The sequence below is a fragment of the Hymenobacter fodinae genome (assembly GCF_004745825.1).
In the GTDB taxonomy this organism is placed as follows: Bacteria; Bacteroidota; Bacteroidia; order Cytophagales; family Hymenobacteraceae; genus Hymenobacter; species Hymenobacter fodinae.
In genome coordinates this window covers 1,379,823-1,437,493 of record NZ_SRLA01000002.1, presented here as the reverse complement: position 1 = coordinate 1,437,493, position 57,671 = coordinate 1,379,823, and the positions used below count along the sequence as shown (strand labels likewise).

General features: G+C 58.0%; 45 protein-coding genes, 1 other RNA gene and 1 riboswitch (2 of these 47 cut by a window edge). Of the genes, 28 read left to right on the top strand and 18 right to left on the bottom strand.

Translation table 11 applies throughout. The features are described 5' to 3' along the window. On the top strand, nt 1–585 hold the 3' portion of the coding sequence (locus EU556_RS26755) for a TSUP family transporter (protein ID WP_135434589.1). It extends 927 nt beyond the left edge of the window; the window shows 585 of its 1,512 coding nt (coding positions 928–1,512); its start codon lies beyond the left edge, outside the window; the stop codon is at nt 583–585. Between the two features lie 101 nt (nt 586–686). Here EU556_RS26755 and EU556_RS13355 read toward each other — a convergent pair whose 3' ends face one another. Both EU556_RS13355 and EU556_RS13350 read right to left on the bottom strand, forming a co-directional pair. After that, nucleotides 687–1,499, bottom strand: coding sequence for a CPBP family intramembrane glutamic endopeptidase (locus EU556_RS13355; RefSeq protein ID WP_167855571.1), 813 nt, complete (start codon nt 1,497–1,499; stop codon nt 687–689). A gap of 186 nt (nt 1,500–1,685) precedes the next feature. Further along, nucleotides 1,686–3,140, bottom strand: coding sequence for an amino acid permease (locus EU556_RS13350; protein WP_135434587.1), 1,455 nt, complete (start codon nt 3,138–3,140; stop codon nt 1,686–1,688). A gap of 334 nt (nt 3,141–3,474) precedes the next feature. Further along, a riboswitch (SAM riboswitch) is annotated at nt 3,475–3,567 on the bottom strand. Nucleotides 3,568–3,857: 290 nt separating this feature from the next. Between EU556_RS13350 and EU556_RS13345 the strand changes: the two genes are divergently transcribed. Continuing rightward, nucleotides 3,858–4,280 (top strand): hypothetical protein, encoded by a 423-nt coding sequence (locus EU556_RS13345; protein ID WP_135434586.1) that lies wholly within the window; start codon nt 3,858–3,860, stop codon nt 4,278–4,280. 166 nt (nt 4,281–4,446) lie between these two features. After that, nucleotides 4,447–5,136 carry a TIGR02117 family protein gene (locus EU556_RS13340; protein ID WP_135434585.1) on the top strand — a complete coding sequence of 230 codons (690 nt, stop codon included), beginning with the start codon at nt 4,447–4,449 and terminating at the stop codon, nt 5,134–5,136. Nucleotides 5,137–5,147: 11 nt separating this feature from the next. Here EU556_RS13340 and EU556_RS13335 read toward each other — a convergent pair whose 3' ends face one another. Further along, the gene (locus EU556_RS13335; protein WP_135434584.1) at nt 5,148–5,894 is read right to left on the bottom strand and encodes an EcsC family protein; all 747 of its coding nucleotides are present in this window, start codon (nt 5,892–5,894) and stop codon (nt 5,148–5,150) included. A gap of 197 nt (nt 5,895–6,091) precedes the next feature. Here EU556_RS13335 and EU556_RS13330 point away from each other — a divergent pair, with 197 nt between their 5' ends. The 12 genes from EU556_RS13330 to EU556_RS13275 all read left to right on the top strand — a co-directional run bounded on the left by EU556_RS13330 (nt 6,092) and on the right by EU556_RS13275 (nt 24,639). After that, nucleotides 6,092–7,231: a sensor histidine kinase gene (locus EU556_RS13330; RefSeq protein WP_135434583.1), complete on the top strand. Its 1,140-nt coding sequence runs from the start codon at nt 6,092–6,094 to the stop codon at nt 7,229–7,231. Next, the gene (locus EU556_RS13325; RefSeq protein ID WP_135434582.1) at nt 7,228–7,974 is read left to right on the top strand and encodes a LytR/AlgR family response regulator transcription factor; all 747 of its coding nucleotides are present in this window, start codon (nt 7,228–7,230) and stop codon (nt 7,972–7,974) included. The genes EU556_RS13330 and EU556_RS13325 overlap by 4 nt, the downstream gene beginning before the upstream one ends. A 240-nt stretch (nt 7,975–8,214) precedes the next feature. Beyond that, on the top strand, nt 8,215–8,439 hold the full coding sequence (locus EU556_RS13320) for a hypothetical protein (RefSeq protein ID WP_135434581.1): 225 nt from the start codon (nt 8,215–8,217) through the stop codon (nt 8,437–8,439). Between the two features lie 52 nt (nt 8,440–8,491). Continuing rightward, nucleotides 8,492–9,832, top strand: a complete 1,341-nt coding sequence (locus EU556_RS13315) for a carboxylesterase family protein (protein ID WP_135434580.1) — start codon at nt 8,492–8,494, stop codon at nt 9,830–9,832. A gap of 142 nt (nt 9,833–9,974) precedes the next feature. Then, complete coding sequence (locus EU556_RS13310) at nt 9,975–11,528, top strand: carboxylesterase/lipase family protein (protein WP_135434579.1); 1,554 nt, start codon at nt 9,975–9,977, stop codon at nt 11,526–11,528. A 304-nt stretch (nt 11,529–11,832) separates the two neighbouring features. Further along, nucleotides 11,833–14,466, top strand: a complete 2,634-nt coding sequence (locus EU556_RS13305; protein WP_135434578.1) for an MGH1-like glycoside hydrolase domain-containing protein — start codon at nt 11,833–11,835, stop codon at nt 14,464–14,466. A 156-nt stretch (nt 14,467–14,622) separates the two neighbouring features. Then, nucleotides 14,623–15,171 carry an RNA polymerase sigma factor gene (locus tag EU556_RS13300; RefSeq protein WP_167855570.1) on the top strand — a complete coding sequence of 183 codons (549 nt, stop codon included), beginning with the start codon at nt 14,623–14,625 and terminating at the stop codon, nt 15,169–15,171. Between the two features lie 450 nt (nt 15,172–15,621). Next, nucleotides 15,622–17,277 carry an alkaline phosphatase PafA gene (gene pafA, locus EU556_RS13295; protein ID WP_135434576.1) on the top strand — a complete coding sequence of 552 codons (1,656 nt, stop codon included), beginning with the start codon at nt 15,622–15,624 and terminating at the stop codon, nt 17,275–17,277. Between the two features lie 140 nt (nt 17,278–17,417). Then, entirely contained in the window at nt 17,418–18,371 is a 954-nt protein-coding gene (locus tag EU556_RS13290) for a FecR family protein (protein WP_167855569.1), read from the top strand. An 87-nt stretch (nt 18,372–18,458) separates the two neighbouring features. Beyond that, nucleotides 18,459–21,749 (top strand): SusC/RagA family TonB-linked outer membrane protein, encoded by a 3,291-nt coding sequence (locus EU556_RS13285; RefSeq protein ID WP_210116276.1) that lies wholly within the window; start codon nt 18,459–18,461, stop codon nt 21,747–21,749. Between the two features lie 159 nt (nt 21,750–21,908). Next, nucleotides 21,909–23,507 carry a RagB/SusD family nutrient uptake outer membrane protein gene (locus EU556_RS13280; RefSeq protein WP_135434574.1) on the top strand — a complete coding sequence of 533 codons (1,599 nt, stop codon included), beginning with the start codon at nt 21,909–21,911 and terminating at the stop codon, nt 23,505–23,507. Nucleotides 23,508–23,631: 124 nt separating this feature from the next. Then, complete coding sequence (locus tag EU556_RS13275; RefSeq protein ID WP_135434573.1) at nt 23,632–24,639, top strand: hypothetical protein; 1,008 nt, start codon at nt 23,632–23,634, stop codon at nt 24,637–24,639. Nucleotides 24,640–25,031: 392 nt separating this feature from the next. Here the strand turns inward: EU556_RS13275 and EU556_RS26070 are convergent, their stop codons facing one another. Together EU556_RS26070 and EU556_RS13270 are read right to left on the bottom strand one after the other, a co-directional pair. Beyond that, nucleotides 25,032–25,184 (bottom strand): hypothetical protein, encoded by a 153-nt coding sequence (locus tag EU556_RS26070; protein WP_167855568.1) that lies wholly within the window; start codon nt 25,182–25,184, stop codon nt 25,032–25,034. A 100-nt stretch (nt 25,185–25,284) separates the two neighbouring features. Continuing rightward, complete coding sequence (locus EU556_RS13270) at nt 25,285–25,575, bottom strand: energy transducer TonB (RefSeq protein WP_135434572.1); 291 nt, start codon at nt 25,573–25,575, stop codon at nt 25,285–25,287. A gap of 469 nt (nt 25,576–26,044) precedes the next feature. On the opposite strand from EU556_RS13270, the gene EU556_RS13265 reads away from it, so the two are divergent. Then, entirely contained in the window at nt 26,045–27,790 is a 1,746-nt protein-coding gene (locus EU556_RS13265; RefSeq protein WP_135434571.1) for a sensor histidine kinase, read from the top strand. A gap of 198 nt (nt 27,791–27,988) precedes the next feature. On the opposite strand, the gene EU556_RS13260 is transcribed toward EU556_RS13265, so the two are convergent. Beyond that, a complete protein-coding gene (locus tag EU556_RS13260; RefSeq protein ID WP_245327629.1) occupies nt 27,989–28,399 on the bottom strand; it encodes a winged helix-turn-helix transcriptional regulator in 411 nt (136 codons plus the stop codon). A gap of 79 nt (nt 28,400–28,478) precedes the next feature. On the opposite strand from EU556_RS13260, the gene EU556_RS13255 reads away from it, so the two are divergent. Next, nucleotides 28,479–29,324: an SDR family oxidoreductase gene (locus tag EU556_RS13255; RefSeq protein ID WP_135434569.1), complete on the top strand. Its 846-nt coding sequence runs from the start codon at nt 28,479–28,481 to the stop codon at nt 29,322–29,324. A gap of 268 nt (nt 29,325–29,592) precedes the next feature. Here the strand turns inward: EU556_RS13255 and EU556_RS13250 are convergent, their stop codons facing one another. The 3 genes from EU556_RS13250 to EU556_RS13240 all read right to left on the bottom strand — a co-directional run bounded on the left by EU556_RS13250 (nt 29,593) and on the right by EU556_RS13240 (nt 32,889). After that, on the bottom strand, nt 29,593–30,633 hold the full coding sequence (locus EU556_RS13250) for a Gfo/Idh/MocA family protein (protein WP_245327618.1): 1,041 nt from the start codon (nt 30,631–30,633) through the stop codon (nt 29,593–29,595). A 145-nt stretch (nt 30,634–30,778) separates the two neighbouring features. After that, nucleotides 30,779–31,585: a M48 family metalloprotease gene (locus EU556_RS13245; RefSeq protein ID WP_135434568.1), complete on the bottom strand. Its 807-nt coding sequence runs from the start codon at nt 31,583–31,585 to the stop codon at nt 30,779–30,781. A 152-nt stretch (nt 31,586–31,737) separates the two neighbouring features. Continuing rightward, entirely contained in the window at nt 31,738–32,889 is a 1,152-nt protein-coding gene (locus EU556_RS13240) for a DegT/DnrJ/EryC1/StrS family aminotransferase (protein ID WP_245327617.1), read from the bottom strand. Between the two features lie 160 nt (nt 32,890–33,049). On the opposite strand from EU556_RS13240, the gene EU556_RS13235 reads away from it, so the two are divergent. Next, on the top strand, nt 33,050–33,961 hold the full coding sequence (locus tag EU556_RS13235; protein WP_135434567.1) for a hypothetical protein: 912 nt from the start codon (nt 33,050–33,052) through the stop codon (nt 33,959–33,961). A gap of 98 nt (nt 33,962–34,059) precedes the next feature. Here the strand turns inward: EU556_RS13235 and EU556_RS13230 are convergent, their stop codons facing one another. The 6 genes from EU556_RS13230 to EU556_RS13205 form a co-directional block, all read right to left on the bottom strand. Continuing rightward, nucleotides 34,060–34,959, bottom strand: a complete 900-nt coding sequence (locus EU556_RS13230; protein WP_167855567.1) for a glycosyltransferase family 2 protein — start codon at nt 34,957–34,959, stop codon at nt 34,060–34,062. 43 nt (nt 34,960–35,002) lie between these two features. Beyond that, nucleotides 35,003–35,716 (bottom strand): cell division ATP-binding protein FtsE, encoded by a 714-nt coding sequence (locus EU556_RS13225; protein ID WP_135434565.1) that lies wholly within the window; start codon nt 35,714–35,716, stop codon nt 35,003–35,005. 125 nt (nt 35,717–35,841) lie between these two features. Next, nucleotides 35,842–36,045 carry a fructose-6-phosphate aldolase gene (locus EU556_RS13220; protein WP_135434564.1) on the bottom strand — a complete coding sequence of 68 codons (204 nt, stop codon included), beginning with the start codon at nt 36,043–36,045 and terminating at the stop codon, nt 35,842–35,844. A 118-nt stretch (nt 36,046–36,163) separates the two neighbouring features. After that, complete coding sequence (gene fsa, locus EU556_RS13215; RefSeq protein ID WP_135434563.1) at nt 36,164–36,820, bottom strand: fructose-6-phosphate aldolase; 657 nt, start codon at nt 36,818–36,820, stop codon at nt 36,164–36,166. Nucleotides 36,821–37,029: 209 nt separating this feature from the next. After that, an RNA gene (gene ffs, locus EU556_RS13210) (signal recognition particle sRNA small type) lies at nt 37,030–37,126 on the bottom strand. A gap of 160 nt (nt 37,127–37,286) precedes the next feature. Next, nucleotides 37,287–37,712, bottom strand: coding sequence for a carboxypeptidase-like regulatory domain-containing protein (locus EU556_RS13205; RefSeq protein WP_135434562.1), 426 nt, complete (start codon nt 37,710–37,712; stop codon nt 37,287–37,289). Nucleotides 37,713–37,946: 234 nt separating this feature from the next. On the opposite strand from EU556_RS13205, the gene guaA reads away from it, so the two are divergent. From guaA to EU556_RS13185, 4 genes are all read left to right on the top strand, one after another. Beyond that, nucleotides 37,947–39,479: a glutamine-hydrolyzing GMP synthase gene (guaA, locus tag EU556_RS13200; protein ID WP_135434561.1), complete on the top strand. Its 1,533-nt coding sequence runs from the start codon at nt 37,947–37,949 to the stop codon at nt 39,477–39,479. A gap of 103 nt (nt 39,480–39,582) precedes the next feature. Next, the gene (locus EU556_RS13195) at nt 39,583–40,302 is read left to right on the top strand and encodes a type 1 glutamine amidotransferase (protein WP_135434560.1); all 720 of its coding nucleotides are present in this window, start codon (nt 39,583–39,585) and stop codon (nt 40,300–40,302) included. Nucleotides 40,303–40,608: 306 nt separating this feature from the next. Then, complete coding sequence (locus EU556_RS13190; protein ID WP_135434559.1) at nt 40,609–43,839, top strand: AsmA-like C-terminal region-containing protein; 3,231 nt, start codon at nt 40,609–40,611, stop codon at nt 43,837–43,839. A gap of 91 nt (nt 43,840–43,930) precedes the next feature. After that, nucleotides 43,931–45,181, top strand: a complete 1,251-nt coding sequence (locus EU556_RS13185; RefSeq protein ID WP_135434558.1) for a M1 family aminopeptidase — start codon at nt 43,931–43,933, stop codon at nt 45,179–45,181. 47 nt (nt 45,182–45,228) lie between these two features. Here the strand turns inward: EU556_RS13185 and EU556_RS13180 are convergent, their stop codons facing one another. Then, entirely contained in the window at nt 45,229–46,248 is a 1,020-nt protein-coding gene (locus EU556_RS13180; protein WP_135434557.1) for a LacI family DNA-binding transcriptional regulator, read from the bottom strand. 431 nt (nt 46,249–46,679) lie between these two features. Here EU556_RS13180 and EU556_RS13175 point away from each other — a divergent pair, with 431 nt between their 5' ends. Continuing rightward, the gene (locus tag EU556_RS13175) at nt 46,680–48,545 is read left to right on the top strand and encodes a glycoside hydrolase family 2 protein (protein ID WP_135434556.1); all 1,866 of its coding nucleotides are present in this window, start codon (nt 46,680–46,682) and stop codon (nt 48,543–48,545) included. Nucleotides 48,546–48,612: 67 nt separating this feature from the next. After that, entirely contained in the window at nt 48,613–49,476 is an 864-nt protein-coding gene (locus EU556_RS13170) for a sialate O-acetylesterase (RefSeq protein WP_135434555.1), read from the top strand. 130 nt (nt 49,477–49,606) lie between these two features. Here the strand turns inward: EU556_RS13170 and EU556_RS13165 are convergent, their stop codons facing one another. Together EU556_RS13165 and EU556_RS13160 are read right to left on the bottom strand one after the other, a co-directional pair. After that, nucleotides 49,607–50,407, bottom strand: coding sequence for a DUF547 domain-containing protein (locus EU556_RS13165; RefSeq protein ID WP_135434554.1), 801 nt, complete (start codon nt 50,405–50,407; stop codon nt 49,607–49,609). Nucleotides 50,408–50,587: 180 nt separating this feature from the next. Beyond that, nucleotides 50,588–51,724 (bottom strand): LacI family DNA-binding transcriptional regulator, encoded by a 1,137-nt coding sequence (locus EU556_RS13160; RefSeq protein WP_135434553.1) that lies wholly within the window; start codon nt 51,722–51,724, stop codon nt 50,588–50,590. A gap of 332 nt (nt 51,725–52,056) precedes the next feature. Between EU556_RS13160 and EU556_RS13155 the strand changes: the two genes are divergently transcribed. The 4 genes from EU556_RS13155 to tkt form a co-directional block, all read left to right on the top strand. Further along, nucleotides 52,057–54,165, top strand: a complete 2,109-nt coding sequence (locus EU556_RS13155) for an alpha-L-arabinofuranosidase C-terminal domain-containing protein (protein WP_135434552.1) — start codon at nt 52,057–52,059, stop codon at nt 54,163–54,165. A gap of 18 nt (nt 54,166–54,183) precedes the next feature. Beyond that, nucleotides 54,184–55,185 (top strand): glycoside hydrolase family 43 protein, encoded by a 1,002-nt coding sequence (locus EU556_RS13150; RefSeq protein WP_135434551.1) that lies wholly within the window; start codon nt 54,184–54,186, stop codon nt 55,183–55,185. Between the two features lie 255 nt (nt 55,186–55,440). Next, the gene (locus EU556_RS13145; protein ID WP_135434550.1) at nt 55,441–56,439 is read left to right on the top strand and encodes an arabinan endo-1,5-alpha-L-arabinosidase; all 999 of its coding nucleotides are present in this window, start codon (nt 55,441–55,443) and stop codon (nt 56,437–56,439) included. A gap of 209 nt (nt 56,440–56,648) precedes the next feature. Beyond that, on the top strand, nt 56,649–57,671 hold the beginning of the coding sequence (gene tkt / locus EU556_RS13140; protein ID WP_135434549.1) for a transketolase. It continues 1,029 nt past the right edge of the window; the window shows 1,023 of its 2,052 coding nt (coding positions 1–1,023); it begins with the start codon at nt 56,649–56,651; the stop codon falls past the right edge of the window.

Below are 57,671 nucleotides of genomic sequence, written 5' to 3'. Positions count from 1 at the left end.
AGCGGGGCCTCCGGCTACCACCACTACCGCTTCGGCAACGTGAACAAGAAGCTATTCAAGGTACTCCTGATTCCGGGGGTGCTGGGCGCTATTACGGGTGCGTATCTGCTCTCGAAATTTGGCGAGACGTACGCCGGCTACGTGAAGCCGCTGTTGGCCGCCTACCTGCTGTTGCTGGGTATTCGTATCATCTCTAAGGCCTTCTCTAAACCAGGGGAGCGAAAAAAACACAAGAAGCTAGGCCTGCTAGCGGCAGCTGGCGGCTTCCTCGATTCATTTGGCGGGGGCGGCTGGGGCCCGCTGGTTACCAGCACCCTCATTGCCGGGGGCCGCACGCCTCAGTACGTTATCGGCTCGGTGAGCGTAACGGAGTTCTTCGTGACGTTTGCCAGCGCCGTTACCTTCTTTGCCACGCTAGGCATTTCGCACTGGCAGATTATTCTGGGCCTGATTGTGGGCGGGGTGGCCGCCTCTCCCCTGGCCGCCCGCTTGGCCGGCCGCATCCCGGTGCGCTGGATGTTTGTTGGCGTGGGCCTGATGGTCATTGTCTGGAGCCTGTGGGCCTTGCGCAAACTGTTCATGTAACTGGTACAGAACACTTGCTATAAAAGCGGCGAGCAATCGGCGTACTGGCCTAGTGACTAGTATGCCGATTGCTCGCTGCTTTTAGTGTTTCTGGAAATTAGCTAGGCCAGTATGGCTTCCGGCTCTGGCAGTGCTGGCGCCTCATCTACGTCCGATTCTAGCGCAGGAGGCGTTGTGGTTTGTTTCACCCGCAGGACGAATGCCGCCATCAGTAAGCCGCAAATAACTACCAGTATCGTGTAGGCCACCCAAGAGCCAGCCGAGGCATGAGGCGGCTCTACCATGTTGGCTTTGTGTGTAAGCATACCCAATAAGCCTACCGCATTATTAAGCGCATGTAGCACTATGCATAGCAACAACGACTGCGTGCGGTAGAATAGCCAGCCCAGCAGCAGCCCCATGATGCCAGCCGACACCGTTTGCACCGGGTTACAATGAAACACCCCGAATAGCAAGGCCGACTGCCCAATAGCTACCCACGGACGGTAATTGCGTAGCAACCCGTTGAGTAGAATGCCGCGAAATAAGACTTCTTCCAGAATTGGAGCGGCTACTACCAGCATCAGGAAGGCCAGCCACGGTTGCATCTCCAACTGCCGAAACGAGTTTTCCATCCAGTTGGGCAGATGCAGATAGTAAAGCGACGAGCGCAGGATGATCTGCACAAACGCTATAACGGGTAGCGCAAGATAAATCCAGGGTGGTACCTGGCCGAGGAGCCGTAAGGGCACCCGCCGCTGCTTCCAATACCACATCAGAAACCCGATAGTCGCCACTTCACCCAGCACAGTAGCTATGGTACTCACTACAATAGACTTCCGATGAATTACGTGGTTGGCAATAACAAATACGGGTATGGCCGCCAAGAGCATAATCAGCGCAAACCATGCCAACGCAACCCAGCTTTCTTTCATAGTTGGATAAGCTGGAGCGCGACTTCTCACAGGCGACTGCATGATTTCGGACTCGGATACTAGTGTTTCCATCAATTGCTAAATAGATAAGTCAATAGGTGCCTGAAAGTAAGTATTCGGCCGTAAGCGCCCACAAAAAAGCCGGAGCTAGTCCGGCTTTTTGTAAGAATGTAAGGATTTCCTGGCCTAGGCCACTTGCTGCTCCGCTTCCGCGCGCAGCTTGCTGTGCTTTTTGCCATACCCAAAGTAAATGGCCAACCCGATAGCCAACCACACGGCTAGGCGCAGCCACGTTTCCCAGGGCAACGACACCATCATCACCAGACAAGTCAGAATACCCAGGATGGGCACCAGCGGCACAAGCGGCGTGCGGAAGCCGCGCGGCGCGTTGGGCTCTTTTTTGCGCATGATGAGCACACCCAGGCACACCATCACGAAGGCAAGCAGGGTACCAATGCTGGTCATTTCCCCAACCACCGAAATCGGCACGAAGCCCGCGAACAGGGCAATGAACAGGCCTAGCAGCAGGTTTGATTGCAGCGGGGTGCGGAAGGTGGTGTGGATGCGCGAGAACACCGGGGGTAGCAACCCATCCTTCGCCATGGAAAAGAACACGCGGCTCTGCCCTAACAAATCCACCAGAATTACGGACGTGTAGCCGATGATAATGGCCAGGATTACGGCCGACGACAGCCAGGCATAGGGGGTTTTCTCGATGGCAATAGCCACTGGAGCGGCGCTGTCTTTGAACTCGGTGTAGTTGGCTAGGCCAGTCATAACGTGGCCAAACAACACGAAGAGCACGGTGCAAATCAGCAGGGAGCCGATGATACCGATGGGCATGTTGCGCTGGGGGTTCTTGGTTTCCTGAGCCATGGTGGCCACAATATCAAACCCGATGAACACGAAGAATACCACTCCCGCACCGCGCAGGATGCCGCTCCAGCCAAACTCACCGAAGGTGCCCGTGTTAGCCGGGATGTAGGGTTGGTAGTTAGCGGGGTCGATGTACTGCCATCCCAGGGCAATAAACACTAGCACCACGGCCACCTTCAGGGTAACTACCAGCGCATTGAACCACGCCGAGCCCTGGGTGCCACGAATGATAATCATGGTGATGGCCAGCACAATAAGCATGGCCGGAATGTTCACAAAACCCTGCACGGCGCTGCCGTCGGCCAGAGTAGCCGTTTCAAATGGCGACATCACCAGCTGCGGCGGCAGGTTGATGCCGTACTTGCTTAGGAACTTCAGCAGATACTGCGACCAGCTGATGGCCACCGTGGCGGCTCCTACGGAATATTCCAGTACCAGGTCCCAGCCAATAATCCAGGCGAACAGCTCGCCCATAGTGGCGTAAGCGTAGGTGTAGGCTGAGCCGGCCACCGGCACCATGGAGGCAAATTCGGCGTAGCAGAGCGCCGAGAAAGCGCAGCCCACGGCCGCCACCACAAATGAGAGCGTAACGGCCGGGCCGGCATTGTTGGCCGCCGCAATGCCGGTGAGAGAAAATAAGCCCGCCCCGATGATTACCCCAATGCCAATGGCAATGAGGTTGAAGCCGTTCAGACTTCGTTTCAGGGTGTTAGCGCCCGTTTCGGCCGCTTCCTGCCGCAGCAGTTCCAGAGATTTTTTTAACATAGAGACTAAGTGCCAACCTGCAGTTGGCCAGTGAGAAAAAGAGCTAGTTGTGGGACACGTGTGCAGTGGCCTAGCGCGCCGAAATCACCCAAAACAGGTGACGCATACCGACGCTGTACCCGGAGAACGGCACAACTAAGAGAATACGGAGAGAGAAGCGCTACCGGTGCTCAGGCAACCTACAGTGCAGAAAACCTGGACGCTAGCGGCGGATTTAACAACAGCAACAACACGTACCGCTACAACACACCGGCGCTACGGTGGGTACACCGAAGCAGGCAGCGGAAACTACAAAAGGGGCAGTACGGCAGGGGCGAAAATCCACGGCAACTTGTTTTTATATGGTCAGGAATTGGCACCGTTCCGGCAGTTGCGGATGGTTGCCGACGCTTCTTCGAGCCTGTCTCTCAGCGCCTCTGTATAAAAACAATCCTTTGTCGGTAAAGAATTGGTAGGGCAAAGGTACACCCGGCCTGCGCGCATTTACAAATGGCCCGTGATGGCTAGTAGCCTAGGCCACTCCTCTCCTACCGCCACCCGACGCTAAGTAGCCTACAGGGTTTAATGACCTAATTGACTTTTTTTAATTTATCCGATAACTGGATCAGAGTTAAAAGTTGGCACTGGACTTGCAAATACCCATTCCAGAAGCTCACCAAGCTGTTCTTGACCGCGTGAGCATTTCGCCTCTTGATTTTGATAATTCAGATACTACCCATGAAAAAGCTCCTTGTAGTTCTTGCTGCGTTTACCTTCTCGGTTGGTGCTGTTTCGGCCCAGACTGTACCGGTTAAGAACCGTCACCCCCGCACGGCCCAGACCAACAAGGCCCAGAAGACGCCCGAGCAGAAAGCTGACCAAAAGGCCAAACACTTGGCTCAGCAGTTGAATCTCTCGGCTGAGCAAACGGAAAAAGTGCGGCAGTTGCATTTGGCCCGTTACCAAGAGATGCAGGCCAACCGCGCCAAGTACGCTACCGCCGGCAAAACCGACGCCCGCAAGCAAGAAATGAAGGCCGACAAGGCCAAGTACGACGCCCAACTCAAGCAAATCCTGAGTGCTGATCAGTACACCGAATACGCCCAGCTGCGCGCTGAGAAAGCCGAAAAGCACAAAGGCCATCAGAAAGCCAAGAGCTAGTCGTTTTTAGTTCTCACAGAAAAGCTCCAACGCATTCGTTGGGGCTTTTTGTTTTTAGCGGGTGTTAGATCGGCCCGCACATCAACCGTAGGCCACTTGGCTCGTATTGCGCCTACACTTCCTCTCCATTCTGGGGCCTACTGGGCTCTGGCGATTTGTGCAACACATGAAAACAGGCCTTCAAAAAGCCCTCAAAGCAATTGGCTACGTAGCAGGCACTCTGGGCGGGGCCCTAGGCCTCTACCTCACTGCCGCCGCCGTCTTATCGCGCATTACGGTGCCGAAGAAAAGCACCGACCCGCTCACCGATGTTGACATTTACATCTACTCCAACGGCGTGCACACGGATATTGTGGTGCCCGCCCGCAGCGAGTATATCGACTGGACGGAAACCATCCTGCTGAAAAACACCCAATCGAACGACCCCACCATGCAATACATTGGGTTTGGGTGGGGAGATAAAGGCTTCTACCTCGATACGCCTACTTGGGCCGAGCTAAAGGCCAGCACGGCCTTCAAGGCCATGTTTTACCTGGGCACCTCGGCCATGCACACCACCTTTTACCGGGAAATGCACGAAAGCGAGGACTGCGTGAAAATCAGCATCAGCCACAACGACTACCGCAAGCTCATCCAGTACATTCAGGACAGCTTCCGCTACGACGCGCTAGGCCGCCCCATTTATATTGCCGGGCACAGCTACGGCCGCGACGACTCCTTTTATGAGGCCCACCGCACCTACGGCTGGCTCTACACCTGCAACACCTGGGCCAATGATGCCCTGAAATACTGCGGCCAGAAAGCCAGCCTCTGGACCCCGTTCGACAACGGCATTTTCTACCAGTACCGCCACTAGTGGCCTAGCACCTACTTTTCTAGGGCTGGCCTAGCGGCGAAATACCGCATGCGGTAGCAGTTCATGGCCGTGTCGCCGAGCTGTTCTAGCAGCTTGTAATTAGCAACGGCCCCCACGGCTGCCCCAATTACGGGCACCAGCTGCGCCAGCTTGGCCAGGTCGATGTAGTCGCGGTACTCTTGCTGAAAGGTGCGCCAGTCGAACTCGTGTACATCGGTGGGCAAGGTGTGGCGGTAGGCCTCCCAGTCGGCCACCTGGCGGTACACCTCGTTGCGGGTGTGCTGGCTGCTAAACGCCAGCTGAAACACGTGCAGCAGGTACAAGCGCTCAGTGTAGTCCTTTACATCATACCCATAGAAGGCCGCAATATCGAAGAGCAGTTTTAGCTTGAGCCCCAGCAGTAGCGGAAAGTCGGCGAGACCGAGCAGGAAGCCACCGGCACCCGTTACCGCTCCTTCGGCTGCGGCCGTGTTGCGGTAGTATTTCACTCGGGTCCGGATGGCGGCCTCCCGCTCCGCCAGCGGCACATCTAGCACGGGGTTGCGCGTGGTGTGCGTAGAGCCAAATAACACGCCGCGCACCATGTGCTTAATGGCCGCCGTTATGGCTTCGTGCACCCGCTCGGGCAGCAGGGCATTCAGGCGTATCTGCACCCGACGTGCAAAGCGGTTGAGCAGCGTGGGCTTCTCCTGCATCTTGCGCTGCCAAGCCCGCAATTCCGCGTAGGCCTCTTGTTCAGTGTGCTCAGTGGGGGTCATGAAGGTGAAAGTAAGCAGATTTACCAGCACCCCAGCCTAATCGGGCTAGCCGGTATTTCTCTCCTGTAAGGCTTCGCCTTCTCGCCTAACGACTCAGAACAGGAAACGGTCGATGTGTTTGGGCCACTGATGGATTGCTGACGCTCATACTCCCGTGCTAGCCGTAGCTTGCCGGAGGTTTCATTTTACTTTACGGCATGGCCACTTCTACCCGGCGCTGGGGGCTTCCACTTCTGCAGCACACCCTAATTTGGGGGGTGTTGAGTATGCTGCTTGCCATGCAGCCCCAAGACCGGACCCAGGGAGTGGCGTTCTGGGTGGTGCAAACTACCACACTGGCGCTGCTCGCCGTTGCCTTCTACCTCAATGCAGGCTGGGCCGTCCCACGCCTGTTATACGGGCGCCGACCCGTGGCCTACCTGGGGTTTCTGGCAGCAGCCGTGCTGTGCATTCTGCTGCTGCATCGTGTGGTGGAAACTACTGTGGCCTCGCCTCGGCCAGAGATGCGGCCCGAACCGCCCCAGCCCGCCATGCAGGTCCCTACTTTCCGGCCCGGCATTCCGCCTCCTCAGCCTAACGAGCGGGGAGGCGGGCCTCCACACCAGATGCCCTCCCACCGCTTCGGCTTGTTTAACCCCGCCATCTTTATCACAACGTTGCTGGCGCTAGGCCTAGGTACCAGCGTGGCGGCCGTGCAGCGGGGGCAGCGTGAGGCCGAAATGCGGCAGGCGCTGGAGCGAGAGAAACTGACCACGGAGCTGTCGTGGCTGAAGGCGCAGATCAATCCGCATTTCTTCTTCAACACGCTCAACAACATCTACGCCCTCACCCTCATCGACGGCGACCGGGCCCGCGAGGCCTTACACCGCCTCTCCCGCATGATGCGCTACGTGCTCTATGAAACCCAGACCGGCACGGCCCCACTCAGCCAAGAACTGCTGTTTGTGCGCGACTACATCGATCTGATGCAGCTGCGCCTGACCAACAATGTGCACGTAGAGTACCTCACGCCCGAGCCCCTATGCGATGCTCCCATAGCTCCTATGCTGCTGCTGACCTTCGTAGAAAACGCCTTTAAGCACGGCGTAAGCACGGTGCTGCCCAGCTCTATTCGCATTCACGTGCAGCAACCCAATCCGCAAACTCTCGTGGCCGATATATACAACTCTTTGTTTGATGAGCGCCCCGCCGCACTGGATCAAAACTACGGTATTGGCCTAGCAAACACCCGACGCCGGATTGAGCTGCTGTACCCCGACCGCCACACCCTGACGGTTACCGAGCGCACCCCCAACAACGAGTACCACATCCATCTGACCTTGACGCTGCCTGCATGACGACGCTGAATTGTATTGCCGTTGACGATGAACCCCTGGCCTTGCAGCTGGTGAGTAGCTTTATTGAGAAAACCCCTTTCCTGCGGCTAGTAGGCAGCTACAGCAGTGCAGTGTCGGCCCTGAAGGGCTTGCAACAGCAGGAAACGCCCGTGGATGTCCTATTCCTGGATATTCAGATGCCTGACCTCAATGGCCTGGAGTTGGCCCGGGTGCTAGACCGAGGGCCCGGGCCAGACCGGGGTCCGCGCGTTATTTTCACTACGGCCTTCAACCACTATGCATTAGAAGGTTATAAGGTTGATGCACTCGACTACTTGCTGAAGCCCTTCACGTACGAGGAGTTTTTACGGGCCGCGCAGAAGGCCCACCGCTACGCTGAGGTGGCGCACCCCACTCCCGCCCCAGCCCCACCCGCCCAGCCCACCGAGGATTACCTGTACCTGAAAGTGGAATACCAGTTGGTGCGCGTGCCCTTCGATGATATTCTCTACATTGAGGGCTTGAAAGATTATATCAAGGTCTACCGCCGCAGCGAGCCAAGGCCCTTGCTTTCCCTACAGAGCCTGAAAGCCTTGGAGGAGCGCCTACCCAAGCAGTTCATGCGCATTCACCGCTCTTACATTGTAGCGCTCAACCATATTACCTCCGTGGGGCGCGGCACCGTGCAAATTGCCAACGAAACTATTCCCATCAGTGAAGGGTACCGGGAGACCTTTGACCAGTACATCCGTCGCTGGAAATAGAGGTACTTTCTCAATTTCTTTCAGGCAAATCTACTTGCCAATCAAACTACCGCAGCCACAGCGGCTTACAAATAGGCCTAGCAAAAAAGCCCCGCATTCACCCGCTACATTTCACTGCCTCAATCGTATTACCGACGAGCTTTTAGTTAAATACTCGCTTTGGTACTATAACCTGAAAACCGCTGCCCCGTTATAAGGCCAGAAGCCACAGATGGCTTCACTTTTTTCCTGACGTTTTCCATGCGCAGCGCGTACTTCCCAGCCCCGCCGGTTTCCCTATCTTCTCCCGATCAGCAAGGTTGGCTACAACGTCTGCAGGAAGCCGAACGCATTGTTGGCATCACGGAAGCTGGCATCCCGCAAGTAAGTGCCGAAACCCTATCTCTCTGGCAGCGCTACGTACTGGGCGAGCTAACCCTGGAGCAGCTGCTGGTGTTGCAGTGTCAGCGCCTGCGCGTGCGATAAGCAGTGCTTCCTCAAGCACTGGCCTAGCGCCTCGGTCAGCTCCTGCCCCCTCATGCCCGCCCGCACACCCGCTTATTTTCAGGCCCCGGCCGGCCCCATTGTTGGGTGGCGCGAGGGAAATTTGCTGCACGCCAGCGGCATCCGGTATGCCCGCGCCCAGCGGTTTCACCCCCCGGTTGCCGAGCCTGCTTCCCCAACTCCACTCCAAGCTACTAATCCGTCTCCGGCCTGCCCTCAGGTCCCCGACCCGCTGCTAGATCAGGTACTAGGCGACTTATTTACGGAGCTCACGTTCAGCGAAGACTGCCTGCGCCTCTCCATAACCCTGCCCGCTGACTGTTGGCCCGACGAGCAATTGCCCATTATTGTGTGGGTGCACGGAGGCTCTTACGTGAGCGGAGCCGGCGATTTGCCCCTGTATAATCCTGCCGCCTGGGTGCAGGAGCAGCGAGTGGTATTTGTGGCGGTTACGTACCGACTAGGGCTGCTAGGCTTCCTTGGTAGCAATACTACTACGCCTCCCAACCTGGGCCTGCTCGACTTACGCGAAGCTCTGCGGTGGGTGCAGCGCAATATTTCGGCTTTCAACGGAGACCCTGCGTTGGTTACATTACTAGGCCACTCCTCCGGAGCCGATGCTATTGCCCACCTTATGGTAGCTGATGGCGCTACAGGGTTATTTCGGCGGGTTATTCTTCATAGTGCACCGCTGGGCCTGGCTCCCAACCGCGCTGCTATGAACCAAGCCATGCTGCGAGCCACCGGGCCGCTGCCAACGGAGGACCCCATTGAGCAAGTACTGGCCTACCAAGAGCGGGCCCAGCGGGCGGCGCGCAGGTTTGGCCTGAAGGGCGGTATGCCGTTTGGCACCCAGTACGGTGCCTACCCTCTGCCCGCCGAAGCTGACGTGGCGCGCGCTTGGAAGGCAGCTGCCCCGCAGGTTGAGGTGCTAATTGGCGGTACGTCCCACGAAACCCGCTTTTTTGCCGTCATCAGCCCTGGCCTACGCTGGCTTCCGCGCGTGCCCCTGCTAGGCCCCAGGGCAACCAACCTGCTGACGACGCTCAGCTCCCGCTACATCTATCTAGACCCCGCCCGCGCCTTCGCCCGCCGTCATGCCCGTGCGGGTGGTCGGGCCTATTTATTTCAAGTAACGTTTGCCCCCACAGGCAGCGACTTTGGCGGAGCCCACACCATTGATCTGCCTTTGCTGCTAGGCCTACCGGCGCAGTGGACCGCCACTCCGTTGCTAGGCCAGGCACACTGGGAGGAGGTTGATGCACTAGGCAAGCAGGTGCGCCAGCACTGGGCCGATTTTGCCCGTACCGGTTTGCTCCCCACACCGCTCCAGCTTCCGGGTGTGCTGCAGGTAGAGCAAGTATCGGGCTCTTGAGTAGCTTGCCCACCGCTTTCTACCGTAGCACATGAGGCCAGCATCCTCGTGCGACAGCGGGCTCTAGCGGCGACTGGCCTACGGGAACAGCCTATGCTACTCAGCACACCACCTTTATCAAGCTGCTTGCTATTTTCCGCCTATGCGTAGGTTATCCTTTCTTCTCGTACTGCTGGCTTTGGCCGTTTTCACTGCCCTGGCTACCTCTCCTAAGCCCTCACCTTTGGGGGTAATTGCCACGCGCAGTGGCCGCATTGCGGGCGGACGAACGGCCGGGGGCCAAGTGGCTTACTACAAGGGTATTCCTTTTGCGGCTCCGCCCGTAGGTCCGCTGCGCTGGAAAGCACCCCAGCCCGTTGCTCCCTGGGCCGGCATCCGGGCATGCCGGGAATTCGGGCCGAGCCCCATGCAAGCGGCCCCGGCGCCGTTCAGCATGTGGAGCGAAGAATTTCTGATTCCGAAAGCCCCGATTAGCGAAGACTGCCTTTATCTGAATGTGTGGACCAATGCCCCCTCGGCTGCCGCGCGCCAGCCGGTTCTGGTCTGGATTTACGGGGGTGGGTTTATGAGCGGTGGCAGCGCCGTGCCCATCTACGATGGCACCGAACTGGCCAAGCGGGGCATTGTGGTGGTGAGCATCAACTACCGGGTAGGCCCCTTCGGTTTCATGGCCCACCCCGAGCTTACCCGAGAGTCGCCCCATAAGGCCTCTGGCAACTACGGCCTGCTCGACCAAGTGGCGGCTCTACAGTGGGTGCAGCAACACATTGCCCTCTTCGGCGGCGACCCTTCTCGGGTCACTATTGCCGGGCAGTCGGCGGGCGCCATGAGCGTGACCTGTCTGGTGGCTTCTCCGCTGGCCAAGGGCCTGTTTCACCAAGCCATTGCCGAAAGCGGGGCCGCATTTGCCCGGCCTTATCCGTCACTGGCCCAGGCCGAGCAAGCCGGTGCGCAGTATGCTCAAGAGTTACAAGCACCATCTTTGGCTGCCCTGCGCCAGCTGCCAGCCGAAGCGCTCCTGAATCACTTACCCGCCATGAAAGGTCCCGTTCTCGATGGCTTCGTGCTACCCACTTCACCCGCTGCACTTCTGCGGCAGGGTAACTCCAACGCTGTAGCGCTGCTGACGGGGTGGAATGAAGACGAAGGGTTGCTAGATGGCCCTTTGCTACCGGCGGCAGAGTTTCGTCAGCGCATACACCAGCAATACGGCTCGCACGCTGATAGCCTGCTGCACTTCTACCCGGCAGATGAGGAGCCGGCCGCGGCCACCGCTCAGTTGCACCTAGCGCGCGACCTGCGCTTTGGTCTGCCCACCTATAACTGGGCTACGCTGCAAGACCAGCAACTGCAGCGCCCCGCCTACGTGTACCGCTTCGCCCGGAAAGTACCGGCTACGGGTGAGTACCTCAAATACGGGGCCTTCCACACCGGAGAGGTGCCTTACGTATTCAACACCCTTAAGGCCGTGCGCCGTCCCTGGGAGCCCACTGATTATCAGTTAGCCGAAACGATGGCGAGCTACTGGGTGAATTTTGTGCGCTCGGGTAACCCCAACGGCCCCGGTCTGCCGCCCTGGTCCGCATTCCACACTCCCAACCAACAGGTTATGGTGCTGGACCTCACCCCCGCTGCGAAGCCCTTACCAGATCGGGCGCGACTTACGTTCCTCCGGGCACTGCCAACCCAGCCCTAACTGTCATTGCCAATTACCTGACCATAAACCTATAGCAAAGCTGAAAGCCCTCTACCTCACGCCGACCCCACCGGGTGACCTAGGGTGGCAAGCTAGGCCACTGCAACTGACGCACTCTGAGCCTGGAGAAACTAGGGCGCACTTGCCTAGCAAACAGTGGCGGCTTTTTCCTTAACTCGCGGCTGTTTAACTCCTGCTCCGGTGCCGAGGTGAGCTTGGTGCAGCATTGTAGGCCACTAGCCTGGAGCCTAACCTTCTGTAGTGGAGCTTGCGTACTGTAAGCTTCAGCTTTATCGTGCTACATATGACCGCCGAGCAAGAACGCCTCCAGCAGGCCAATGCCCACCGCGCCGCCTGGCGCAACTGGGGACCCTATCTTTCGGAGCGTCAATGGGGCACAGTGCGCGAAGATTATTCCGCTACCGGGCAGGCCTGGGACTACATCACCCATGACATGGCCCGCTCGTATGCTTACCGTTGGGGTGAGGAGGGCTTAGGCGGTATCTGTGATGAGCAACAACGACTGTGCTTGGCACTGGGGCTCTGGAACGGCCAAGACCCCATTTTGAAAGAGCGTCTGTTTGGGCTGGGCGCCCCCGAGGGCAACCATGGCGAGGACGTGAAGGAGTTGTACTACTACCTGGAAAACGTGCCTACCCACTCCTACATGCAGATGCTGTACAAGTATCCGCAGCACGCCTTCCCTTACAACTGGCTGGTGCAGGAAAACGCCCGTCGTGGTCGGCACGATACGGAATTTGAGCTACTGGACACGGCCATTTTCCACGACAACCGCTACTTTGATGTGTGCCTGGAGTATGCTAAGGCAAGCCCCGATGATGTGCTTCTGCAGATTACCGTACATAACCGGGGCCCGGAGGATGCGCAAGTGCACGTGCTGCCCCAGTTGTGGTTTCGTAACACCTGGGCCTGGGGCAATGACGCCTACCGCCCGGAGCTAGCAGCCGAGGCCGGCGCCATTACCGTCCGCCACCGCGACCTGGCTGATCTGCGCCTGTATTGCGACCAGGACCCCGTTCTCCTCTTCTGCGACAACGACACCAACCCTCACCGGCTGCCCAACCTGGCCCCGCCCACGCAAGCGCAGTTTTACAAGGATGGCATTCATAACTGCGTGGTGCACGGGGCTGCAACCGTCAACCCGGCTCAAACTGGCACCAAGGCGGCCGCGCATTACACCCTTGCCGTAGCGGCGGGCAGCTACGAAACGGTGCGCGTACGCCTGGCGCCCGCCGGCCACCCCGCACCCTTTGCCGACTTCGACGAGGTGCTGCGGCTGCGCCGTCAGGAAACGGATGAATACTACGGCCAAATACAGGCCGGGCTCACTAACGCCGACGCCCGCAATGTGCAGCGCCAAGCCTTTGCCGGCATGCTCTGGAGCAAGCAGTATTACAACTACGACGTGGCCGAATGGCTGCAGGGCGACCCTGGCTTGCCTGCCCCGCCGGCGGAGCGCCAGCACGGGCGCAACCGCGAGTGGAAGCACCTCAATAATGGCGACATCATCTCCATGCCCGACAAGTGGGAGTACCCCTGGTACGCCGCCTGGGACCTGGCCTTTCACTGCTTGCCACTGGCCCAGCTAGACCCCTGGTTTGCCAAGCACCAGCTGCTGCTGCTCACCCGCGACTGGTACATGCACCCCAATGGGCAGCTGCCGGCCTATGAGTGGAACTTCTCCGATGTGAACCCGCCCGTACACGCCTGGGCCACCTGGCGCGTGTATAAAATGTGCCAAAAGCACCACGACCGCCTCGGCGACACGGAGTTTCTGAGCACTGTGTTTCACCGCCTGCTGCTCAATTTCACGTGGTGGGTAAACCGCAAAGACCGGCACGGGCGCAACATCTTCGAGGGAGGCTTCCTGGGGCTCGATAACATTGGCCTCTTCGACCGCTCCGCCCCCTTGCCCGATGGCACGTACCTGGAGCAGGCAGATGGCACCAGTTGGATGGCCATGTACGCGCTCAATATGATGCGCATTGCGCTGGAGCTGGCCAAAACCAGCCCCGTGTACCAAGATCTGGCCAGCAAGTTCTTCGAGCACTTCCTCTACATTGCCGGGGCCATGACCAACATGGATGCCGAAGATGTGGACCTATGGGACATCGACGACGAGTTTTACTACGATGCGCTGCACTCGCCCAACTCCGGCCGCCAGTTTCTGAAGACCCGGTCGTTGGTGGGGCTGATACCGCTGTTTGCCGTGGAGGTGCTCGATGACGAAGTGCTGAAAGACATGCCCGAGTTTCTGGGCCGCATGAACTGGTTTCTGGAAAACCGCCCCCGCCTGGCCGGCCTGGTTTCGCGCTGGCGCGAACCTGGCCGCGGCGACACGCATCTACTCTCGCTGCTGCGCGGGCATCGGATAAAGCGCCTGCTGGCCCGGGCCCTCGATGAAGGGGAGTTTTTGTCGGAGTTTGGCATACGCTCCCTTTCCCGCTACCACTTGGCTCACCCCTGCACCTTCTCCTACGATGGTCTACACATGAAGGTGCAGTACGAACCAGGCGAAGCCGAGTCAGATCTATTCGGGGGCAACTCCAACTGGCGGGGACCCATTTGGCTGCCCATCAACTTCCTGCTGATTGAATCCCTGCAGCGCTTTTACCACTACTACGGGGATGATTTCAGGGTGGAGTATCCCACCGGGTCGGGGCAATACAGCTCTTTGCTTGAAATTGCCGATGCGCTAAGCGTGCGCCTTACCAAGCTGTTTTTGCGCGATGACGATGGCCTACGGCCTTCCCTGGGCCCCGACAAGCGCTGGCAGACTGATCCGCACTTTCGAAACTATGTGCTCTTCCATGAGTACTTCCACGGAGATACCGGCCAAGGGCTGGGGGCCAGCCACCAAACCGGCTGGACGGGCCTGATTGCCAAGCTGCTTGCCCCTCGCACCAAATCTGCGTAGCTAGACCAATCTAGCTTTCGGGAAGCTGACGCAGCTTGCCGAAAGCAGCGAGGTGCATTACTGCAATATTACCCCCACATAAAGGTTTTATAACCTCTGTCGGGTTGGCTCCCAATCCCAACTCCTTACTTCTACATTTGGCGCAAACAACGCGCCGTGGCTACTAACAACTTACTTGGGCTGCTAGAGCGAATCCGCAACGACGACTACCAAGCCTTTGAGCTACTATTTGAAGCGCATTGGCAGGAGCTGTACCGATACGCGCACAAGATACTGCGGCACACTTCGGATGCGGAGGACATAATTCAGGAGCTTTTCTGCGACCTGTGGGCCAATCGTGCCCATCTGCAGGTGCACACCACGGCGGAGGGGTTTCTGCGGGGTGCCTTGCGCAAGAAAATCCTCACCCGCTTCCGCGATGCCGAGATTCGGGCCCGCCACCTCAAAGCGTTTGGAACTACTCAGCCGCAAGAGTCAGAAGTTACCTTCAAGCACCTCGTGAGCCACGACACGCTGGCTGCCATTCAGGTGCAGGCGCAGGTGCTCCCACCCAAGGAGAAAGAGGTGTTCTTACTCAGCATGCTCGACGACTTCTCGGTGAAGGAAATTGCGGAGAAGTTTGCTACCTCCGAGCAAACCGTGCGCAACCAGATAAACAGCGCCCTACACAAACTCTCCCCTTTCCTTACCCGCCTGCTAAGCTAGCTTCTTGCGGTTGCCTACCATAGGTCATCACCCCAACGCCAATAGCTAGACTAGCAGTGGTTGCAGTGGCCTAGAACGACTAAATAAGGTTGTCATGTCGAACTGGTCGAGACATGATGTACGATGTGAAAATCTGTTGGTCAATTACTTACATCCTCATATAGATAGAAAGCTGGTTGTGGTTGATCAAGCCTTTCTCTCACGCCATATTACCTATTCGTTAAATCAACGTTGGGCGCTGGTTGAAAGCAGGGCGCTCTGCAACTGGTACAAGTAGATGGCGGCCCCGGCCGGGAAACGCATGCTGCGCGTCATCTGGTGGCTGATGCTAGGCCACTCGTATTCTGCCGAAGCTGCCCGTGGCTGTTGCTGCGCGCGGCTGAGGCGCCAACCTGTTCCTTTCTGCTTCGGTGTGCGGTGGCTAGGCCACCCGGTACCGCTCCTTTCTGTATGATTCGTAAACTTTTGCTTTCTGCGCTACTGCTCAGCTGCGCCCCTGCCTTGCTTGCCCAAGGCACCAAAAAACCGAAACTTCTGGTCGGTATCATGGTCGACCAAATGCGCGCCGACTACCTGCCCCGGTTCTACGACCAGTTTGGCGAAGATGGCTTCAAGCGGTTGCTGCGCGAAGGCTATCAGTGCCGCAACACCCACTACAACTACGTGCCCACCGTGACGGGGCCGGGCCACTCCTCAGTGTACACCGGCACTACGCCGCGCTACCACGGCATCATTGGCAACTCTTGGTACGACCGCCGCCTGCACCGCGACGTGTACTGCACCGACGACACCACGGTACAGCTGGTGGGCACGCCCAAGGGCATGGGCGTTTCGGCCCGCAACCAGGTGAGCACCACCCTCGGCGACGAGATGAAAATAGTGTCGAATGGCCGCAGCCGGGTTATTGCTTTGTCGCTGAAAGACCGGGCCTCGGCGCTACCCGCCGGCCACATGGCCGATGGGGCGTTCTGGTTCGATATTAACACCGGCGACTTCGTTTCCAGCACCTACTACATGCCGGCCTTGCCGAAATGGGTGGCCGACTTCAACGCCCAGAAAAAGGCCGACTACTACCGCCAGCAAACCTGGACGCCGCTGCGGGGCCCCGAGGCCTACCTCAATAGCGTAGCCGACTCCAACGCTTTTGAGAAAATCTTTAAAGGCAAAACTGCGGCTACCTTTCCGTACGAGTTGAGCAAGCTGGCCCCCCAGAATCCACCGGCCTACGAGGCAGTGAACATCTCGCCCTTCGGCAACAACCTGCTCACCGACCTGGCCCTGACCGCGCTGGCCAGCACCGACCTGGGCCGCGACAACGTGCCCGACCTGCTGGCTATCAGTTACTCCAGCCCTGACCCCGTAGGCCACACCTTCGGGCCGCTTTCCAAGGAAGAAAACGACGTGTACCTGCGCCTTGACCTGGAAATTGCCCGCCTGCTGCAGGCCCTCGACAAGACCGTGGGCAAGGGCAACTATACCGTGTTCCTGACCGCCGACCATGGCGCCAGTGAGGTACCTAAGTACCTGGCTCAGCACCAGGCCCCCAGTGGGGCCCAAACGCACAGCTCGCTCAACAAAGGTGCCACCGACTACCTGGTGGAGCAGCTTGGGCCGGGGCAGTGGATTGAGACGGAGCGCAACAACATGTACTACCTCAACCGCCCGCTTATTGCCAGCCGCAAGCTGGAGCTGGCCCGCGTGCAAAACCTGCTGGCCGACTACTTACGCAGCCAGCCCGGCATTGCCCAGGTAAATACCACCGCCCAATTGCTGACCAGCGGCACCGGAGCCTTCCTCGAAACCAAGCTCCAGAACGGCCTCTACTACCAGCGTTTCGGCGACGTGCGTTTTGAGCTGGAGCCCGGCTGGACCTGGGAAATGGGCGTGGGCGCCACCCACGGCTCGGGCTACGCCTACGACAGCCACGTGCCCCTGCTCTGGTTCGGGGCCGGCATCACGCCCGGTATCAGCTACCAGTACTACGCCATCACGGACATTGCCCCCACTGCCGCCATGCTGGTAGAAAGCAAGCTCCCTAGCGCCTGCACCGGCCAGGCTATTGCGGAGGTGCTCAGCGCCCCTACCCAGAAGGTCCGCCGCAAGTAGGACTGCTGCCTTAGCCGGCTACTGGCCTAGCGGCACCTTGCTTTGCATAGCATGAGGCCGTGCTTGCTGGCCTACACATTACGGTTTCGTTAAATCAGGCCTAGGGGCTAGTTACCTCGCCGGGCTTGTGCAACATGTTTATGAAGTCCCGGAATTTCAACTTCAACCGCTTACCCCAGCGTCTTATCCAGTACCGCCGCCGTCGGCAGATGTTACGGCAACGGCAGCGGGAGCATTGGCTGGATGCGCTGGCAGCGGCCACTCCCGATGATGACGAGTTCACGGACCGGGAGCAGGAGGCAGAGCGGCGGGCCCGGATTCTGGGGGGAATTCGGGCCCGCACTCAGCCCTCGGCGCGGGTGCTGGCCCTGTGGCCGGCGCTGCGGATTGCGGCCGTGCTGGTACCATTGCTGCTAGCCGGGGCTCTGCTCTGGCCGCGGCTGCAGCCGCCCCAACTGCTGCACTACGCTACTGGCGTGGGAGAGCACCGGGAGGTAGTACTGCCCGACAGCAGCCACGTGTGGCTGCGGCCCCGCTCGGAGCTGACCTGCGCGGCCCGCTTTGGGGCAGTGCGCAACGTGCAGCTGCGCGGTGAAGCATTCTTCGACATCACGAAAGACCCTGACCACCCCTTTGTGGTGCACACTGCCAAGGTAAACGTGAAGGTGCTGGGCACTTCTTTCCTGGTGAAAGCCTACCCGCCGTTAGCCTCTGCCACCGTGCTGGTGCGCACCGGCCGGGTGCAAGTAGCCCACCAGCAACGCCAATTAGCAGTGCTTCTGCCGCATGATCAACTAGTCTATAACGATAAAAACCAGCAGGTCACGCTCACCAAAAACGAGTTTTCTAGCGCCTCGCCCACCAGCCGACACCTAACGTTTGAGCAGGCTTCCTTGCCTGAGATTTTGCTTGAGCTGGAAAACTACTACCCGGTTCACTTCCAGCTGCGCCGCGGAGCCCCCGCCGTGGCCCTCACGGGCACCCTCGACCCTAGCCTTTCCGCTGATCAGATTACCGACGTGCTCAACGTGCTGTTGCAGCGCCACCACCTCCGCATTGTCAAGCACTCCGCTGCTACCTACTGGGTAGAATAACGCCGCCCAGCGGCCCCTTCATCTCATCCTTCTCGTGCCCAGGCTGCCGGCCTGCCGGGCACCGTCTTGCCTGAACTCTACCACCATATGATGCACCTCAACTACCTAACCCAAGGCCGCTCCAGCGGCCGCAACCTCCTGCTAGCCAGCACAGTGCTGTTCACCGGAGTAAGCATACCGCAGCAAAGCCTGGCTCAAAAAACCAACACCGAAGTGGCCTACTTCGCGGTACAGACCGGCCCGCTTTCCACCGCCCTACAACGGCTTCAGCGCGAGGCCGGGGTAAACATTGTGTACGAGGCCCAAGACCTGAAAGAAACCAAAGTAGAGGCCTCTGAATTTCGGGGGGCCCGGGTGGGGGAAATCCTGCGCCAGCTGCTGCGCAACAAGCCGCTGCGCTTCGAGGAAAAGCAAGGAGTCATTATCCTTCAGCCAAGCGCCGCTGCACCCGCCACCCCAAGCCGGCGAGCGGCCCAGGAAGTAAAAGGTAAGGTGACCGACGCCAAAACCGGGGCGGCCCTTCCCGGTGTAACGGTGCTGGCCAAGGGCACCACCGCTGGCGCCGTAACCAACGCCGAGGGCTTCTTCACCCTAACCGTACCCGATGGGGCTACTACCCTGGTATTCTCTTTTGTAGGCTATCTGGCCCAGGAAGTTGCGCTCGGCAACCAGGAGAGCCTGAATATAGCCTTGGCGCAAGATGCCAAGCTGCTCAACGACGTGGTGGTTATCGGTTACGGCTCGGCGAAGAAGGGCGAGGTAACCAGCTCCATCACCAACGTGAACCCTCGGGAGTTTAACCGCGGCGTGGTAGCCACCCCCGACCAAGTACTGCAGGGTAAAGTGGCTGGCCTGAACATTACCCGCAGCGGCGACCCCAACGCCACGGCCTCGGTGGTACTGCGCGGAGCCTCTTCGCTGCGCACGGGCCAGGCTCAGGAGCCCTTCTACGTGATTGACGGGGTGCCAGCGGCCAGTATCAACCTGGTAGCCCCCGATGACATTGTGAGCATCGACGTGCTGAAAGACGCTTCGGCCACGGCCATTTATGGAGCGCGGGCGGCTAACGGTGTTATTATCATCACCACTCGCCGCCAGAAGCCCAACGCGGCTGTGTCGTACAGCGGCTACGTGGGCGTGGAGCAGGTATCGAACACCATTGACATGCTCAGCGGCGACGAACTGCGTCGCTACCTAGAAACCAACAGCAAGAGCCTGAGCCCCGCCGACAACGACGAGGGCACCAACACCGACTGGCAAAAGGAGGTGATGCGCACCGGCCTCAGCCACAACCACACCATCAGCTACGGGGGCGGCTCAGAGAAGTCGGCTTTCAATGCCAGCGTTAACTACTTCAAGCGTGAGGGCGTGATGAAAACCTCCGATAGTGAGCGGCTCATCGGCAAAATCAATCTCGATCAGAAAACGCTCAAGGACAAGCTGCAGCTGCGCTTTACCCTTACCAACTCCCTGCTCAAGCAGCACCTGATTTCCGACTTGGTGTACCGCAACATGTTCACGCATTTGCCCACCACCAACATCAAAAATCCCGACGGCACCTACAAGGAAAACCTGAACCGCACGCAGTACTACAACCCCGTAGCCCTGCTGGAGCAAAACAAGGAGGAGCGCAAAATCAACACGCTGCTCGGCAACGCCAGCGCCCAGCTCACTATTCTGCCCAACCTCACCAACACGCTGAGCCTGAGCATGCAGAATGAGTCGGTGAAGGGCGGGGCTTATCAGGGGCGAGAGTCGCCGGTGCCGAATGCTAACAACGTGACTGGCCTAGCGGCCAAGGGCCTGGCGCGCCGCTACAGCGTAGACAACAGCCGCAAGATTCTGGAGAACTTTCTGACCTATAACCCGCTAAACAACGCCAACCACGACCTAAAGGTACTGGTGGGGTACTCGTGGCAGGAAGACAAAAACGGCGACGGTTTTCAGACGGACACTCGCGGGTTCGTATCGGACCAGCTGGGCTACAACAACCTAGGCCTAGGCAACCCCGGCGGCGTGTCGCCGAACTACGATGCGGCCATTGCCGGCTACAGCCTGGGCATTTCCACTCTGCGGCTGATTTCGCTGTACTCCCGCCTGAACTACGGCCTCAACGACCGGTACTTCCTGCAGGTATCGGTGCGGCGCGATGGGTCTTCGGCTTTCGGTCAGAACAATCGCTGGGGCACCTTCCCGGCGGCTTCCCTGGCCTGGAACGTGGCGCGAGAAGACTTTTTGGCGGGCAACACCACCCTCAACGAGCTGAAGCTACGGGTGGGCTACGGCGTTACCGGTAACTCCCTGGGCTTCGACCCGCTGATTGCCACCCAGCGCTACAGCAGCGTGGGTACCTTCTACTACAACGGCTCCTTCATCAAGGCCATTGGCCCGACTCAGAACCCCAACCCCGACTTGAAGTGGGAGTCAACGGCCATGCTGAACGTAGGCCTCGACTTTGGCTTGTTCGGGAACCGCCTGGGTGGCACCGTGGAGTACTACGACAAGCGCACCTCCGACCTGATCTGGAACTACCCGGTTTCAACTACCCAATACTTCGTGAATACGCTGTACGCCAACGTGGGCGAAATCAGCAACAAGGGCGTAGAGCTGACCTTGAACGCCACGCCGGTGCAAACGGCCAACTTCCAATGGAGCGTAAACGGCACGCTGGCCCATAACGTGAATAAGGTGGAGAAGCTGGCCAACGAGCAGTTCCGCCTCGACCAGGTGTACACGGCCTACCCCGGCGGCTCGGGCCAGAGCGGCATTTCAACGCAAGTAGTGAAAACTGGCTACCCCATTGGGCAATTCTTTCTGCCCGAGTACGCGGGCCGCGATGAGAACGGCCTCTCGCTCTTCTACAAGGCCGATGGTACTACCACCGGCTCGCCCACGCTCAACGACTACCGCTACCAAGGCAATGCCCAGCCTAAGCTGCTGTACGGCCTGAGTAACACGCTCAACTGGAAAAGTCTGGACCTGAACTTCTTTCTGCGCGGAGTACAGGGCAACAAGATCCTGAATGCCACGCTGGCCAACCTCAACATCCCGGCCCAGTCGACAGCCAACAACCTGCCGGCTTTTTCCCTGAATGAACCTTACGCTGACAACCGCGCCAACTACTACTCCAACCGCTACCTCGAAAACGGTTCTTACCTGCGCCTCGACAACGTGACGCTGGGCTACAATCTGCCCGTGAAGAACGAGTACGTGAAGCGGGCTCGCGTGTACCTGACCAGCCAGAACCTGTTCACCATCACCAAGTACCGCGGCATTGACCCGGAGATGAACCTGGGTGGCCTCACCCCTGGCCTCGACAACAACAACTTCTACCCCAAAACCCGCTCCTACGTGCTGGGCGTGAACCTGGACTTCTAACAAGGACAGCCTACCAAAGCCCGCCATGCTGAGCTTGTCGAAGCATCTCTACCGCTTCGTTGCAATAGGCCTAGGCCAGTAGCCTGAGGTAGCTATGATCACTGGCTTGATGCGCCACATGCTCAGCATGACAACCATTTAGATTTCAACTAACGACTCATGCCTACCAACCATACTTCCCGTTCCCTGACCCTGGCTGCGGCACTTACCGCCCTGCTAGCCACCAGCTGCACCGACCTGAACGCGCCTATCGAATCAGAATACACGCCCAGCAACTTTCTGAGCACGCCCGAGCAGTTTATTGCCGCCTCGGGACCGGTGTACAGCCAGATGCGCAACGAAGTAGCCAAGGCCTACTGGAACCTACAGGAGCTCAGCACCGACGAGGCCGTGATTGTGGCCCGCAACGGCAACTACTACGACGGCGCCCGCTACCAGCAGCTGAGCCTGCACACTTGGAACCCCCAGAACGAGTTTGTGCGCACCACCTGGGAGTGGGGCTTCAGCGGCATCAGCACCTGCAACCGCACCCTGGCCTTGTTCCAGAACACTTCTGACGGGGCCTTTAAAACCCAGTTTACGGCTGAGCTGCGCACTATGCGAGCCCTGTATTACTTCCTGATGATGGACCTGTACGGCAACATTCCGCTGGTACCGGAGTTCGGGAGCACCGAGCAGCCCACCAACGCCACTCGTCAGCAGGTGTTTACCTACATCGAGAGTGAACTGAAGCAGGCCCTGCCCAACCTCTCCGCCGACGTCTCGGCCCAAACCTACGGGCGGCCGACCCAGGGCACGGCCCAGGCCCTGCTGGCCAAGCTGTACATGAACGCGGAAGTCTACATCGGGCAGCCGAAGTACACCGAGGCCATTGCGGCCTGCAACGCCATTATCAAGAGCCGGAAGTACAGCCTGGCCGCAAATTACCTGGATGTATTTGCGGTGGAAAATGGCCCACAGGTCAGCGAAATCATCTTCGCGGTGCCGTTTGATGCCAACCTGGCCCAGGGCAACATGATGTCGAGGTTTGCCCTGCACCAGCAGATGAAGGACAAGTTTAACCTGCTATTCACGCCCAGCAACGCTAGCCTGACCTGGCCCGAGTTTTACGCCCTCTATAAGGAACCCACCGATACCCGCAATCAGCAGTGGCTCGCGGGTAAGCAGTACCTCAGTGACGGCCGTACCCCCGTCCTGATTTCCACCACTAAGAAAGGCCTCGACTCCCGCTACACCGGTGCCGACGGCAACACGGCCATCAGCTACCACCTGGAGCTCTCCGACCGCCTCACCTTCCGCGACGCCGCCAAGTTCGACGTGGGTAACGATGAGCTGGGCAAGGCCCAGGGCACGCGCAACATTAAGTACTACCCCGACAAGTCCTCTACCTCCCGCGACCAGGGCAACGACCTGGTGCTGCTGCGCTACGCCGACGTGCTGCTGCTGAAAGCCGAAGCCATCTTGCGCGGCGGTCAGGACCCCGACGGCGCTACTCCCCTGGCCCTGGTAAATCAGATCCGCACTCGCGCCCAGGTGCCCGCCCTCACCAGCGTGGACCTGAACAGCCTGTTTGAGGAGCGTAGCCGCGAAATGGCCTGGGAGGGCTGGCGCCGCAATGACCTCATTCGCTTTGGCAAGTGGGAAGCCGTGTGGGGCCAGGGCATGAAGACCAACGCCGAAACCTACCGCCGCATTTTCCCCATCCCCACTACCGAGCTCACCCTTAACGGTCAGCTCAAGCAAAACCCCGGCTACTAGCTCTCTGCCAAGGTCTAGTGCTAGGCCCCGTGCAACGGGCGGCAGCAATGGGCTTAGCGCTAGGCCACTCCCGGCTCAAGTCCCCGACTACTTTCTCTTTTCATCCCATAACCATTACACCCTCGTGAAAAACCTTACTTCCAAAGTAGCCCTGCTCGCTACTGGCCTAGGGCTGTCGGCTCTCTCGGGCTGCAACGTTACTAGTCAGAAAGAAGCCGTAGCACCCAAAGCTTCGGCCCAAACTGCCGACGCCACGGCCGCCTTCAAAGCCAGCCTGGCCCTGCGTTGGGCCCCGGTACACTACCAGGACACCGACGTAACCGGGGACCACGGCCTCAAGGGCAAGGCCGATTACCTCACGGCCATCAACTACGACGGCGACTGGTCGGGCACCAACAACTGGAACAACCTACCCAACTACGCGGCTGCAGCCCATGGCTACTACTCGGTGGTGGAAACCAGCACCCACTGGTTTGTGACCTACGCCTTCTTCCACCCCCGCGACTGGACCGACAACGTACTGGCCTACAAGCTGGATGAGCACGAAAACGACCTAGAAGGAATGCTGGCCGTGGTGAAGAAAGATGGCAGCACCTACGGCAACCTGCAGGCCATAGTAACGGTGGCGCACACCGATTTTTACTCCTACGTACCGACCGGCAGTCCGCTGCAAGCCAACCAAGAAGACATGGACGGTACGCTGAGCCTGGAAGCCGTGAATGGGGAACTGCACCCCATCACGGCCCAGGAAGCCAAGGGTCACGGCCTGAAAGCCTACCCCTACTACCAGCTTAACGGCGATGGTATCAAGTACTTCCCCTCGGCTACCGTGGCGGGCGTGCCTACCAGCGCCGATGACCGAAACGTGCAGTACAAGCTCGTAGACATCTTCGCCTCGGGTGGTCTATGGGACCAGCGCAACAACACGGCTCTGTTCACTTCGGCGGCCGGGGGCTTCGTGAAAAGCTACGGCAACGGTGGCGCCAACGCCCCCTGGGCCTGGGACGACAGCAACGATGTACCCGGCCGCGGCGAGTTAGCCACTGACCCAGCTAAGCTGGTAAACAGCTACTTTAAAAACCTGGGCTCGTTTAGCCTCACCTACCTTGACAACAAATACAAAGGCATCTAAACCAGCTCGCTACTAAATACAGCAACCAGCAAACACAGGCCCCGCTACGGCATCGTAGCGGGGCCTGTGTTTAGATGCGCAGATAATTTGCTTCTAGAGGGTATGTAGGTTGAAGCACACAATTCCTTTGGCACTTGGCCCGGGCTTCTGCTTTCTAGTATAGAGCGTCTAGGCCAGTCTAGCGGAGTATTCAGGAAATGTTCAGCACGTGGCAGGTGCCTTGCGGTTTCAGATAGACAAGGCACCGTCGGGGTGTCGGCAGGCGGTAGTATGCGCCGCTGTTGCCTCTTGTTCCGAAGGTTGTGCAGCTGTCCTCCTAGGCCAGTAGTGGTCTAGCAGAAGGTCTGACGAGGTTTTTATTGAAGCGTAGTTAGCACTGAAAAGCGTAGCTGCTAAGCGGCCATGCGGTCGTTTTCCTCCGGCTCAGCCACGGGGTGCAGTTCACACTCCAGTTGCTCCAGCACCTCAAAGTCTAGCTGGATGTATTCGTCGTTCAGGAGTGCTTCAGCAGCGGGTGGGGCGGAGGTAGGATCGAGCGTATTCATACGTTTCTTTACCCACACCCGGGAAGTGAAGTTGCATACAGCATGTACAAGACTATGACTTAGCTTCTGGGTGCAGCCAGATGCTGTACCCCGCCCTGCATTACAAGCTCCTGAATACGATTGGCAGCGTGTACATAACTGGCACAGGACGGTCGGCATTTTTGCCGGGGCTCCACCACGGCATTATTCGCACCAGGCGCAGAGCTTCTTCATCCAAGCCCGACCCCAGGCCTTTTACAATGGTAGCATCCCGGATGCGGCCTTCTTCCGTGATCAGGAAGCTCACGTACACCTTGCCCCCTACACCCCGGTTCAGGGCCTCCTGGGGATACTGTAGCTTGGCGCGCAGAAAGTTGCGCAGGGCCTCCTCACCTCCTGGGAAAGCAGGCATAACCTAGGCGGTGTAATAGACTGCAGGCGTACCCGCTGCCTCCGCTGGCGCGCGCAATGTTGGGCTGGGACCGGTAGCCACACTCGCCGACTGAGCCCGGACCCACGTACTGATGCTCTTGAATGAAAGAAGCGGCATCCAGCGTAACGCTTTGAATATAAGCAGCTTGATGTTTAAAGCAACTTGACGACCAAACCTATCTTTCCCGGACGCAGGGTCGATGATGACCGGGTTACCATTGCGTTGCGGACTTGTGACCTGTCTGCTGCTGTTGTTACCGCCTTAAGCCCGTCAGTTGCGCCCTCTTATACCGTCGTTCTTTATAATCACGCAGCTGAACAGTGAGAAAGCGCGCAGGATGCGTACTTTTGGCTGAGCCTGAGGAGTCAGTAGGTTACCCTATGCGGTGTTCTTCACGTATTGACTCTATTCCTGAATTTACTGTCCCTTGATTCCTACCAGCTCAGATATGCCCACAGTACCCGTTGCGGAAGAGCTGCTATCGGAAGCGGCACTGCTGGCGCGTCTGTTTCCTAACGGCGGGGAAATGGGGGCCCGCATTCGACAGTTAGACTGGTCGACTACACTGCTGGGTCCCGTGCATAGCTGGCCCCAAAGCTTGCGGACGGCCGTCAGCATCATGCTGGGCTCGCACTTCCCCATGATGGTTCACTGGGGGCCTAAGCTGGTACACTTTTACAATGATGGCTATGCCGCCATTCTGCAAAGCAAACACCCTGGCGCCCTAGGCCAGCCTGCCGAGCCGTGGTGGCGGGAGATGTGGCCCTTTCTGCAGGACATCTTTGAACCCGTGCTGGCCGGCCAAACCACGTACTTTGAGAATGGGCTGGTACTTCCCAATCGACGGGGCTCAATCGAGGAAGCCTACTTTACGTTTTCGCACAGCCCCATCTATAATGAGGCCGGAGCGGTAGAAGGCATTTTTGTGACGGCCCTGGAGACTACGGCCACCGTGCTAAACCACCGTCGTATGGCGCTGCTCAGCCACCTGACGGCCCAGACGGCCCTTTCAGTACTGCCGGCCGAGGCAGCCCAGCACATCATTGCCGCCTTAGCCACTAACACCGCCGACATTCCTTTTGCCTTGCTCTACGCCTACCCTGAGGGGTCCTCGGACCTACAGCTACGTGCGTGGTTTGGGTTACCGCCCGGCGGGCCTGCTGCACCCACCACGCTGGCTGCAACCAATAGTCCTGAGCAAGCCTGGCCCTTGGAAGAAGCCTTGGAACAAAATAAAACTGTGCTGGTATCATCCCTGCCGGACCTATTCGGCACTTGGCCGGCGGGGGCCTGGCCTGAGCCACCTACCCAGGCCCTGCTGCTTCCGCTGGCAGTAGGCAACCAGCCGCCTACCACTGTGCTCATTGTGGGGCTGAGTGCCCGCCGCCCCCTCGATGCTTCCTACCAAGACTTTTTCACCTTGGTGGCCGATTATGCCGGGCGGGCCCTGGCACGCGCCACAGCTCTGTACGAGGCTCAGCGCCTCAACCAGCGCTTGCGCGACCTGAATGCTTCCATGGACTCCTTTGTGCACATCGTAGCTCACGATTTGAAAGGACCAGTCACTAACCTGGAGGGGCTATTGAAAGTGTACCACGAGGAGGCCCCTGGAGCTACACGAGACCACGTTATTGAGTTGCTGGAGCAGGAAGTGCACCGCCTAACGAGCACGGTGCAGGGCTTGCTGCAGGTTTTGCACGCGCAGTACGGCACGGCGCTCGTGACCGACACGGTAGCCTTGGCCGACGTGTATGCTGCCGTGCGAGCCGATGTAGCCGACATACTTGATCAGCAGCAAGGCATTTTGACGGCTGATTTCCAGAAAGCCCCTACCCTCCGCTATCCGCGGGTGTATCTGGCCAGTATTTTGAAGAATCTGGTACACAATGCCCTCAAATACCGGGCACCCGAGCGCCCTCCGGTAGTGCATCTGCAAAGTCAGCGCTACGGCCAGGAAATAATTCTGACCGTGGCTGACAACGGGCGCGGCATTGACTTAGCCAAGGACCGAGACCGACTTTTCCAGCCCTTCACCCGCCTCACGGCCGATGGCGAAGGAGCAGGCCTAGGCCTGCACATGATTCGGACGCTGGTCCGGCAGCGCGGCGGCGACTTGCAGGTGAGCAGCACGCTAGGCATCGGCACAACCTTCACCGTCACGCTACTGGAAGATCCACCCGAGCCAACCGTTTAAACACTTCAGTAATCAGCTACCCGCTGCCTCATAACTCGCCACGCTAAGCCCTCATCAGGCTTCAGGGTGGCGAGTACATTTTAGGCGTGGTCGATTGGGTATAGGCACCTACCCAGTTGAGCTCGATAGCGCAGTAGTGCACAGGCTACTTTTCTAAGCGCTTGCCGGAACAAGCACCCTATTGAGAAGCTGCTAGACTTAGTTGGCGGTGGTTTTGTCCCAGTGCTGCATGATGGCGGGGAAGCTTACCTCTACCCAATCGGCGAGGGAGCGCACTTTTTGGGCCGCTTGCTGCCCCAGGGGCGTCAGGCTATATTCTACGTGCGGCGGCACCACATCGTAGGCCACCCGGCGCACTAGACCGTCGGCTTCCAGCCATTGCAGCGTTTGGGCCAGCATCCGCTCACTTACGCCATCAATAAGGCGGCGCAGCTCACTGAAGCGGCGGGTTTCCCCTTCCAACACCATCAGGGCCAGCACTCCCCAACGACTGGTGATATGCTTGAGCACAACGCGGGAGGGGCAGCCCGCCGAGAGTAGGTCGCCGCGCTGCAGCTTTTCAGAGAGGGTAGGCACTGGGGCGCTGATTTGTTCGGTATTTTTTTTCACACTTACCTTTTTGTACGTACTTACTTTACGTAAGTATACCACATACTTTTGTCCGATCCATAACTCAACCATCAAAAATATGCGCATTGCCATCACCGGCGCGACGGGCCAGCTCGGCCGCCTCGTCATCGAAAAGCTGAAAGCTATAGTATCCGCCGACCAACTTGTGGCCTTGGTTCGCAACCCGGAGAAAGCCGCCGATTTGGGCGTAGAAACTCGTGCCGCCGACTACGGGAAGCCCGAAACGCTGGAAACAGCACTGGCCGGCATAGACACGCTGCTACTGATTTCATCGAGTGAAGTAGGCCAGCGCGCAACGCAGCACCGCAACGTGATTGAGGCCGCTAAGAAAGCTGGCGTGAAACGTATTGTTTACACCAGCGTGCTGCACGCCGACACCTCAACCCTGAGCCTAGCGGAAGAACACCGCGCTACGGAAGCCGACCTGCGTGCCTCGGGCATTGCTTACACCCTGCTGCGTAATGGCTGGTACACCGAAAACTACACTCACTCGGTGCCCGGCGCGGTGGCCGGCGGCGCCTTTATTGGCAGCGCCCAGAACGGTAAAATTTCTTCGGCTACCCGCTCCGACTTTGCTGATGCAGCCGTAGCCGTTCTAACCACGGAGGGTCACGAGGGTAAGACCTACGAGTTGGCCGGCGACGAGGCCTATACGCTTTCTGACCTGGCTGCCGAAATTTCGCGCCAGACCGGCAAAGACATTCCTTACCGTGACCTGCCCGTAGCGGAGTATGCCGCCGCCCTCACAAGCTTCGGCGTGCCTGAGGGCTTTGCGCACGGTATAGCCAGCTGGGACGCTGACGCCGCGGCCGGAGCGCTCTTTGATGAGAGCCGCCAGCTCTCCCAGCTCATTGGGCACCCAACTACGCCCCTGGCTACAGCCGTAGCCGCCGCACTACGCTAAGCACTGGCACACTCCTGAATTTGCAGAGGGCTTACTCACTGTAAGCCCTCTGTTGCTTTTTGGGGCCTACGTCATCTACTTTTCACATCGGTTTCTCAGGTGTGGCCTAGCACCTACTCTACGCTAACCGACGCTGGCTGTCCAAGCCTGTCATATGCAGTGCTGGCCGAAGGTTTCTTTTGCGTGAACTTGCTACTCTACCCGCTGTATGTGCCGCTACTGTTGAGGCGCCTTGTTGGCATGCCCTCTAGTGCAACGTGAGCTTCTCTCAGCTTGTACCCGAAGTATTTTTCAACTGATAAATCCGCTCGATAATCTCTACTACTTTCAAGCCATCGAGGGCGTTAGTAGTAGCGTGGCTGCGCTTTTGAACAGTTTCTACCACATTCTCAATTACCTGCACGTGGTTGGCAGCGCTGCCCTGGTAGGAGCCATAATTATTGGCGGGGTTAGTGGGGGGCAAAGCGGGCAACGTGTAGTCGCGCAAGTGGCAGTACTCCACTTTATCCATGTACTGACCACCTATTTTGAGACTTCCGTGCTCTGCCACCACCGTCAGGGAGCTTTCCAGGTTACGGTCCCACACGGCAGTGCTGTACTGCAGGGTGCCACTACCCCCGCTTACTAGGTCAAATGTTACTAGGCCCGAGTCTTCGAAGTCCGTCAACTGCTCGTGATTGAAGTCGCGGAAGCGGGCCGTGATATTGGTAATATCGCCGAACACCCAATACAGTAAATCCACGAAATGGCTGAACTGCGTGAAGAGGGTGCCCCCATCTTGCTGCTGGGTGCCTTTCCAGGCGCCAGCCTGATAGTAGCGTGCGTCGCGGTTCCAGAAACAGTTGATTTGTACCAAGTATACCTGGCCTAGCCGCCCTTCATCCACGAGCTGTTTCAGCCAGGCAGCGGGCGGTGAGTAGCGGTTTTGCATCACGCCAAACACCAGATGGCCCGTTTGCTCTGCCATGCGCACCACAGCTTCGGCATCGGGGGTGCGCAGAGCAATTGGCTTTTCAATTAGCACGTGCAAGCCATGGGCTAGGCCAGCTATAGCTTGTGGCGTATGCTGGTAATTTGGTGTAGCTATAGTTAGTACATCAGCCTCACAATCAGCCAACAAGAATGCATTCAGGGAAGTAAAGAAAGGCACACCTGGAAATTCCGCCTGCAATTCCGCGGCCAGTTCAGGCCGGGTATCGACTAAGGCAACCAGCTGCGCTCCGGAGTGGCGCGCCACCAGCGTTGCGTGCCGACGGCCGATGTGGCCTACGCCGCAAATAACGAAACGAACTGGGGCAATACTGGGCAAGAGGACTTAGGGTAAGGCAGGGAGCACGCCCGCAAGCTCCGAAAAAATGCGCGTTTCTCCCGCACAAAACAAAACCCGTGGCCTTCTACTAGAAAGCCAAGGGTTTGCGGGAGTTCTGATCTTCGTAGGCCAGCCGAAGAGTGTCCTAGAGTAGGCGCTTCAACTCTTCGAAGTTGGCGTTGCTTACGTTGCGGTTAGTGCACCCAAGCTGTTGCGCACTCTTCTGAATATTGGTAATGCGTGAGCCGGGGTTGGGGTGCGTGCTCAAGAACTCAGGCGTGCCGCCACTGCCCTGCTTCTCAGCCTTAATAAAGAAGCCCGCGGCCCCGTCGCAAGCGTAGTAGCGGGTGCCGTTGAGGTAAATAGTAGAGTATTTATCGGCCTCGGTTTCGAAGCCGCGGCTAAACTTAAGCTGGCCTAGGCCAGCTGCAATCTGCACCAGTTGGTTGGAGTTGTTGCCCAGCACAATGCCCGCCAGCAGACTAATGCCATATTGTTGCTGCAGCATTTGCGTGCTGTGGCGGCGGTCGGCGTGGGCAATTTCGTGGCCGAGCACCCCGGCTAGCTGGTTCTCATTGTCGAGAAACTTGATCAGCCCCGTAAACACATAGATGTGGCCCCCGGGCGTAGCAAACGCATTCTGCGTCTGATCGTCTTTGATGATCTGCACATCCCAGGGAAATTGGGTGCGGTACTTCAGGTTGCCATTATCAAGCACACGCTTTACCACGCCGTTGAGCAAGGTATAAGCCCGGGCGTGGCTAGATTTTTCCAGGAGCTGACCTTTAGCGCGATACAGCGAATCGGTTTGGCGAGCTACCTGCGCCCCCAGCGCAATATCCTGGTTGATGGAGAAAAGGTTGAAGCCCTGAAGGGGAGCCGTAACGGCTGCGGAAGTAATAGCCGACACAACAGCCAGCGGCAGAACGAGGGTTAAGAAAGGACGACGCATAGACAGAAAAGAGAACAAGTACGAGGGGAGTAATACGGCTGCAAGAAAAAACAGTGCCAGCTAGCTCCGCATTCTGCATGAATGGTCTGGGCCGCTACGGAAGAGTAGCGCGCAAGTGAGCCAGCTAGACTGCTTTGATCCAGTCTCCCGGTTTACTCCCAGGCTTGCAGTACCTGACAGATGTAGGCCACCTGCTCGGTAGTTAGCATGGGGTGCATTGGCAGGGATAGTACGGTGCGAGCGAGGCGTTCAGCCACCGGAAACTGCCCCTGCTGGTGGCCTAGGTACGCGTAGGCAGGCTGCAGATGGTTTGGCAACGGATAGTACACGGCACTCGGGATACCCTGCGCCCCCAGATACTGTTGCAGCCGCTCTCGCTGGCCAGGCTCATCGGGAGTTTGCACTGTGTATTGGTGGAAGACGTGCGTGCTGCGTGGGTCGCGGCCCGGCGGCCGTAGGCGGGAGTGGCCTAGCAGAGCGGCATCATACTGGGCAGCAATGCGCTGACGCGCGGCGGTCCAGGCCGGGAGGTGGGGCAGCTTCACGCGCAGCAGGGCCGCTTGCAACGTGTCGAGGCGGGAGTTCAGGCCGATGTGCTCGTGGTAGTACTTGCGGCTTTGCCCATGGTTGGCGAGCTGGCGCAGCCGCTGGGCCCGCGCTTCATCCCGCGTAAATAACGCCCCACCGTCGCCGAAACCACCCAGGTTTTTGCTGGGAAAAAACGAAGTAGTGCCTACCTCCCCCACCGTGCCGGCGCCCCACACCTGCCCCGTGGAGGTTGTAAAGGTGGCCCCGATAGCTTGCGCGTTGTCTTCCACCAACGCCACCCCGTGCTGCTCGGCCAGCAGGCGAAGAGCTTCCAGATCGGCACACTGCCCAAACAAGTGCACTGCCAGTATTGCGCCGGTGCAGGGCGTAATGGCGGCGGCAACGGCGGCGGGGTCGAGGTTATAGGTAGCAGGGTCAACATCGACGGGTACTGGCACTAGGCCTAGCACGGCGGCGGCTTCCCAGGTAGCCACGTAGGTGAAGGCGGGCACTAGTATTTCGGTACCGGCTGGCAGGCCTAGGCTCATGAGCGCCAGTTGGAGGGCGTCAGTCCCGTTGGCGCATGGTATCACATGCGGCACACCCAGGTACTGGCCTAGCTCGCTGGCAAACTGCTGCACGGCACTACCCTGAATGAAAGCCGCCTCCTGAAAGGTAGCGCGTAGGGTTGCGTCTAGCTCCGGCTGGATAGGCGCGTGCTGAGCCTGAAGGTCTAGCAGTTGAATAGGCGTAGGCGGAAACAGCGAAGCAGACAACAAATTGGGTAGGGGTATAGAAGAGCTTCAAAGATAGAATGCTTAGCAAAACCTGCCACGGAGGGCATACGTAACCCGCTATATAGCTCACCCGTTAATCGGGTTACTCCTCTCTTCACGTCCGAACTCTCTCATTTTTTCCCGCCTATTCCCTACTACCATGCTCAGGAAAACCTTAACAATCAACGCCCTTGCTGCCGTGCTGCTGGCTGGTGGCCTGACCTTCACGCAAACTAGCTGCTCCAACGCCGATAAAAAAGAAGTATCGGCGGAAAGCGAAGAGGCCTACAACGACTTTAAAACCTTTGTCTCGAACACGGAGACCAAAGCCGAGAACGTAGCCGACGAGGCCGAAGCTGACTATGAAGCGGAAACCAACCAGCTCAAATCTGACTTCGATGCCAAGGTAGCAGCAGTAGACAAGTATTCTGATCAGTATGACGACGCACGTCGCCAGGAAATTGAGCAGTTGCGCACCCGTTACACCACAGCCTACGACAAGCGCGACATGGCGTGGAAGAACCGTCCGAACGCGGTTGCTACTTCCAGCACCAGCTCCGCGAACCTGAAACCAGGTAAGTACTACAAGCCTATGTCGCCGGCCGCTAGCCTTACGGCCGCCAACGCCCGGACTACTTACGAGGCTTTCGTAAGCAACATCAAGCAGAACGAAGACCGGTACGACATCGACGATTGGCGCTATATCAACTCTGAGTGGCGCGCTCTGGATGAAGCCTACGACAAGGTGAAGAAAGATATTCCGGCCCGTGACCTAGCTGAAATTCAGAAAGAGAAGCTGAAGTATGCTGCCTTCAAATCATTCGACAAAGCTGAAGCCCGTGCCGCGCAGGGAGCCGACGCTGTGAGCGGTGAAGCGCAGGATGTAAAAGCCAACACGGCCGATGAGCGCAGCAAAGTTGGTCAGGCGGCCAGCAATACCGCTCAGGATGTGAAGGAAGCCGGCAAAGACGTAGGCCAAGGTGCCGCGAAGGTTGGCAAGAAAGTAGGCAGCGCCGTGAAAGGCGCTTACAAAGAAGTGAAGTCGGAAGTGAAAAATACCGACAACGATTAGCCCTTCCGGTTTCACAAAACAGTAAAGGCCCGGCCTCTTCACAGGAGCCGGGCCTTTGCTATGTTTAACTATTTGCTACTTGTTCCTGCCCCCCTAAGTTAGGCCAATAGCTCGCGAAGCAACCAGTAGAGCTTGAGAGCATCAAGCTGGCGGAGGCTGGGGTGGCGCGAATGCAGGTTACGGCGTACCTGGTGCTGGCGCAGCCGGAACGCAATGCAAACGGCCTCCGCCAGCCCCCAGCGCTGTAGCCGCAGGGCCGCTTGCAGCAGCTTGGTATCGGTGCCTAGCCCCTCCGTGCGGTACAGCTGCACCAGGTTACGGACGGCATCGTGGGTTTTCTGCAGGAAGATGGTTGCGGGCTCCAGCCCGTCGTGCAACACGGGGTTGTCGAGGTGCACGACCGGGATATTTGCCCGACGCAGCAGCCACCCAAATTTGGTGTCTTCGTGCCCGTAACGCGTCAGGCTTTCGTCGAGGCCTAGCCGGCGGAATACTTCCGCCTTGATAAGCAAATTGTTAAGAGAGAGCTGTCCATGCGGGGCACGCTGACGCACAGCAGCGGGGCGCGCCTCACGGCGACGCCCATATAGCCAGCGTAAGAGCAGGCTGGGGCTGCTGGGCGGAGCTGCTAAGTATGTAGTGCCCCCTACCAGCACCGGTGCCTGATGGCATGCTGCCGCATAGCGCGCTAGAAAGTGCTCATCAGGAAGCAGACTGTCGTTATCAAGCAAGAGCAGCCACTCATATTGGGCCTGAGCCGCCAATACGTTACGAATGGCTGCCCGACCAATATTCTGCGGCAACTCGTCGTAGTGTACGGTGCCTATAGTCGCCAGCGCCCGATTGAGGCATCGCACTTCTTCCCCCGATCCATCATCCAGACAGCGAATTTCTACGGGCCCTCCCCAGGTGTGTGCTTGCCCAAGCAGCGCCCGTACCAGCGGCGTCACGTCGCGGTTGAACACGGGAATCAGCACGGATAGTGCGGGGGCATTCACATTGAGGGCGTTGCAGGTCAGGACTTGGAGCGTACCAGCACCGTTAGTTTTCCATTTTCAGCTCAAAGGGCGTCCGCGCAGAATCCAGCAAATTTCCCTGTTCGCACTTAAGCACCCGATTTGGGTATTGCTTGATAATCTGGTAATTATGGGTAGCCATGAGCACTGCCGTACCGGAGTTGTTGATTTCCACAAACAGGCGCATGATGCTGTCGGCAACGTCGGGGTCAAGGTTACCCGTGGGCTCGTCGGCCAGCAGGAGCAACGGCTCGTTCAGCAATGCCCGCGCAATCACAACGCGCTGTTGCTCGCCGCCTGAGAGCTGATGCGGCATTTTGCTGGCTGAGTTGGCTAGGCCTACTCGCATGAGCACTTCCGAAATGCGCTGTTGCTTACGCGCCTTGCCCTTCCAGCCCGTTGCGTTCAGCACAAACAACAGGTTGTCGGCCACGGAGCGGTCGAAGAGCAGCTGAAAGTCCTGGAAAATAATGCCCAGCTTGCGGCGCAGGTAGGGTACCTTCCCTCCCCCGGCCAGCTTCGGCAACGGGAAGCCTACGACGGTGCCGGAGCCCGCTGGCAGCGGCAGGTCGGCATACAGGGTTTTGAGCAGGGAGCTTTTGCCGGAGCCAGTGCGCCCCACCAGGTAGGCAAACTCACCTTTTTCCAGCGAAAACGTGACCTTTTGCAGCACGGTGTTTACATCCTGCATAATGTAGGCGTCGTGCAGCTCAATAACCGGGGCGGACGAGGTAGGCATAGAAACGAAGATACGGGCAGCGAGCAGTTCAAAAAAATAGCATTCCGAGCCAAGTAAGGAGGTGAATAGGCGCTAGGCCACTTCCCGCTCCTCACTCCGCTCGGAATGACGGCAAACTATACAACTCAGATTTCCAGCTTCTGCAACTTGCCAAACTCCAGGCTCGAAATGAGTCCGGCCAGTTCAGTTTCCTTGTTTTCCAACCCGTAACGATGCAAATCCTTCAGAGGACGGTCGGCGCGGAAGTACGCAATGAGCACGAAGTTCTCGTCGCGCAGCTGGATGTAATCCGGAATCTTGGCCTTGCCTTTTACTTTGATGATATACATAAGGCTGAAGAAACTTAGAAGGTCTTAAGGACTTAGAATCTTGGCAGCAGTGTTAGTACCAGCACAATGCCTGCCCACTACACTGTAAGGTTCCAAGTTCCAAAGGCTCCAGTTGCTATTAGCTATTTACCTTTTTGTGGTCGGCTAGGAACGTAGCCAATCCCTTGTCGGTGAGGGGGTGATTAAGCAGGCCGTTGATTACGCTCAGCGGGCAGGTTACTACGTCGGCGCCCAGCTCAGCGCACTGCAGCAGGTGCGGTACGTGACGCACCGAGGCAGCCAGCACCTGCGTGGGGTAGCCGTAGTTGGAAAAGATATCTACGATTTGCTGAACTAGCTGTAGACCATCGTGCCCAATATCATCAAGGCGACCCACGAAAGGCGATACGTACGTAGCACCGGCTTTAGCGGCCAGCAATGCCTGCCCGGCCGAGAAAATGAGGGTGCAGTTGGTTTTGATACCTTTCTCGGAGAAGTACTTGATGGCCTTTACACCGTCTTTAATCATGGGCACCTTCACCACAATATTAGGGTGCAGGTCGGCCAGAGCCTCTCCCTCCCGAATGATTTCGTCGAAATCAGTGGCAATTACTTCGGCCGATACGTCTCCGTCTACTATCTCGCAGATCTGGCGGTAGTGGTTCATTACGGCATCCAGGCCTTTGATGCCTTCCTTGGCCATAAGCGAAGGGTTGGTGGTTACACCATCAAGCACGCCTAGTTCTACGGCTTCCTGAATTTCAGCAAGGTTGGCGGTATCGAGAAAGAATTTCATGCGAACGATTTGAAAAGAAGATGCCCAAAGCTACTCACGGAATCAAACGAATGTGTTAGGTCTGCTTGATTTTGTCTGCTAGGCCTGTGCTTAGGCGGACCACCGATTGGCCTATAACGCAAAAGGCGACCCGGGGGCCGCCTTTTGCGTATTCTTATACTCTAATTCAGACTCCTTGCGCTTAACACGCACACCTGAATGTATTGCAAAAAAAAGCGAGCCAAAATCGCACCGCTCAACCACCTACCCTTGCTACCTTCCGGTCCTGGGGGAGTTCAGCAGGAGCTGGTCGTTCTGACTCGCCGGGTGCAAAGATACAAAGCACTTCCGGCGAATCGGTAAGTTTCTTCGCATTTTTCTGTGTTTTGCAAGTCTACTAGCAGAGTATCAACCAGATTAATTTTGACACCGTGCCATTACGCCTACTTTACGCCCCAACTAACAGCTCGACCGTCGGGTGTTAACACTAGTTTCGGTAGGCCTTTTCGGCGGCTTTACTACGCTTCTTGAGGTCGCGCTTGTAATTCGCTACTGCTTCCAGGGTGAAAGAGGTTGGGTGCAACGGATTAACCGTCTGCTCTAAATCTTTGTACCCGGCATACGTAATGCGCAACACCGGCTGCGCAGCCGTTGTACGAAGCACGTAGCCTCCAACCGAGTTTGTAGTAATTGTATTATTTTTATCACCAACTACCGTTACATTAGCTCCAGCCAAAGGCTCTCCCATATCATTAAACACAGTTCCGGTTAGAACTTTGATGGGTAATGACTCTGCCTTGGTTTCTTTCGGGTAAATGGGTTCTTGCATCCCACCAGCAGTGGTTTGCGCCTGCACTGAGAAGGCTGTAAGAAAAGCTAGCAAGCTAAGTACGATACGGACAGATGCTTTCATATGCGCAAGCAGTTTTAGTACATGAGAAGTGTTTACTAGCAGTTTAGTTAGAGCAAACGCTTTTACTAGGATATGATTATACAAGTAAGTGGTTTTTATTCATTTGGGTTCATTTCTTTTGCCGAACTCACTTTATCAAAACGCGAAGGCCCTGTAACTGTCGTTGAAAAAAGAAACCACTGGAGATAGACGCCGCCAATTTTGTGCTCCTCGGTGTGGTTCTTACCTTTGCCCATGCCTCAACAAATCCTGATTCTAGACTTTGGGTCGCAGTACACGCAGCTGATTGCCCGGCGCATCCGGGAACTGAATGTTTACTGCGAAATCCATCCGTATAATCACGCCCCGGACCTCACTGAGGACATCCGGGGCGTTGTGCTTTCGGGCTCCCCCTGCTCCGTGCGCGACCCCGAAGCCCCCAACCCCGACCTCTCCAAGTACCTAGGCCACGTGCCTGTACTGGGGGTGTGCTACGGCGCTCAGCTGCTGGCACACCAGCAGGGCGGCGAAGTTATGCCCGCTACCATCCGCGAGTATGGCCGGGCCCGCCTCAGCCACGTGTTGCACGCCTCGCCCCTGCTGCACGGCGTACCCACGGAGTCGCAGGTGTGGATGTCGCACGGGGACACCATCAAGGACCTGCCAGCCGGGTTTGAGATTATTGCCGGGACGCCGGAAGTAGCTGTAGCCGCTTTCCACATTGAAGGACAGCCTACCTATGGTATTCAATTCCACCCGGAGGTAACGCACTCCACCGACGGCAAAACCCTGCTCCAGAACTTTGTGGTATCCATCTGTGGCCTAGACCAGAGCTGGACGCCGGAGCACTTCGTAGACTCGATGGTGGAAACCCTCCAGCGCACCATCGGCGAGGAAGACCAGGTAATTCTAGGCCTATCGGGTGGCGTAGATTCGTCGGTGGCGGCCCTGCTGCTGCACCGCGCCATTGGCAAGCGGTTACACGGTATTTTCGTGAACAACGGCCTGCTACGCAAGGATGAGTACGAGGACGTACTGCACTCCTACAAAGACCTGGGCCTGAACGTGCGCGGGGTAGATGCCTCTCAGGAGTTCTACGCGGCCCTAACCGGCCTCACCGACCCCGAGCAGAAGCGCAAAGCCATTGGCCGCACGTTCATCGAAGTGTTCGACCGTGAAGCCCAAAAGGTAGAGGGTGCCCGCTGGCTGGCCCAGGGTACCATTTACCCCGATGTGATTGAGTCAGTGTCGGTGAAAGGACCGGCCGTGACTATTAAGAGCCACCACAACGTGGGCGGCTTGCCCGAGAAAATGAACCTGCGGATTGTGGAGCCGCTACGGGCGCTGTTTAAGGACGAAGTGCGTGAGGTAGGCCACACCCTAGGCCTGCCCACCAACATTCTGCACCGCCACCCCTTCCCCGGGCCGGGCCTAGGCATCCGCATTCTCGGTGACATCACGCCCGAGAAGGTAGACCTGCTCCAGCGCGCCGATGCCATCTTTATCAACGGTCTGAAAAACTTCGGGCTTTACGAAAAAGTATGGCAGGCCGGCGTAATGCTGCTGCCCGTGCAAAGCGTGGGCGTGATGGGCGATGAGCGGACTTATGAGCGGGTAGTAGCGCTGCGGGCCGTAACCAGCGTTGACGGCATGACCGCCGACTGGGCTCACCTCCCCTACGAGTTCTTGGCCGACGTGTCGAACCGCATTATTAACCAGGTGCGTGGCATCAACCGCGTGGTGTACGACATCAGCTCGAAGCCACCAGCAACTATCGAGTGGGAATAAGCCCGCTTAATTGATAGCAAGAAAGAGCCACTGAATTAGTTTCGGTGGCTCTTTTTAGTTTTACTTAGAGTGCCTTCCGGGTCTTTTTTATCAGCCGCCATTCATGCAGATTCATTGTTTTCAACACATGCCCGATGAGGGGCCGGGCCACATTGCTGCCTGGGCCACCACTCGGGGCCACCACTTGCACGTAAGCGCCTGGCATAACCCTACTGCTGCGTCACCTGATTTTAGCCGCGCCGATCTGCTGGTGGTATTGGGCGGCGCCATGGGTGTGCACGATGAAGCCGAATTTCCGTGGCTACGGCAGGAAAAATCCGCCATTAAGGCGGCCCTCGATGCGAACGTGCCAGTACTAGGCCTATGCCTAGGTTCACAGTTAGTGGCGCAACAGCTGGGCGCTACTGTGGGCCGCAATGCCGAGCCGGAAGTGGGCTTTTGGCCGGTACAGTTTACCCTTGAGGCAAGGCAACACTCGCTTTTTCGGCACGTGCCGGAGGCTGTTTTAGCGCTGCACTGGCATTATGATGCCTTCACTCTGCCGCCCGGGGCGCAATTGCTAGCCTACTCACCGCCTACCAGTTGCCAGGGGTTTCTATGGGGTGAGCGAGTAGTAGGTCTACAGTTTCACCCCGAGGCAGACGCCCAATGGTTGGCGTCGATAGTGGAGGCCGAGGGACACCTACTGAAACCCGCGGCTTTTGTGCAGACCCCAACGGCCATTCAGGCGGAAGCCGCAACCTTGGAAACCTCGCCGGCTTTTCTATATCCGCTGCTGGATGGGATGCTGGCTCTTAATGCCCCTCCGGGCTCACGTCACTGAGCAGCTAGCATCTGGGGATGCGCACCTTGGGTTCTTATTGTAGATATCCTACAAACAGAAGGTGGCCTAGCAACTTGCGTAAATAATGAGCTAGATGTTTTTGCGGCTTGATGTTAAGCGGTACTCTTGCTAGCCGATTACGTGCAATATACGTGCGCCTCACTGCAACAAGCGAGTCAGCGTAGGCCACTTTCGTTGAGTACACTCCGCCAACAACACACGACATAACTGTTGAGCTAGCACCACTAGTGGAGTTTCTGCGTAGACTAGCCTAATCCTCTTTACACGCCGCACTGTATCCTCAACATGAAACGTCCTTCCCTCCGCCAGTTCTTGGCCATTGCTGCGCTGGGACTGCTGGTAGCCATTGGGACGGGCGTATATTTTCTAGGCTCGGCGTGGGGCCAGCGGAAACTGACGCGGATGGTGAGGGAGCGAATTGCTCGCAACTCCGATCTGGTGCTGGCGCCGTTTGAGGTAGAATTTTCCTGGCTGCATGACTTTCCGCACATCACGGCTTCGCTGCGCCACTTCAGCCTGACGGATACGGCCTTTCACCAAGCCGTGCCCGTGTTGCGCATTGGCCGCGCCGATGTGCGCCTGCAGGCCTTGCCCCTGCTCCGGGGGCGCGTGGAGTTTGATCACCTTACCCTGCACGATGTTGATTTTCAACAGCTCACCGACTCGCTAGGCCACAATTGGAGCTTGCACGGGAAAGGGCCCCACCGCAAAGCCGCCTACGCCCCGCCTGATTTTCTACTGAACTCCCTGCGCATCCATAACCTGCGGGTAACGGACCGAAATGACCTGCAGCACAGCGGCTTTTCGGCATTTGTGCAAGAAGGCCAGCTTGCGGTGCAAGGCCGCGGGGGCGTGGGACATGTGCGAGGCACCCTGCAGGGACAGTTGCAGTACCTGCGCAGTGGGCGCGGCAACTTGTTTGAGCAGGAACCCATTACGGCCTGGGTGCGCTACCAGTATGACTTTCGGCAGCGTCAAGGCACGTTTCAGCGCACCCGAGCCACTCTAAACGGCGACACTGTGCTAATCAACGGTACCCACCAGGCGGCAGGTCCGGATCAGCCTCCCGGTACCACCCTCAACCTGCATTTCCGGGGCAAGCAGCCCTTGGTGGAGGTCTTGCACGTGGCCTTGCCCACTAGCTTGCACCGCTACCTCAGCGGGGCTGTTAGTAGCAGCCGCGCCCGCATCGACTACACCATTCGGGGGCTGAGCGGGCCCCTCACCCGCCCTCGCACGGTATTGCGGTTTGATCTGCGGAACGCTCAGATGCGGTGGCCAGGATCGGCGCGGCAGATTCGGCGTTGGGATGCTCGCGGTGTATTCGACAATGGGCCTGAGCACTCGGCCACCTCTACCTATCTGGCTTTCGAGCAATGCCGCTTGTTCTCTACGGCGGGGGAACTGCAGGCCACCGTTAGGGTAACCAACTTCACCCAACCCGTGCTCACGGGGCACGTGCAGGGGCGCACGGAGCTGCAAACGCTGGCCACTGTAGTGGCTCCCGACCTGTGGCACGCCCGCGCCGGACAGGCTGCCCTCAACATCGACCTGAATGGTCTGCTCCCGGAAATTCCGGAGCGGGCCGCCCGACAAGCCGGACACGCTACCATACTGCCCCCGCTGGCCGTGCGGGGCACTATCACGCTGCAAAATGCATCGTTTACAGTTCCGCACCGCCGGGCCGATATGTCGGGTCTGAACGTGCGGGTGCGCCTGCGCGACAGTTTGTGGCAGCTGGAAAACCTAACGGGGCAGCTCAACGGCATGCACGTGCGGGCCAACGCCACCACCACCTATCTACTGGCCTACTTCACCGGGCAGCACCCTACCACTACCATTACGGGCTCGTTTGTGGCAGATGAGCTGTACCTCAGCAGAGTACGGCAGCTTTTGGCGCCACCTACGCGGGCAGCGGGCAGCCCGCTGGTGCGGGCACGGCCCAAGAAGTCTGCTCCGCGGCAGGAAATAGCTACGCGGGCCCTCAACTTGTTTCCGCCGGGCATGCGCTTAAATATTGGGCTGCAATGCCAGCGGCTCGTGTTGCGCTCCGATACCCTGCGCCATCTTACGGCCAGAATCCGCCACGACGGCCAGCAGGTGCAGCTTTCTAATTTGCAGATGCGGGTGTGGGATGGGCTGGTGCAAGGTGCCGTGAGCTGGCCTACCGATACCCTACAGGACCAACCCGTGGCGGCCCGCTTGGCAGTTACGTTCAACACGCTTTCGTACCGGCGTTTTCTGGCGCTGCTGGCCCGCCCACCCCGCCGCAAAGTCCCAACGCAAGCACCCGATGCCAGTCTGCAGGATATGGTGCTGAATGCTAACGGGCAGGTGGAAGCTACCATTCACAAGGTGGTGCTGCCAGCGGGCGAGAACCTGACCAATCTGCGCTTACGGCTCAATAAAACGGGGCCTACCTTTAAGGTGCCATACCTTACGTTTGGCACCAGCGCCGGCGGCACCGGCCGCGTGAGTGCCTCGGCTCAGCTCAATGGTGCGGAGCTCCAAGGCGCCCAGGCCGACATCCGGTTGCGTTACCAGACGCTTGATATTCAACGGCTGTTTCAGCTGTTGGCGGCCCTCACCCCCCCAGCCAAAAAGGCACCAACTGCGTCCACGAAAGCCGCTACCGGTATGTCGCCGCTCTTGGATGGCACCGTTACGGCCCGCGTGGAAGTCACCGCCGAGCACATTGTGTATTCCATGCTCAGGGGCAGTGATTTTCGCTTGCGCAGCAGGCTGGCGGAGGGGTGGGCTACGCTGGAGCAGTGCTCATTGCAAACCTGTGGGGGCACCATGGCCTTGCGGGGTAAGGTTCAGATGGATGCCGAGCAAGGGGCTCGGCACCCGCTACACGCCCAAGTGCGGCTGCAAGAAATCGACCTTTCTGAGCTATTTGGGCTGGCTGCGGCCTTGCGTTTTGACGTGTTGGGGCCTGAAAACATTCGGGGCTCTATGCACTGCGAGGGCGACCTACACACCACCCTCGATGCCACGTTTCTGCCCCTACTCGCCCAAACCCACGCCTACTTGAAAACAGACCTCCGAAACCTGGAACTACTGGACGTAACTGCCCTGCAGGAAGCCCTGAAGTTTTTGCGCGAGAAACGCACTAGCCACCTGTACTTCGAGCCCGTCAGTCCGCAGTTTGTGCTAGATGGCAACCGGGTCCTGATTCCGAGCCTGCCCCTGAACAGCAACCTCACCGACCTGGCCATAAGTGGAGAGTACCACCTGGATGGTCGCGCCAACTTGTACGTGGGCCTCAGCCCCATGCAAACGCTGTTCGGCAACAACGAGAAGCGCATTGAGCGCATCAAGAGCGGCGAGGCGGCGCATCAGCGCAGCCGCGGCTTGGTATATCTTAGTTTGCGCCGGACACCGGGCAGCAAGTACAAGGTAGGCCTGTTTAAAAAGCAAGACCAGCGCCAGCAGCAAATCCGCCTGCGGCAGGAGTTTCAACGGCTCCTGCTCAAGCAGCCGCTCGATACCACGTTGCGCCTGTTGCAATAACCACGCTGTAGTAGTGGCCTAGGCCGCTACTGCCGCACCCCGCAGGTGTTGGCGCTTGCATAGCTTTACCATTCTGCAACTTCCTAACTCCGTGAAATATCTCTTCCTACTTCTCAGTATTATCCTCAGTAGCCTTTCATCCAGCGCAGCTACCCCAAATCAGGTGCAGATTGCCGTGAAGCTGGAGCCCCGCACGAAGCAGTTTTGGTGCCGTTATACGCTCACACTTCCGGCTGATGCCGCCGAAACCAGTGTGCAGCTCAACCTAAACAAAGCCTTCACCATCACTGGCCTAGAGAGCCATGGAGCAGTTCGCAAACAAATAGCTCCCCGCTTCTACGCCACAGCTGGCGACACCGTACAGGCCATTGAGCTTACTTACCGCCCGGGCAAGCAGCGGCGCAGGGTGGTACTTACGTACCAGGGTACTATGCCGCCCAAGTTTGCTACTCCCGAGGTGATGGAGCTTAGTGGGCACAGCAACTGGCTCCCGAGCCGCCCCCTCCGGGAATACGAGCTTATTGACTACGTGCTGCAAGTACAAGCACCAGAAACCTACCGCATCATCAGCTCTAGGCCACCCATCCGCCACAGCCAGGGGCGCTCTACGTTCCGGGGGCTCACCTCAGCCATTGAGCCAACCGTAGTAGCAGCAGAACACGTCTATGAAGCAACTACCGGGGCCCCCACCCCCATTAAGGTAAGCAAGGCGGCCGCGCCCTTGCTCCACCCCGATAGTCTTATGCTTTCAGAAGCAGAGCGGGTGGTGGCTTTCTACAACCGCTCGATTGGGCAGCAAGACCCCATCCCGCGCTTTGCTATTCTGTTGACGGGGGCAGATCGGGATGCGTTTGCCCTGCTAGATAATGCAGCCGTCATTACCTACCCCGATTTCGACGTTAGAAAGCGCATCGACCAACTTGTACTAGCGCACGAAATCAGCCACAAATGGTGGGCTTACGGCTCCTTTAATGACTACAACGACTGGCTGAACGAGGCTTTTGCCACGTACTCCAGCTTGCTGTACCTGCGGGCTACCGCCGATACCGCGGGCTATCGGCAGGAGCTAGCCAAACGAGTTGCTTCGGCCGCGGGGGCGCCAGCCATCATTGGGTTCGATAAGACAGCACACTCCTACCCCACCTACCGGCGCGTGGTGTACGACAAAGGCACTGTCATCCTCGCTGCCCTGCATGACCGCCTCGGAGATGCTTCCTTTCTGGCCATTCTGGCTACCACGGCGGCCCGCAAAACTTCCTCCACCTCAGAGTTTCTCCTGATTGTGGAGCAAGCCGCTGGCCTAGAAACCCGGCAGTGGCTGGAGAAGCTCTTGAGCACCTAATGGGGCGTTGCCAGGCCAGTACCCTGCGCGGCGTTAGTGGCCTAGCGCTAGCGGCAGGGCTCCGTTGACTTCCGCTGAAACAGCTCGGATTTTAGCACTAGGCTCTGGCTTGGCAGAATAACTTTCTTTTTCTCAATGGCCTTGAGCAGAATATTAGCCGCCTCCTTCCCAATCTCATACGCAGGCTGGGTGATGGTAGTGAGGGATGGCGCCAACAGGGAAGCTACGCCCAGGTTAGAGAAACCGATAATCTTTACGTCTTGGGGTATGGCCCGCCCGAGCGCCTGGCAGGCTTGGTAGCTGCTAATCACTAGCCGCTCTACTGAGGCAAAGATGCCATCTACATCGGGGCGGCTGCGGAGCATGTCGGTGATAAGCGCCGTGTTGGTTTCATCATCGGCGTCTCCTTCCAGCACCAGCGTTTCGTCGAACTCGATGCCGGCGTCCTGCAGGGCGGCCTGGTACCCCTGCATCCGCATGCGCCCGATGGAGAGGTTGCCCGACACCAATAGGTGCGCCACGCGGGTACAGCCCGCTTCAATCAGGTGCTGAGTGGCCAGGTAGCCACTTTCGTAATCGTTGGTGGTTACGTTGGCGGTCTGGATTGCGTCGCACACCCGGTCGAAGAACACGATGGCCGGCTTACTGGCGTAGAGCTTCTCTAGGTGTGAAAACTCCTGGCTTCCGCTGGCCACCGATATCAGGAGGCCATCTACCCGCCCACCCATCAGGTATTGTGTTATGGCTACTTCCCGCTCGTAGTCCTCGTGGGTAAGGTAAATCAGCACGTGGTAGCCACTCTGCCGCGCTACTTCCTCAATGCCGTTGATGGCCAGAGAAAAGAAGTGGTTGTTGACTTCCGGAATAACTACCCCAATGGTTTTGCTGATGTTGCGGCGCAAGCTGCTGGCGTAGGCGTTTGGCTCGTAGTTCAGCTCAGCGGCCAGTGCCCGCACCCGTTCTTTCGTCTGCGACGACACCTCGTAGCTGTCCTGCAGCGCCCGCGACACCGTGGCAATAGATAGGTTGAGCTCTTGGGCAAGCCGTTTAAGATTCACTGAATTCATGGACTACTCGTGTGCTACAACCAGAAAGGTGAGTGGTGTGAATTGTAGCCGAGCTTGGTAAAGCTAACGCATTTTAGGCAATGCCAAATGGCCGTTGGTGGCGCGTTTTGCCCAACTCAGCCGCCTAACAGCTCGCCAGGCCGAAGATTGGAACCGGATATCGTAAACGTTTGCGTAGATAAACTAATGTGGGCCTACTCACATCACTGCAAGTGTGGCGTACTTGGCGGGCGCAGGCAGGGCTATAGACATTGCAACTGCCGGCCGTAGCAAAATCGTGCATGGGGCGCTCCGCCGTGCGGCCGCGGCTGTGAGGCGGGTATAGGCCTAGGCCACTCGTTGTTTTATGCAGCAGCCCTATTGCTATCTTGACCGTCTGTTTTACGCCCTGAAAATCTGCTCACTGCTCTACCTATTTACCCGCTAGCTTAATGGTATCCCATCCCCTGCTGAAACCTCTCCTGCTTGTGTTGCTGCTGGTTGGCGGCGTCACGTCCCCGCGGCTACAAGCTCAGTCGCCCTTACTGCAGAATGCGCCTGCGCGCCGCGTGCTCAGCCTCAACGGCAGTTGGAACTACATCATCGACCCTTATGAGAATGGGTTTTACGACTACCGCCGCGAGGCCTTCGACCAATCGAAATCGGGCAAAGGGGGCTACTACGACAACCAGAAGCCCAGCAGCAAGCAGGAGCCGGAGCTGATTGAATACGACTTTGATAAATCGGCGGCGCTGCAGGTGCCCGGCGACTGGAACTCCCAAGACCCCAAGCTACTCTACTACGAGGGCACCATCTGGTACAAGAAAAGCTTCAACCTCGCGCCTAAAGCAGGCAAGCGGTACTTCCTGTACTTCGGAGCCATCAACTATGAGTCGCACATTTATTTGAATGGCAAGAAGCTGGGCATGCACAAGGGTGGCTTCACGCCCATTCAATACGACATCACCAGCCAGCTTAGCCCCAACGGCGACAATTTTGTGGTTGTGAAGGCTGATAATACGCGCCACCCTAACGAGGTGCCCACCATAAATACCGATTGGTGGAACTACGGCGGTATTACCCGCGACGTATTCATTGCCGAAACGCCTAATACTTATATCACCGACTACAAAGTACAGCTAGCCAAAAACGACCCCAATACTATGGCGGGCTACGTGCAGCTCGCGGGCAATGGCCTAGCTAATCAATCGGTTACGCTTACCATCAGTGAGGCAGGCCTCAAGCAAACTTTGAAGACTGATGCGGCAGGACGTGCCACCTTCCGGCTGCCCGCCAAAAAGCTGGTGCGATGGTCGCCGCAACGCCCTAAGCTTTACAACGTGGCCCTCAGCAGCGGCAACGATATGGTGCAGGACCAGATCGGTTTCCGCACCATTCAGACGCGCGGTGCTGATATTTTACTGAACGGGAAATCAACGTATCTGCGGGGTATTTCAATTCACGATGAGAACCCCCTGATACCAGGGCGTGCCCGCGGCGAAGGCGACCTGCGCATGCTCCTGACGTGGGCTAAAGAATTAGGCTGTAACTATGTGCGCCTAGCCCACTACCCCCACAATGAGACAATGCTGAAGCTGGCCGATGAAATGGGCTTGCTGGTTTGGGCGGAGGTACCCGTGTACTGGACCATAGCCTGGGAGAACCCCGCCACCTACCAGAATGCGGAAACGCAGCTCTCGGACCTGATTTCAATGGGGAAGAACCGCGCCAGTGTGGTGGTATGGTCGGTGGGCAACGAGACGCCTTTGGGGGAGCCGCGCCTGAAGTTCATGACCAACCTGGCCACCAAGGCCCGCGCTCTTGATGACACCCGTCTGATTTCTGCGGCCCTGGAACTGCACCGCACCCCCGATAACGTAGTGCACGTGGACGACCCCCTGGGCGAAGTTCTCGACCTGACTACTTTCAATGAGTACGCCGGCTGGTATTGGGGAGGTAGCCCCAGCGAAATCACCAAGTACACCTTCGACATCAAGTACAACAAACCCGTGATGATTAGTGAGTTTGGGGGCGATGCTCTGGCCGGCTACCACGGCGACGCCGAAACGCGCTGGAGCGAGGAATACCAGGAGGCGCTCTATCAGAATCAGCTGAAAATGCTGAGCACCATCAAGAACCTCCGCGGCATGACGCCCTGGATTCTGGCAGACTTCCGGGCTACCCGCCGCCAGCACCCGGTGTATCAGAACGGCTTCAACCGCAAAGGATTAATTTCCAGCACGGGTACCAAGAAGAAAGCCTTTTACGTGCTGCAGGAGTATTACCGGCAGATGGCGCAACAGTACGACGGTAAGTAATAACTCTATCGGCAGGAGCTTAGCTTGCCGCATCTCCGTACAAGTTTCGCCGCCGGTCCGTGCAGCCATGACCTACTCTGCGCTTCTTGCCTTGTTGCTGTTACCCGTACTTGCCGCATCGGCTCAGGCCCAGAGCTTGCTACCTGTGGCTCGCACCCAGCAGCTGCCGCCCCCGCGCAAGGAGAAGTTTCAGTTGTACCTGCTCGTAGGCCAGTCGAATATGGCGGGGCGCGGCCTAGTGGAGGCTCAGGATACCGTGCCAACCCCGCGGGTGCTGCGGTTAAATAAAGATGGGCAATGGGAATTAGCCCAAGACCCCGTTCACTTCGACAAGCCGACGGCAGGCGTGGGCCCCGGCCTCACGTTTGGGCGCGATATGGCGGCGCTGGACACCAGCGTGGTTATCGGTCTGATTCCGTGCGCCGTGGGTGGCTCGGGCATTGATGTGTGGCAGCCCGGCGCCTACTTCCCCGACACTCAGGTGAAGCCCTACGATGATGCCTTAGCCCGGACCCGCCTTGCCTTGCAGCAGGGCACGCTGGCCGGCATTATCTGGCACCAAGGCGAGACGGACAGCACGCCGGAGAAAAGCGCGGCATACCGCCAGAAGCTGCAGACCCTAATTGGCCGCTTCCGTCAAGATTTGCAGGCACCAACCGTGCCCTTCGTGGCCGGTGAGCTGCCCGCTTTCCAACTTGCCGGGCCCGACCCCGATGGCAAGCGGCATCCAAACCCCAGCCTAAAGCGCATCAACCACGCCCTAGTTCAGCTCAAGCAAGACGTAGGCCACTACACCTATGTCAGCAGCAAAGGCACCCATGACCGCGGCGACCAACTGCATTTTGATGCGGCCTCAGCTCGGTTGCTAGGCCACCGCTACGCCAAAGCCATGCAGCACCTACAACGGGCTCCCCTTCCACGCCTCCGCTAGCCGCATGTAGCCGGAGCGCGCCGGCACAATTAGAGGAGAGTAAACACGCTAGGTCACTCCGCAACGCTAACGAGGTTGCGGAGTGGCCTAGCGCGGCAGTACATCTGTTGGGTTAGCCCTTCTGCCAGGACTATTGGCCGTTGAGGTTCCAGTTGTAGTCGAGGTAGGTAACCTTAGCGTTGGGGTCCATTTTGGTGGTGGAGTACCGGTTTACCCAGCTTGCCACCGACTGCCCGTTCTCAGTCCAGTCGCTCTTGTACCAGTCGAAATACTTGGAAAGTTGGGCCTCGCTCTTCCCGACTTTGTTTTTGCTCGGGTTATTCAGGAAGTCGCGGCCCTGGTCGTCGAGCTGGCGGTCGAGCTGCGCGGCGGTGTAGGCCTCATTGCGCAGGCGTGGGCACGAAACCGAAGCGCACACCAGTGCGAAGTGAATACGCGGGTCGTTGTACTTTTTGCGCAGCGTGCCGTGTTCAATCTCGTCGAGGCTCATGTTGTTGCCCCCAATGGTGAAGAACTTCGAGGCCCAAGGCGTGGTCACCAGCGGAATCTGAATTTTTGAGCCAATGTCTTTGATGCTCTGCACCGGGTAGTGGTCCAAAATCAGGCGGATGGTGTACGCATTGTAGGCATTAATCCAGTAGGCCATCTGCTCCGGCTTGCTCCAACTGGCCGTGGGCGGGTTCTTGCTCAGCAGCTGCAGGTACTGATTGAACTCCTTCTGATTCGCTTTTAGTCCCTTGTAGTTTACCTGCCCTTTTTCGTTGACATACTTCTTCAGCAGCCGGTCGTAGCTGGAGTGGTCAAAGGCAGCGGGTGCAACGGCCAGATCAGCTCTATATGTCCGCGTGGACTTGGGAGCAGTGGTGAAGGAGGCTAGGGCGCCTAGCGTGCCTGCGAGAAGCGAGAAAGCAAAGATGCGGTTCAAGTGCATGCGGAGAGAAGTTCGGAATCTATACGGAGCCGACCGCACGGTTAGTTTTAGCTGGAGATAAAGCGTACTTCTCGTGCTTACTGTTGGGCGCAGAAATGTCCAGCATACACCTCTTTTAACTAGTGGCCTAGCATACACTCCGCCACTGTCAGTAACCAGGCAGTTTGTGTCTTTTACCCATTACGCCAGTTTGCGGGCCTTGGCAGTTACTTCTACCAGGCGCTCTTGCTCGGGGTGGCGCACCGCAGAATTACGCACCGAGGAGTTACGCACCGAGGAATTGCGCACCAGCAGCTCGGGGCGCAACGCCACTTGGCGGGGCGCGAAGGGTCGGCCATCGGCCTCAATCAGTTCCAGCAGCAACCGTACGGCGGCCTGCCCCATTTCCTCACAGCGCTGGTCGATGGTGGTAAGCGAGGGCTCCGTCACGACGGTGAACGTTTCGTTGCTGAAGCCCGCAATGGCCACGTCTTGCGGCACGCGCAGCCCTTGTCGCTGCACTTCCTGTTGAGCGCCCAAGGCCCCGTAGTCGCCGGCGGCAAACACGCCATCTGGCCGGTTAGGAGCGGCCAGCAGCTCGCGCATAGCATCTACCGCCTGGCTTTGTACCATATCGGTGTACACAATCAGGCTCTCGTCTTCGGGCAGGCCCGCTTCCCGGAGCGCATCGAGGTAGCCCTGGCGGCGGTTTTTATAGATGTTCAGGTGCTGGGGGCCGGCAATGTGCGCAATGCGGCGGCAGCCTTGCTCAATTAGGTGGCGCGTCGCTACGTAGCCCCCCTCCTGGTCGTCGAGCACCACGGCATTCACGTTGTCACCCTCCACAATACGGTCGAAAAATACCAGCGGTAGGCCACGGCTGCGTAGCTTCTCAAAGTGCCGGAAGTCGCGGGTGGTGCGCGACAAGGAAACCAGCACGCCTGCTACCTGCGCGCTGAGCAGAATATCGAGGTTGCGGCGCTCCTGGGCTACATCCTCATTCGACTGGCAGATGATAACGTTGTACCCCGCTTTGCTGGCCGCCGACTCAATGCCGTGAACCACCGAGGGAAAGAAGCGCCCCTCGATATAGGGCACCACAATGCCCAGCAGCTGGCTTTTGCCTTTGCGCAGAGCCGAGGCCAAACGGTTGGGCTGGTAGTTATACTTCTTGGCCAGCTTAAGCACCTTCTGCTTCATGGCGGGCCCGATGCTATAATGGTCGCTGAGCGCCCGCGAAATAGTGGTCATCGACACGCCCAGCTCCCGGGCCAGGTCGGCCATAGAGACGGGAGTGGTAGTATTTTGTTCGGGTGCTTGCTTTTTTCGAGGAGCCATATTGCGGGATGCTGCACAATGCTTTGTGTAAATATATAACTATCTGGGGTCAGAACGCATTCTGAGCTATTCAGGATTTGATTTATAACCGAATTCTAGGGTTTACGGACACTGGCGCAGCTGAACAGTTGCACCCCGAACTCGACCTTTATTTTCAAATGTCCTTCAACTTATTTGATTTTCTGTTTACTTTACACAATCGATTGTGCCAAACGAAGGTAGGTTCACCATATTTTCTGTGTCCCCAACCTGGAAAATCTCATTCATAGGCGAATCGCGCTGTACTCCCTGCCTTTCCGACTTCTGTGTCATTTGCTCACTTCATTATCACCATGCCCACATCTTCTCCCACCCGCCTTACGCCGCTTGTTACTGGCCTAGCTTTCCTTGGTACGCTGGGTTTAGGCGCTGCCTTTGCCCAGACTGCCCCTACCGCCGCCAATATCATCACCGTGCAGGTGAACAAGCCTGGCGCACCCATTCAGAAAACGATGTACGGCCTCTTCTTCGAGGACATCAACTTTGCCGCCGATGGTGGCTTGTACCCCGAGTTGGTGAAGAACAAGTCGTTTGAGCTGGATGAGCACCTGATTGGTTGGCGCGGTATCCGGGGTGCGGCTGCGCTTTCCACCTACACGGTATCGAGCCAGCAGCCCATCAGCGCCCAGAACAACCATTTCCTGCGCATGACGGCCACCACGGCTAGCCCCGACGCGGGCTTTATCAATGAAGGCTTCCGGGGCATGGGTGTGAAACAGGGCGGCGAGTATACCTTCTCGGTGTACCTGCGCAAAGGCCCCGGCAGCGTGAGCGGCCTGAATGTGACCTTGGAGGAGGAAGGTCGCGGCGCGGGCGGCCCCGAAGCTGGCCCCTCGGGTAAAGTGCTAGCCCAGACCACCATAACGGGCCTTACGGGCGAGTGGAAGAAGTACACGGCGGTGCTGAAGTCGTCGGGTACGGCCCAGCGGGCTCGCCTGAAGCTGACCATGGAAGGAGCTGGCACCCTCGACATCGACGTGGTTTCGCTGTTTCCGAAGGATACCTACAAAAACCGCGAGAATGGCCTGCGCACCGATTTAGTGCAGCTGCTCAAGGACATGAACCCCGGCTTCCTGCGCTTCCCCGGTGGCTGCATTGTGGAGGGCCGCAACCTCACGGAGCGATACCAGTGGAAAGAAACTATCGGCGACGTGGCCAACCGCGTGCCGCTGGTAAACCGCTGGAACATGGAGTTCAAGCACCGCTCTACCCCCGACTACTACCAGTCGTTTGGTCTGGGATTTTTTGAGTATTTCCAGCTTTCCGAAGACATTGGCGCCGAGCCCGTGCCGATTCTGAATGTGGGTATGGCCTGCCAGTTCAACTCCGCCGAGCTGGCCCCCGTTTCGGGGGTAGCAGCTAGTGGCCCGAATACTGGCTCGTCGCACAACCACGAAGACGACGACCCAACGCTGGAAACCTTCATTCAGGATGCCCTGGATTTGATTGAGTTTGCCAACGGCTCCGCCAGCAGCCCCTGGGGCGCCAAGCGCGTAGCCATGGGTCACGCCGCACCGTTCAACCTAAAGTACATCGGCATTGGCAACGAGCAATGGGGCCCTCAGTACCTGGAGCGCTACGAGCCGTTTATGAAAGCCATTAAGGCGAAGTACCCCAAGATGAACATCGTATCCAGCGCGGGCCCGAGCCCCGACGGCGACCTGTTCACTAAGGCTACCCAACGCCTGCGCGAGCTGAACGCCGAGGTGATTGACGAGCACTACTACGCCAAGCCAGAATGGTTCCGCCAGAACGTGGGCCGCTACGACAACTACCCCACCACCGGCTCTAAGATCTTCGCCGGCGAGTACGCTGCCCAGAGCGTAGCTATCGGTAGCCCCGACAACAAGAACAGCTGGGACTGCGCCATCTCGGAAGCGGCCTTCATGACTGGCCTAGAGCGCAACGCCGATAAGGTAGTAATGGCTTCTTACGCCCCACTGTTTGCCCACGTGGATGCCTGGCAATGGACGCCCGATATGATCTGGTTTGACAACCTGAAAGCGTACGGCACGCCGAACTACTACGTGCAGAAGATGTACTCCACCAACCCTGGCACCACCATGCTGCCCGTGCAGCGCGGTGGCAATGCCAAAAATGGGGAGGGCAACCTGTTCAGCAGCGCCACGGCCGACGATAAAACCGGCGAAATCATTGTGAAGCTGGTGAACTACTCCACGGCGGCACGTCCGGTTACCATCAACCTACAGGGCGTGAAGAAGCTGGGCAAAGCCGGTAAAGCCACCGTGCTGGCCAGCAACGACCTGAATGCCGTGAACAGCTTAGAGCAGCCCATGAACATTGCCCCCAAGGACGAATCGTTCAAGGTGAAGTCCTCGAACGTGACCTACACGCTGGCCCCGAACTCGTTCACGGTGCTGCGCATTCCGGGCAAGCGTTAATCAGCCGCCGACATGACGATGAACTTCTCTCTGCTGCCCGCTACGCGCACCCTGCTGACTGGCCTAGCATTGGCGGTAACTACTCCTACCCTGGCGCCCACAGCGGCGCTGGGGCAGGCCCTGCCGGAGCCCAAGGTGGGTAACCCCATCATCAAGGACAAGTACACCGCCGACCCCGCTGCCATGGTGTACAAGGGCACCGTGTACCTCTACACGGGCCACGACGAAGCGCCGGCCCGGCAGGAGCGCTACGTGATGAACGACTGGCTTTGCTACTCCTCCACCGACATGGTTAACTGGAAGGAGCACCCCTCGCCACTGAGCGTGAAGGCCTTTTCCTGGGCTAAAGGCGATGCCTGGGCCTCGCAGGTGATTGAACGCAACGGCAAATTCTACTGGTACGTGGCCGTAGAGCACGGCTCGATTCCGGGTAAGTCTATTGGTGTGGCCGTGTCGGATAGCCCCACGGGGCCGTTCAAAGATGCCCGTGGCTCGGCCATCATCACCAATAACATGACGGAGAGCCCCATCTCCTGGGACGACATTGACCCAACCGTTTACATCGACGACAAGGGACAGGCTTACCTGTACTGGGGCAATACCAACTGCTACTGGGCCAAGCTGAAGCCCAACATGACGGAGCTGGATGGACCTATCAACAAGGTGACTACCCTGCCCAAGTTCACGGAAGCCCCTTGGATTCACAAGCACAACGGCTGGTACTACCTGAGCTACGCTTACCAGTTTCCGGAGAAGATTGCCTACGCCATGAGCCGCAGCATCGAGGGTCCCTGGGAATTTAAGGGCATTCTGAACGAGGTAGCGGGCAACTCCAACACCAACCACCAGGCTATCATCGACTTCAAAGGACAGTCGTACTTCATTTACCACAATGGCAGCATCCCGACTGATGGCGGCAGCTTCCGGCGCTCCGTGTGCATCGACCAACTGTACTACAATAAGGATGGCACGATGAAGCGCGTGGTGATGACCACTGAAGGCGTGAAGGCGGCCAAGTAGGTGGCCTAGAACGACCACTTACACGTCATGCTGAGCAAGGTCGAAGCATCTTGCCTCTGGCTAACTACTGCCTAGGCCTGTTGCTACGAAGCGGTCAAGGTGCTTCGACACCGCGCTCAGCATGACGGTCAGTGTGGTGGTATGCTAGCAGTGCCCAATGTTTACTGGTCAGACCAAGAAGCTGCTAGCCAAATTGCCGCAATTTTTTAGGCCGCTAAACAGCAAGAAATTTCCGCCAAGATTACACAATCGTTTATGTATTCCATCTTCCTAAAGCGGTTTCTGGTGCTAGCGTTCCTGCTAGGCCACCTCGGTTCCTCGGCCCAGACTGTGCCCGCTCTCATCCCGGCTCACGACCCGGTAATGGCTCAGCAGAATGGCACGTACTATATGTTCTGCACCGGCCCGGGTATTGCCGTATGGTCGTCGAAGGACCGAAAGAACTGGACGCGGGAGCAGCCCATATTTGCCACGGCGCCCACTTGGGCAACACAGGCGGTGCCAGGCTTTAAAGGCAACCACATCTGGGCGCCCGATATCTCTTATCACAACGGGGTATACTCGTTGTTTTACTCCATCTCGGCGTTTGGCAAAAACACTTCCTGCATAGGCCTAGCTACCAATAAAACCCTCGACCCCAAGTCGAAAGACTTCAAGTGGGTGGATCATGGGCGGGTGATTCAATCGGTGCCGGGGCGTGACATGTGGAACGCCATTGACCCCAACCTCATTCGGGACGAAAAAGGTACTCCCTGGCTCTCGTTTGGCTCTTTTTGGGAGGGCATTAAGCTGGTAAAGCTCACGCCCGATCTGAAGGCGCCAGCCCAGCCTGAGCAGTGGCGTACCATTGCCAAGCGCCCTCGCTCACCCCAACTCAACGACTCCCTGCCCGGCGATGGCGCCATTGAAGCGCCTTTCATTTTCAAGAAGGGTGACTTTTACTACCTGTTTACCTCCTTTGACTACTGTTGCCGCGGCCCCCAGAGCACGTACAAGATCATGGTAGGCCGCTCAAAAAACGTCACCGGTCCGTACGTTGACAAAGCAGGTGTTGCCCTCGATCAGGGTGGCGGCACCGAGGTGCTGGCCGGCGACAAGAACTGGTTCGGGCTAGGCCACAACTCGGTGTACACTTTTGATAAGGCCGACTACCTGGTTTTTCACGGGTACGATGCCGCCGACAAAGGGCATTCAAAATTGCGCATTGAACGGCTCGCGTGGGATGCGGCCGGTTGGCCCGTAGTGCAGCCGTAATGGCTGTACTAGTCTATTATTTCACACAATCGTTTGTGTTTTATAAGTGACTGTGTTACCTTTCTAGCCCGGAAAGGCAGTGACTCCTACCGGCGTCGATTTCGGTATCGTTTCCGGTCCTTTTTCTCGTATACAGGCAATTTGAAAGATGGCCTAGGGCCTTGTGAAGCCGTAGCTTAGCATCTTTCCCACCTTATTTATAACGTCTCGTGACCAAGCCGAATCCTTCTCTCGCTGAATTGAGTGTGAACACCATCCGTCTGCTGTCGGTGGATATGGTACAGGCCGCCAACTCAGGTCACCCGGGCCTCCCCATGGGTGCCGCCCCGATGGCATACGTGCTGTTCTCACGCTTCCTGCGCTTCAACCCTCAAGACCCCACCTGGCCTAACCGCGACCGATTTGTGCTGTCGGCGGGCCATGGCTCGGCGCTGTTGTATAGCCTCCTGCACCTCTACGGCTACGATTTGTCGCTGGACGACCTGAAGGCTTTCCGGCAGTTGCACTCCAAAACGCCCGGCCACCCTGAGTCGAACCTGACGCCCGGCGTGGAGGTAACCACCGGCCCCCTAGGCCAGGGCTTTGCAAATGGAGTGGGCATGGCTATGGCCGAGGCGCACATTGGGGCCGTGTACAACAAGCCCGGCCACGAGCTGATGGACCACTACACTTACTCTATTGTGAGTGATGGTGACCTGATGGAAGGCATTGCCTCGGAAGCAGCTTCTTTAGCCGGCCACCTGAAGCTGGGCAAGCTCATTTACCTCTACGACGACAACGACATCAGCCTCGACGGGCCCACTAGCCTGGCCTACACCGAGGATGCACTAGCCCGGTTTGAGGCCTACGGCTGGCACACTCAGCGCGTGATGGACGGCAACGACCTCGACGGCATTGAGGCAGCTATTAAAGCAGCCCAGCAGGAAACTGAGCGACCTTCCATCATCTCCGTGAAAACCATTATCGGCTACGGCAGCCCGCAGGAAGGCACCAGCAAGGTGCACGGCTCCCCCCTCGGCCCCGATAATGTGAAGAAGGCGAAGGAGTTCTTCGGCTTCGACCCCGAGGCCACGTTTGTAATACCCGAAGAAGTGCGCACGCACCTGGCCGAGGCCGGCCAGCGCGGTGCTCAGCTTCAGGCCGAATGGCAGCAGAAATCAGAGGCATACCAGAAGGAGTTTGGAACGGAGTGGGAACTGTTCCGGGCCTCGTTTGCGGGAGAGCTCCCCGCA

Bases quoted from the DNA above. Each gene is read 5' to 3' on its own strand.
- EU556_RS13205 (WP_135434562.1), bottom strand. From the start codon at position 37,712: ATGAAAGCATCTGTCCGTATCGTACTTAGCTTGCTAGCTTTTCTTACA.
- EU556_RS13355 (WP_167855571.1), bottom strand. From the start codon at position 1,499: ATGAAAGAAAGCTGGGTTGCGTTGGCATGGTTTGCGCTGATTATGCTC.
- EU556_RS13335 (WP_135434584.1), bottom strand. From the start codon at position 5,894: ATGACCCCCACTGAGCACACTGAACAAGAGGCCTACGCGGAATTGCGG.
- EU556_RS13150 (WP_135434551.1), top strand. From the start codon at position 54,184: ATGAACTTCTCTCTGCTGCCCGCTACGCGCACCCTGCTGACTGGCCTA.
- EU556_RS13220 (WP_135434564.1), bottom strand. From the start codon at position 36,045: ATGTATATCATCAAAGTAAAAGGCAAGGCCAAGATTCCGGATTACATC.
- EU556_RS26070 (WP_167855568.1), bottom strand. From the start codon at position 25,184: ATGAATACGCTCGATCCTACCTCCGCCCCACCCGCTGCTGAAGCACTC.
- EU556_RS13235 (WP_135434567.1), top strand. From the start codon at position 33,050: ATGCTCAGGAAAACCTTAACAATCAACGCCCTTGCTGCCGTGCTGCTG.
- EU556_RS13345 (WP_135434586.1), top strand. From the start codon at position 3,858: ATGAAAAAGCTCCTTGTAGTTCTTGCTGCGTTTACCTTCTCGGTTGGT.
- EU556_RS13195 (WP_135434560.1), top strand. From the start codon at position 39,583: ATGCAGATTCATTGTTTTCAACACATGCCCGATGAGGGGCCGGGCCAC.
- EU556_RS13165 (WP_135434554.1), bottom strand. From the start codon at position 50,407: ATGCACTTGAACCGCATCTTTGCTTTCTCGCTTCTCGCAGGCACGCTA.
- EU556_RS13255 (WP_135434569.1), top strand. From the start codon at position 28,479: ATGCGCATTGCCATCACCGGCGCGACGGGCCAGCTCGGCCGCCTCGTC.
- EU556_RS13320 (WP_135434581.1), top strand. From the start codon at position 8,215: ATGCGCAGCGCGTACTTCCCAGCCCCGCCGGTTTCCCTATCTTCTCCC.
- guaA (WP_135434561.1), top strand. From the start codon at position 37,947: ATGCCTCAACAAATCCTGATTCTAGACTTTGGGTCGCAGTACACGCAG.
- EU556_RS13190 (WP_135434559.1), top strand. From the start codon at position 40,609: ATGAAACGTCCTTCCCTCCGCCAGTTCTTGGCCATTGCTGCGCTGGGA.
- EU556_RS13305 (WP_135434578.1), top strand. From the start codon at position 11,833: ATGACCGCCGAGCAAGAACGCCTCCAGCAGGCCAATGCCCACCGCGCC.
- EU556_RS13340 (WP_135434585.1), top strand. From the start codon at position 4,447: ATGAAAACAGGCCTTCAAAAAGCCCTCAAAGCAATTGGCTACGTAGCA.
- EU556_RS13180 (WP_135434557.1), bottom strand. From the start codon at position 46,248: ATGAATTCAGTGAATCTTAAACGGCTTGCCCAAGAGCTCAACCTATCT.
- EU556_RS13290 (WP_167855569.1), top strand. From the start codon at position 17,418: ATGAAGTCCCGGAATTTCAACTTCAACCGCTTACCCCAGCGTCTTATC.
- EU556_RS13350 (WP_135434587.1), bottom strand. From the start codon at position 3,140: ATGTTAAAAAAATCTCTGGAACTGCTGCGGCAGGAAGCGGCCGAAACG.
- EU556_RS13145 (WP_135434550.1), top strand. From the start codon at position 55,441: ATGTATTCCATCTTCCTAAAGCGGTTTCTGGTGCTAGCGTTCCTGCTA.
- EU556_RS13225 (WP_135434565.1), bottom strand. From the start codon at position 35,716: ATGCCTACCTCGTCCGCCCCGGTTATTGAGCTGCACGACGCCTACATT.
- EU556_RS13315 (WP_135434580.1), top strand. From the start codon at position 8,492: ATGCCCGCCCGCACACCCGCTTATTTTCAGGCCCCGGCCGGCCCCATT.
- EU556_RS13270 (WP_135434572.1), bottom strand. From the start codon at position 25,575: ATGCCTGCTTTCCCAGGAGGTGAGGAGGCCCTGCGCAACTTTCTGCGC.
- EU556_RS13265 (WP_135434571.1), top strand. From the start codon at position 26,045: ATGCCCACAGTACCCGTTGCGGAAGAGCTGCTATCGGAAGCGGCACTG.
- EU556_RS13330 (WP_135434583.1), top strand. From the start codon at position 6,092: ATGGCCACTTCTACCCGGCGCTGGGGGCTTCCACTTCTGCAGCACACC.
- pafA (WP_135434576.1), top strand. From the start codon at position 15,622: ATGATTCGTAAACTTTTGCTTTCTGCGCTACTGCTCAGCTGCGCCCCT.
- EU556_RS13245 (WP_135434568.1), bottom strand. From the start codon at position 31,585: ATGCGTCGTCCTTTCTTAACCCTCGTTCTGCCGCTGGCTGTTGTGTCG.
- EU556_RS13285 (WP_210116276.1), top strand. From the start codon at position 18,459: ATGATGCACCTCAACTACCTAACCCAAGGCCGCTCCAGCGGCCGCAAC.
- EU556_RS13155 (WP_135434552.1), top strand. From the start codon at position 52,057: ATGCCCACATCTTCTCCCACCCGCCTTACGCCGCTTGTTACTGGCCTA.
- EU556_RS13310 (WP_135434579.1), top strand. From the start codon at position 9,975: ATGCGTAGGTTATCCTTTCTTCTCGTACTGCTGGCTTTGGCCGTTTTC.
- EU556_RS13170 (WP_135434555.1), top strand. From the start codon at position 48,613: ATGACCTACTCTGCGCTTCTTGCCTTGTTGCTGTTACCCGTACTTGCC.
- fsa (WP_135434563.1), bottom strand. From the start codon at position 36,820: ATGAAATTCTTTCTCGATACCGCCAACCTTGCTGAAATTCAGGAAGCC.
- EU556_RS13175 (WP_135434556.1), top strand. From the start codon at position 46,680: ATGGTATCCCATCCCCTGCTGAAACCTCTCCTGCTTGTGTTGCTGCTG.
- EU556_RS13160 (WP_135434553.1), bottom strand. From the start codon at position 51,724: ATGGCTCCTCGAAAAAAGCAAGCACCCGAACAAAATACTACCACTCCC.
- EU556_RS13280 (WP_135434574.1), top strand. From the start codon at position 21,909: ATGCCTACCAACCATACTTCCCGTTCCCTGACCCTGGCTGCGGCACTT.
- EU556_RS13325 (WP_135434582.1), top strand. From the start codon at position 7,228: ATGACGACGCTGAATTGTATTGCCGTTGACGATGAACCCCTGGCCTTG.